The sequence below is a fragment of the Orbus hercynius genome (genome assembly GCF_003634275.1).
Taxonomy (GTDB): domain Bacteria; phylum Pseudomonadota; class Gammaproteobacteria; order Enterobacterales; family Orbaceae; genus Orbus; species Orbus hercynius.
In genome coordinates this window covers 173,015-230,685 of the sequence record NZ_RBWY01000003.1, presented here as the reverse complement: position 1 = coordinate 230,685, position 57,671 = coordinate 173,015, and the positions used below count along the sequence as shown (strand labels likewise).

Annotated in this window: 45 protein-coding genes and 1 other RNA gene (1 of these 46 cut by a window edge); 21 read left to right on the top strand and 25 right to left on the bottom strand. The window is 38.7% G+C overall.

Annotated features, from left to right (window positions below):
- Window positions 1-92: 92 nt before the first annotated feature.
- The 3 genes from DES39_RS08665 to DES39_RS08655 form a co-directional block, all read right to left on the bottom strand.
- Complete coding sequence (locus DES39_RS08665; RefSeq protein WP_121145385.1) at window positions 93-1,694, bottom strand: ABC transporter substrate-binding protein; 1,602 nt, start codon at window positions 1,692-1,694, stop codon at window positions 93-95.
- An 88-nt stretch (window positions 1,695-1,782) separates the two neighbouring features.
- Window positions 1,783-2,244, bottom strand: coding sequence for an NfeD family protein (locus tag DES39_RS08660; protein WP_121145384.1), 462 nt, complete (start codon window positions 2,242-2,244; stop codon window positions 1,783-1,785).
- Window positions 2,245-2,271: 27 nt separating this feature from the next.
- Window positions 2,272-3,183: an SPFH domain-containing protein gene (locus DES39_RS08655; RefSeq protein ID WP_121145383.1), complete on the bottom strand. Its 912-nt coding sequence runs from the start codon at window positions 3,181-3,183 to the stop codon at window positions 2,272-2,274.
- A gap of 401 nt (window positions 3,184-3,584) precedes the next feature.
- On the opposite strand from DES39_RS08655, the gene trxB reads away from it, so the two are divergent.
- The 7 genes from trxB to recG all read left to right on the top strand — a co-directional run bounded on the left by trxB (window position 3,585) and on the right by recG (window position 13,432).
- Window positions 3,585-4,535: a thioredoxin-disulfide reductase gene (gene trxB / locus DES39_RS08650; RefSeq protein ID WP_121145450.1), complete on the top strand. Its 951-nt coding sequence runs from the start codon at window positions 3,585-3,587 to the stop codon at window positions 4,533-4,535.
- A gap of 16 nt (window positions 4,536-4,551) precedes the next feature.
- On the top strand, window positions 4,552-6,276 hold the full coding sequence (gene cydD / locus DES39_RS08645; RefSeq protein ID WP_121145382.1) for a heme ABC transporter permease/ATP-binding protein CydD: 1,725 nt from the start codon (window positions 4,552-4,554) through the stop codon (window positions 6,274-6,276).
- 4 nt (window positions 6,277-6,280) lie between these two features.
- Complete coding sequence (gene cydC, locus DES39_RS08640; RefSeq protein WP_121145381.1) at window positions 6,281-7,954, top strand: heme ABC transporter ATP-binding protein/permease CydC; 1,674 nt, start codon at window positions 6,281-6,283, stop codon at window positions 7,952-7,954.
- A gap of 173 nt (window positions 7,955-8,127) precedes the next feature.
- A complete protein-coding gene (gmk, locus tag DES39_RS08635) occupies window positions 8,128-8,751 on the top strand; it encodes a guanylate kinase (RefSeq protein ID WP_121145380.1) in 624 nt (207 codons plus the stop codon).
- Window positions 8,752-8,904: 153 nt separating this feature from the next.
- Window positions 8,905-9,195 (top strand): DNA-directed RNA polymerase subunit omega, encoded by a 291-nt coding sequence (gene rpoZ / locus DES39_RS08630; RefSeq protein WP_121145379.1) that lies wholly within the window; start codon window positions 8,905-8,907, stop codon window positions 9,193-9,195.
- Window positions 9,196-9,229: 34 nt separating this feature from the next.
- A complete protein-coding gene (spoT, locus tag DES39_RS08625; RefSeq protein ID WP_121145449.1) occupies window positions 9,230-11,341 on the top strand; it encodes a bifunctional GTP diphosphokinase/guanosine-3',5'-bis pyrophosphate 3'-pyrophosphohydrolase in 2,112 nt (703 codons plus the stop codon).
- Window positions 11,342-11,344: 3 nt separating this feature from the next.
- The gene (recG, locus tag DES39_RS08620; RefSeq protein WP_121145378.1) at window positions 11,345-13,432 is read left to right on the top strand and encodes an ATP-dependent DNA helicase RecG; all 2,088 of its coding nucleotides are present in this window, start codon (window positions 11,345-11,347) and stop codon (window positions 13,430-13,432) included.
- Between the two features lie 14 nt (window positions 13,433-13,446).
- On the opposite strand, the gene DES39_RS08615 is transcribed toward recG, so the two are convergent.
- The 5 genes from DES39_RS08615 to pmbA all read right to left on the bottom strand — a co-directional run bounded on the left by DES39_RS08615 (window position 13,447) and on the right by pmbA (window position 19,922).
- The gene (locus tag DES39_RS08615) at window positions 13,447-14,232 is read right to left on the bottom strand and encodes a TIGR03915 family putative DNA repair protein (RefSeq protein WP_121145377.1); all 786 of its coding nucleotides are present in this window, start codon (window positions 14,230-14,232) and stop codon (window positions 13,447-13,449) included.
- 7 nt (window positions 14,233-14,239) lie between these two features.
- Window positions 14,240-15,499: a putative DNA modification/repair radical SAM protein gene (locus tag DES39_RS08610; protein ID WP_121145376.1), complete on the bottom strand. Its 1,260-nt coding sequence runs from the start codon at window positions 15,497-15,499 to the stop codon at window positions 14,240-14,242.
- Window positions 15,500-15,630: 131 nt separating this feature from the next.
- Window positions 15,631-16,830, bottom strand: coding sequence for a CinA family nicotinamide mononucleotide deamidase-related protein (locus tag DES39_RS08605; protein WP_170143377.1), 1,200 nt, complete (start codon window positions 16,828-16,830; stop codon window positions 15,631-15,633).
- Complete coding sequence (locus DES39_RS08600) at window positions 16,808-18,553, bottom strand: SulP family inorganic anion transporter (RefSeq protein ID WP_121145374.1); 1,746 nt, start codon at window positions 18,551-18,553, stop codon at window positions 16,808-16,810. Before DES39_RS08600 ends, DES39_RS08605 begins: the two co-directional genes overlap by 23 nt.
- Before the next feature lie 10 nt (window positions 18,554-18,563).
- A complete protein-coding gene (gene pmbA, locus DES39_RS08595) occupies window positions 18,564-19,922 on the bottom strand; it encodes a metalloprotease PmbA (protein ID WP_425463989.1) in 1,359 nt (452 codons plus the stop codon).
- Window positions 19,923-20,131: 209 nt separating this feature from the next.
- Here pmbA and yjgA point away from each other — a divergent pair, with 209 nt between their 5' ends.
- Together yjgA and ppa are read left to right on the top strand one after the other, a co-directional pair.
- Window positions 20,132-20,656: a ribosome biogenesis factor YjgA gene (yjgA, locus tag DES39_RS08590; RefSeq protein WP_121145372.1), complete on the top strand. Its 525-nt coding sequence runs from the start codon at window positions 20,132-20,134 to the stop codon at window positions 20,654-20,656.
- 60 nt (window positions 20,657-20,716) lie between these two features.
- Window positions 20,717-21,244 (top strand): inorganic diphosphatase, encoded by a 528-nt coding sequence (ppa, locus tag DES39_RS08585; RefSeq protein WP_121145371.1) that lies wholly within the window; start codon window positions 20,717-20,719, stop codon window positions 21,242-21,244.
- 111 nt (window positions 21,245-21,355) lie between these two features.
- Here ppa and fabR read toward each other — a convergent pair whose 3' ends face one another.
- The 7 genes from fabR to clpB all read right to left on the bottom strand — a co-directional run bounded on the left by fabR (window position 21,356) and on the right by clpB (window position 30,628).
- Window positions 21,356-22,012, bottom strand: a complete 657-nt coding sequence (gene fabR / locus DES39_RS08580; protein ID WP_121145370.1) for an HTH-type transcriptional repressor FabR — start codon at window positions 22,010-22,012, stop codon at window positions 21,356-21,358.
- Between the two features lie 12 nt (window positions 22,013-22,024).
- A complete protein-coding gene (oxyR, locus tag DES39_RS08575) occupies window positions 22,025-22,948 on the bottom strand; it encodes a DNA-binding transcriptional regulator OxyR (RefSeq protein WP_121145369.1) in 924 nt (307 codons plus the stop codon).
- A gap of 171 nt (window positions 22,949-23,119) precedes the next feature.
- Window positions 23,120-24,505, bottom strand: a complete 1,386-nt coding sequence (gene argH, locus DES39_RS08570) for an argininosuccinate lyase (RefSeq protein ID WP_121145368.1) — start codon at window positions 24,503-24,505, stop codon at window positions 23,120-23,122.
- A 217-nt stretch (window positions 24,506-24,722) separates the two neighbouring features.
- On the bottom strand, window positions 24,723-25,946 hold the full coding sequence (locus DES39_RS08565; RefSeq protein WP_121145367.1) for an argininosuccinate synthase: 1,224 nt from the start codon (window positions 25,944-25,946) through the stop codon (window positions 24,723-24,725).
- A gap of 111 nt (window positions 25,947-26,057) precedes the next feature.
- Window positions 26,058-26,831, bottom strand: coding sequence for an acetylglutamate kinase (gene argB, locus DES39_RS08560; protein WP_121145366.1), 774 nt, complete (start codon window positions 26,829-26,831; stop codon window positions 26,058-26,060).
- 14 nt (window positions 26,832-26,845) lie between these two features.
- Window positions 26,846-27,856, bottom strand: a complete 1,011-nt coding sequence (argC, locus tag DES39_RS08555; RefSeq protein WP_121145365.1) for an N-acetyl-gamma-glutamyl-phosphate reductase — start codon at window positions 27,854-27,856, stop codon at window positions 26,846-26,848.
- Window positions 27,857-28,057: 201 nt separating this feature from the next.
- Complete coding sequence (gene clpB / locus DES39_RS08550; RefSeq protein ID WP_121145364.1) at window positions 28,058-30,628, bottom strand: ATP-dependent chaperone ClpB; 2,571 nt, start codon at window positions 30,626-30,628, stop codon at window positions 28,058-28,060.
- A 222-nt stretch (window positions 30,629-30,850) separates the two neighbouring features.
- Between clpB and DES39_RS08545 the strand changes: the two genes are divergently transcribed.
- Together DES39_RS08545 and pagP are read left to right on the top strand one after the other, a co-directional pair.
- Window positions 30,851-32,104, top strand: coding sequence for a mechanosensitive ion channel family protein (locus tag DES39_RS08545; RefSeq protein ID WP_121145363.1), 1,254 nt, complete (start codon window positions 30,851-30,853; stop codon window positions 32,102-32,104).
- 110 nt (window positions 32,105-32,214) lie between these two features.
- Window positions 32,215-32,775, top strand: a complete 561-nt coding sequence (pagP, locus tag DES39_RS08540) for a lipid IV(A) palmitoyltransferase PagP (RefSeq protein ID WP_211324668.1) — start codon at window positions 32,215-32,217, stop codon at window positions 32,773-32,775.
- 86 nt (window positions 32,776-32,861) lie between these two features.
- Here the strand turns inward: pagP and DES39_RS08535 are convergent, their stop codons facing one another.
- The 3 genes from DES39_RS08535 to sstT all read right to left on the bottom strand — a co-directional run bounded on the left by DES39_RS08535 (window position 32,862) and on the right by sstT (window position 35,309).
- Window positions 32,862-33,230: a hypothetical protein gene (locus tag DES39_RS08535; protein ID WP_121145362.1), complete on the bottom strand. Its 369-nt coding sequence runs from the start codon at window positions 33,228-33,230 to the stop codon at window positions 32,862-32,864.
- Window positions 33,231-33,294: 64 nt separating this feature from the next.
- A complete protein-coding gene (gene lexA / locus DES39_RS08530; RefSeq protein ID WP_121145361.1) occupies window positions 33,295-33,909 on the bottom strand; it encodes a transcriptional repressor LexA in 615 nt (204 codons plus the stop codon).
- Window positions 33,910-34,052: 143 nt separating this feature from the next.
- Window positions 34,053-35,309 carry a serine/threonine transporter SstT gene (sstT, locus tag DES39_RS08525; RefSeq protein ID WP_121145360.1) on the bottom strand — a complete coding sequence of 419 codons (1,257 nt, stop codon included), beginning with the start codon at window positions 35,307-35,309 and terminating at the stop codon, window positions 34,053-34,055.
- A 393-nt stretch (window positions 35,310-35,702) separates the two neighbouring features.
- Between sstT and DES39_RS08520 the strand changes: the two genes are divergently transcribed.
- Together DES39_RS08520 and DES39_RS08515 are read left to right on the top strand one after the other, a co-directional pair.
- Window positions 35,703-36,827 (top strand): 5-methyltetrahydropteroyltriglutamate--homocysteine S-methyltransferase, encoded by a 1,125-nt coding sequence (locus DES39_RS08520; protein WP_121145359.1) that lies wholly within the window; start codon window positions 35,703-35,705, stop codon window positions 36,825-36,827.
- Window positions 36,828-36,905: 78 nt separating this feature from the next.
- Window positions 36,906-38,219, top strand: a complete 1,314-nt coding sequence (locus DES39_RS08515) for an MFS transporter (RefSeq protein ID WP_121145358.1) — start codon at window positions 36,906-36,908, stop codon at window positions 38,217-38,219.
- A gap of 185 nt (window positions 38,220-38,404) precedes the next feature.
- On the opposite strand, the gene recB is transcribed toward DES39_RS08515, so the two are convergent.
- From recB to hpt, 7 genes are all read right to left on the bottom strand, one after another.
- Complete coding sequence (gene recB, locus DES39_RS08510; protein ID WP_121145357.1) at window positions 38,405-41,974, bottom strand: exodeoxyribonuclease V subunit beta; 3,570 nt, start codon at window positions 41,972-41,974, stop codon at window positions 38,405-38,407.
- Window positions 41,953-42,411: a phosphohistidine phosphatase SixA gene (gene sixA / locus DES39_RS08505; protein ID WP_121145356.1), complete on the bottom strand. Its 459-nt coding sequence runs from the start codon at window positions 42,409-42,411 to the stop codon at window positions 41,953-41,955. Before sixA ends, recB begins: the two co-directional genes overlap by 22 nt.
- A 91-nt stretch (window positions 42,412-42,502) precedes the next feature.
- Entirely contained in the window at window positions 42,503-42,796 is a 294-nt protein-coding gene (locus tag DES39_RS08500; RefSeq protein WP_121145355.1) for a YfcZ/YiiS family protein, read from the bottom strand.
- A gap of 125 nt (window positions 42,797-42,921) precedes the next feature.
- Window positions 42,922-44,940, bottom strand: coding sequence for a KUP/HAK/KT family potassium transporter (locus DES39_RS08495; protein WP_121145354.1), 2,019 nt, complete (start codon window positions 44,938-44,940; stop codon window positions 42,922-42,924).
- A 373-nt stretch (window positions 44,941-45,313) separates the two neighbouring features.
- On the bottom strand, window positions 45,314-49,147 hold the full coding sequence (gene tamB, locus DES39_RS08490) for an autotransporter assembly complex protein TamB (RefSeq protein WP_121145353.1): 3,834 nt from the start codon (window positions 49,145-49,147) through the stop codon (window positions 45,314-45,316).
- Between the two features lie 3 nt (window positions 49,148-49,150).
- Window positions 49,151-50,830, bottom strand: a complete 1,680-nt coding sequence (gene tamA, locus DES39_RS08485; protein WP_121145447.1) for an autotransporter assembly complex protein TamA — start codon at window positions 50,828-50,830, stop codon at window positions 49,151-49,153.
- Window positions 50,831-50,975: 145 nt separating this feature from the next.
- Window positions 50,976-51,512 (bottom strand): hypoxanthine phosphoribosyltransferase, encoded by a 537-nt coding sequence (gene hpt, locus DES39_RS08480; RefSeq protein ID WP_121145352.1) that lies wholly within the window; start codon window positions 51,510-51,512, stop codon window positions 50,976-50,978.
- Between the two features lie 197 nt (window positions 51,513-51,709).
- Here hpt and xseB point away from each other — a divergent pair, with 197 nt between their 5' ends.
- The 8 genes from xseB to zwf form a co-directional block, all read left to right on the top strand.
- On the top strand, window positions 51,710-51,955 hold the full coding sequence (xseB, locus tag DES39_RS08475; RefSeq protein ID WP_121145351.1) for an exodeoxyribonuclease VII small subunit: 246 nt from the start codon (window positions 51,710-51,712) through the stop codon (window positions 51,953-51,955).
- Window positions 51,945-52,847: a (2E,6E)-farnesyl diphosphate synthase gene (gene ispA, locus DES39_RS08470; RefSeq protein WP_211324667.1), complete on the top strand. Its 903-nt coding sequence runs from the start codon at window positions 51,945-51,947 to the stop codon at window positions 52,845-52,847. Before xseB ends, ispA begins: the two co-directional genes overlap by 11 nt.
- Window positions 52,848-52,887: 40 nt before the next feature.
- The gene (gene dxs, locus DES39_RS08465; RefSeq protein ID WP_121145350.1) at window positions 52,888-54,744 is read left to right on the top strand and encodes a 1-deoxy-D-xylulose-5-phosphate synthase; all 1,857 of its coding nucleotides are present in this window, start codon (window positions 52,888-52,890) and stop codon (window positions 54,742-54,744) included.
- A 7-nt stretch (window positions 54,745-54,751) separates the two neighbouring features.
- Window positions 54,752-55,048 (top strand): cell division protein ZapA, encoded by a 297-nt coding sequence (gene zapA, locus DES39_RS08460; protein ID WP_121145349.1) that lies wholly within the window; start codon window positions 54,752-54,754, stop codon window positions 55,046-55,048.
- Between the two features lie 65 nt (window positions 55,049-55,113).
- A non-coding RNA gene (ssrS, locus tag DES39_RS08455) (6S RNA) lies at window positions 55,114-55,295 on the top strand.
- 6 nt (window positions 55,296-55,301) lie between these two features.
- Entirely contained in the window at window positions 55,302-55,874 is a 573-nt protein-coding gene (locus tag DES39_RS08450) for a 5-formyltetrahydrofolate cyclo-ligase (RefSeq protein WP_121145348.1), read from the top strand.
- A gap of 124 nt (window positions 55,875-55,998) precedes the next feature.
- Window positions 55,999-56,283, top strand: coding sequence for a 50S ribosomal protein L25 (gene rplY, locus DES39_RS08445; protein ID WP_121145347.1), 285 nt, complete (start codon window positions 55,999-56,001; stop codon window positions 56,281-56,283).
- Window positions 56,284-56,728: 445 nt separating this feature from the next.
- Window positions 56,729-57,671: the 5' portion of a glucose-6-phosphate dehydrogenase gene (gene zwf / locus DES39_RS08440; protein ID WP_121145346.1), read on the top strand. The gene runs 530 nt beyond the window's last position; the window shows 943 of its 1,473 coding nt (coding positions 1-943); it begins with the start codon at window positions 56,729-56,731; its stop codon lies off the right edge, out of view.

The window sequence follows — 57,671 nt, the reverse complement described above, 5'->3', positions numbered from 1 at the left end:
AAAATGAACTATATGATAGGATTGTCGAATAACGTATAACATCAAACATATTTAAAAAACGCTACCAACTTGGTAGCGCTTTTAAGGTGACATTATTTTTCAAGACTTACTTGATTAAAATTATGTAACGATAAAGGATCCATAATGTATCCTTTTACGTTTTTACGAATTGGCATATACACCATTGAATGTGCAATCATTAGTGCTGGTGCTTGTTCTTTCATATCCACTTGCACTTGCTCATAAATGGCAATACGCTTGTTATGATCTGGTTCAACGCGAGCTTGTTGTAATAAGTCATCAAATGATTTATCACACCAATGGGAATAGTTTGAACCCGCTTTTACCGCATCACAGCTCATGACAACCGAATAGAAGTTATCAGGATCACCATTATCGCCAGCCCAGCCGATTAATACGGTATCGTGTTCACCATTACGAATACGGTTGAGATACTCACCCCACTCATAAGTAACAATTTTCGCTGTCACACCAATTTTTGCCCAATCCGCTTGAATCATCTCTGCCATGCGGCGTGCATTTGGGTTATAAGGACGCTGCACAGGCATTGCCCATATATCAATGGTAAAACCATCGCTTAATCCAGCTTCTTTTAATAATTGTTTTGCTTTCGCTGTATCATATGGATAATCTTCGACTTTATCGTTATATCCCCACATCGTTGGTGGAATAAGATTTTTAGCCGGCTCAGCTGCGCCTTGGAATACCGCATCAATAATCGCTTGCTTATTAACGGCCATATTCAAGGCTTGACGGACTTTTACGTTATCTAGCGGTGGTTTATCCATATTATAAGCTAAATAGCCAATATTTAGCCCTGCCATTTCGTTAACCACAATATTGGGATCTTGCTTCATACGTTCAAGATCGGCAAGGTTCGGATATGGCATTGCCTGACATTCACCTTTTTGCAATTTAGCATAACGAACCGCAGCATCAGGTGTAATAGTAAAAACCAGACGATCTAATTTTGCTTTTGGTCCAAAATAACTGTCGTTTGCTTTATATAAAATACGCGAATCTTTTTGATACTGTACAAAGTTGAAAGGACCGGTACCAATTGGCACTAAATCAACTTTTTCAGGTGTGCCGGCTTTCATCATTGCATCCGCATACTCTGCGGATAAAATTGAAGAAAATGGCATTGCCATATCCGCTAAAAATGGCGCTTCTGGTTGAGAAAGGTGAAACACAACCGTATAATCATCAACTTTTTCAATATTGGTGATTAACGTATCCATCCCCATACTGGTAAAATATTCATACTGCCCACCAGAGACTTTATGGTAAGGGTGGTTACTGTCTTTTTGTCGCATAAAAGAGTAGATCACATCATCAGCGTTTAAATTTCGGCTGGGTTTAAAGCTTTTATTGCTATGCCACTTGACGTCATCGCGTAAATGAAAGGTATAAGTCATTCCATCTTCACTAATATCCCATGATTTAGCTAGACTTGGCTCAATATCAGTAGTCCCCAACTTAAAATCGACTAAACGGTTATAGACCGGCACAGCACCAGCATCCATTGAAATACCGCTTGAAACTAACTGAGGATTAAAACTTTCCGGTGATGCTTCAGCACAATAAACTAGCGTTCCAGCAGCATAAACCTGACTACTTGCCATCATTGCAAGCAGGCCAATACTCAACATAAATTGACGCTTATATGACATTAAATTACCCTACCTTTTATTTACATATTGATAAAAATATAGATACCCTAGAATAGAAAAGGTCACCCATAGGTGACCTTTTTATTGATTAACTGACTCGAACAACTTTTAGGATAATCCCATCAACACCAACAACGGTCACCATTTCACCGACAGCTACATCATGATCACAAGTTGCAGACCACGTACCATCTTTGATCTTTACGCGACCACGTCCGTGATGGATAGCCTCAACGACCTCCGTTGTAATGCCCAGCAGATCATTTTGCGGTTGATTGAGTGTCCCTTTTTGAGCTTTATCGCCGCCATGTTTTTTTAACCACACCCACCATACATAAGCCGTGAGTAAAGTGAAAATGGCAAATAAAATCCACAAAAATGCCCATGAGACCGGTATTACCCAAGCAATTATTCCAACAATCAATGCTGAAATGCCACTCCAGAGTGAATAACCACCCGTACCAAGTAATTCAATAATCAGTAACACGCCCCCTAGGGCAATAAATACCCAATGAGGGCTTGTGTATATTGCTGATAAAAATTCATTCATTACATGATTCTCAAATATTATTCGATATTATTTTTTTGACTCGTTTATTAATTCAGCAATACCGCCAATGCTACCCATTAAATTGGACGCTTCAAGTGGCATCATAATGATTTTGCTGTTTTCTGCTGAGCCAATGGCTTGTAAAGCATCAGTATATTTTTGTGCAACAAAATAGTTAATGGCATTGATGTTACCCGCCGCAATTGCTTCCGATACCATCTGCGTTGCTTTCGCTTCAGCTTCTGCCGCACGTTCACGCGCTTCTGCTTGCAAAAATGCTGCTTGTCGTTCACCTTCAGCTTTTAAAATTTCTGATTGTTTTTCACCTTCAGCACGTAAAATGGCACCTTGACGAACACCTTCAGCATCTAAAATTTCAGCACGTTTATTACGTTCCGCTTTCATCTGCGCATTCATCGCTGCGATTAACTCAGCGGGTGGGCGCACATCACGAATTTCAATACGGGTAATTTTAATGCCCCATGGGCTTGTCGCTTCATCAACAATACCCAGTAAACGAGTATTAATATGATCACGTTGTGACAACATTTCATCAAGTTCCATACCCCCTAAAACTGTACGAATATTTGTCATCATTAGATTAATGACCGCACGTTCTAAATGATTAACTTGATAAGCTGCGCGCGCTGCATCTTGCACTTGAATAAAACATACCGCATCAATAGTCACATTGGCGTTGTCTTTTGAAATCACTTCCTGAGAAGGAATATCAAGCACTTGTTCCATCATATTAATTTTACGACCTATTCCATCCATGTACGGAACAAGAATATTTAAACCTGGCTCTAAAGTATGGGTATATTTACCAAATCGTTCAATAGTATATTGATATCCCTGTGGAACAATAGTAATTGCTTTAAATACTGTAACTAATGCTAGTAACACTAATACTAAAATAACGATAAAAAATATAGGCATAAAAAACTCTCTTATTTATTTTAATGATTAAAATGCGGATTTATTTTAATCTGTAATGCAGTTTTTTCATAGCGTTTATATACCAATACACTAAATAATTATGTGTTATCTAACTAAAAATCAATTACCTAATTACAGTTAATATGTTCGATTATCAAAATAAAGCATGGTATTCCTTAGCATATTGCCAAGTATAAAAATCGAGGCAAAATAGCAGCAACATGATGAGCCAAAACATACCTATGCGCTGGTAAGTTAATCAATTTAATAAATCACCTATTAATATAATCCATAAACTCCATAGTAAAAATCAACCAATGTAATACAATAGCAGGCAATAATGAGTAATCATGTTAGAATTAGCCCAATATTTTGGTTATAACGAATATCAGGAGTACAAAATGAAAAATAAACACTCTCGTCTGATGATTTTAGGTTCAGGTCCAGCAGGCTATACTGCGGCAATTTATGCTGCCAGAGCAAATTTACATCCGGTATTAATCACAGGCATGCAAGAGGGCGGTCAGTTAACCACAACAACAGAAATTGAGAACTGGCCAGCAGGCGCTGTTGACTTAACCGGTCCAGACCTAATGAGTAAAATGCGTGAACATGCTGAGCGTTTTGAAACTGAAATTGTGTTAGATAATATTGAGCGAGTCGATTTTAGCCAAAAACCATTTAAACTTTATGGTGGCGAAACCCTTTATACCTGTGATGCATTAATTATTGCAACAGGTGCTAGTGCACAATATCTTGGTTTAGCTTCAGAAGACGTATTTAAAGGCAAAGGCGTGTCAGCTTGCGCAACGTGCGATGGTTTTTTCTACCGTAACCAAAAAGTCGCCGTTGTTGGTGGGGGTAATACAGCAGTTGAAGAAGCCCTCTATCTTGCCAATATCGCCAGCGAAGTCCACTTAATTCATCGTAGGGATGAATTTCGAGCTGAAAAAATTCTCATTAGCCGTTTAATGGAAAAAGTCGCACAAGGTAAAATAATTTTACATACACATCAAACACTTGATGAAGTGTTAGGTAATGAAATGGGTGTTACCGCTGTTCGTGTGAGAAGCACGCAAGATATGACCAAAACAGAACAAATCGATGTGCTTGGCGTGTTTATAGCAATTGGTCATAAACCGAATACCGGCATATTTGGCGATCAGTTAGAACTTGATAACGGTTATATTAAAGTAAAATCTGGCTTAAAAGGCAATGCAACCCAAACTAGCATTGAAGGTATTTTTGCCGCAGGTGATGTAATGGATCATACCTATCGCCAAGCAATCACTTCAGCCGGCACTGGTTGTATGGCTGCACTCGATGCCGAACATTACCTTGATAACTTATAAGTCTATTTAAATCGTTATGTCGACATCTTTAGATAAAAAACGTCAAAAGCATTTATTAAGTTGGTTAAAACAACAAGCAAAGCAGCATAAGCACTTATTGAAGCTTTCTGTTTTAACTGGCTTTATTTCTGCTTTATGTATCGTTGCTCAAGCCGCGTTATTCGCGCTAATCTTACAAGATTTAATTATAAATCAAGTAAATGTCAGCGCTATATTTACGCCATTAATAATACTTGCAAGTCTATTTATCTTTCGAGCTGTATTAAGTTATGCGCGCGAACAGGTCAATTTTTTGTTAGGACAAAACCTACGTCAAAGTATTCGCCAACAACTCATTAATAAAATAGAGCAAGGTGGGCCTGCGACGATAAACCAACATACTAGTGGCGGTTTAAGTACATTATTGATTGAACAAGTGGAAGATTTGCAAGATTTCTATGCACGTTATTTACCACAAATGCGCCTAGCCACAATCGTACCGATGCTCATCTTAATTGCAATTGTGCCCTTCAACTGGGCTGCTGCGTTAATCTTACTTTGCACTGCCCCTTTAATTCCTATTTTTATGATTTTTGTGGGTATGGGCGCTGCCGATGTTAACCGTAAAAATTTCAAAGCATTGGCATATTTAAGCGGTCATTTTTTAGATCGTTTAAAAGGCTTACAAACAATTCGCCTATTTAATCAAGGCCAAAAACAAACTGAGGAAATTCATCAAGCAGCGGAAGATTTTCGCCATAAAACCATGAGTGTGCTTAAAATGGCATTTTTATCCTCGGCGGTGTTAGAGTTTTTTGCTTCAATCTCCATCGCAGTCGTTGCGGTATACTTTGGTTTTTCCTATCTCGGTGAACTCAATTTTGGCGCTTATAATGGCGTTATAACTTTATTTGCCGGTTTTTTTGCATTGATATTAGCGCCTGAATTTTTTCAACCTTTACGTGATTTGGGTACCTATTATCATGCTAAAGCACAAGCTATTGCGGCGAGTGATAATATCGAAACCTTTTTAACACAAAATCATCAGCAAAACGTCCATGATGACAGTGTGCAAGCGGGCTTAACCATTGATAACATCAATACCATTTTCGCACAAGATTTAGTGATTTTATCGCCGGATCAACAGCCGATTGTTGGACCGTTAAACTTCGAGTTACAATCCCCTTTTCGCCTAGCCTTAATGGGGATAAGTGGTGAAGGTAAAAGCTCTTTACTCAATGTCTTACTCGGATTTTTACCTTATCAGGGTTCACTTAAGATCAATGGCATTGAATTTGAAACACTCGATATTGAAAAATGGCGTAGGCAGTTAAGTTGGATTGGTCAAAGTCCTTATTTACTTAATGATACCATTCGCAATAATATTTTACTTGCCAATCCAAACGCAACTGAGCAGATGATCGACAATGTGATTAAACAATCACAGCTAAAAGATTTTATCAATCAGCTACCGAACGGAATAAATACCGCAATTGGCGAAGACTCAGTTAGATTATCCGTTGGTCAAGCTCAGCGTATCGCAATAGCCAGAGCGCTACTTAAGCCTTGTCACTTACTTTTACTTGATGAGCCAACAGCAAGCTTAGACAAACAAACTGCGCACGAGATTGAAACGATTTTAGCTAATAATTATCAAGCCTGTAATATGATAATGGTCACTCACCAAATGACCCAAGAGATGTCATTTAACCAGATTTGGCGTCTTCATAATCACCAAATTAACCTTGAGAAAAGGGAGTAAGATCATGTTAAAAACCCTTTTACCTTATATTAAACTTTATCGACACTATGTAGGGTTAATTATTCTCGGTGTCGTTTTAGTGCTGATGGCGTTAGGTGCTAGTATTTTTTTACTCTCCTTATCCGGTTGGTTTTTATCGGCTACTGCCTTTGTTGGTGTGGCCGGTTTATACACATTTAACTATATGCTACCAGCCGCAGGCGTAAGAGGAGCGGCAATTATCAGAACCGCAGCGCGCTATTTTGAGCGGTTAGTCAATCATAATACGACCTTTAAAATTTTATCATATTTAAGAACCACCGCTTTTCAAAAGATCTTGCCACTTAGTGCATTGCAGCTGCAACAGTACCAAAAAGCTGATTTACTCAATCGATTCATCGCCGATATTGATCACTTAGATCATCTCTATCTGCGATTATTTATGCCAATTATTAGCGGTTTATTGATTACTGCTGCGATCTATTTTTCGCTGAGTTATTTCGACCAAACCGTCGCCTTAGTCATTACCTTGATTTTACTAGCAACAATCTTAGCGGTGCCGCTTATCTTTTATCAAGCAGGTAAATCACTCGGTGGGCAAATTACACAGCAACAGCGCGAATACCGCCAAAGCTTAGTGAGTTACTTACAAGGGCAAGCGGAGTTAACGTTATTTAATGCTAGATCTCATTATCGTCAGCGACTTGACGCTATCGAACAAAATTGGTTATTGAATCAAAAGAAACAGGCGAATTTACTGAGTTTATCGACAGCACTTATTTTATTAATCATTGGTTTTATGACTCTACTAATAATTAGCTTAACTGCAAATGGTATTGCTAATTTTGATCGACCAATTATTGCATTATTCATTTTTCTGGGCTTATCGTGCACTGAAATTCTGGCACCGATTCCTGGCGCGTTTTTATTTTTAGGCCAAGTATTAGGTTCAGCCAAACGTATGAATGAACTGATGGAACAATCCCCCGATATTATTTTTCCTGATGATGGGAAAGTAACCGATATGACGCGCTGTAATATTAAAATTGATGATCTTGCTTTTACATACCCTAATCAGCCTTTTCATGTATTTGAAGCAGTTAATGTCACGATCAAACAAGGCGAACATATTGCTTTGATAGGTAAAACAGGATGTGGTAAATCGACCTTATTGAGTTTATTTACTCGTGCTTGGCAACCAACAAAAGGCAATATTTTATTAAATGATATCAATATCAATCAATTTGATGAAAGCACCTTACGTCAGTTAATAGTCGTCATTCCACAAGTAATTACTATCTTTAGTGATACGCTACGTAATAACTTACTTATTGGCAATCAACACGCGACTGATGAGCAGCTCATTGACGTGCTAAGAAGTGTTGAACTCGACAAATTAATTGAGAGTCGTGATGGGCTTAATCTCTGGCTTGGTGAGAGTGGCCGAGCACTATCTGGTGGTGAAAAGCGCCGTATTGGTATAGCAAGGGCGCTATTACATAATGCGCCATTAGTGTTAATGGATGAGCCCACTGAGAGTTTAGATGCCCAGACAGAACAACAAATCTTGGCCATTTTAGAAAAATGTTACAGCGAGAAAACGTTAATTTTAGTCACCCATAGATTGATTCAAAACACGTTATTTGACCGGACATTGATGTTAGAAAATAGGCAGTTAACAGAAGTAAGTGCTAATTAGTCAACACAGTATGTTTATGATGTAATTAACATCAACTTAAGAGTTACTATTATTGAAAGTAGTTGCCGTTTTAATCACCGTAGTAATTATTTATTCAGGTTTTAACCGCAAATTCTTTTATTTTGCCACAATTTCATGAATAATAACGTCAAGTTAATAAAAGAAAGAAACGTATGTATACAGGAACACTTTTTATTGTCTCTGCACCAAGTGGTGCAGGCAAATCCAGCCTTATTAATGCTTATTTGAAACAACTTAATTCACCCGCTGCACGCGTATCAATTTCGCATACTACTCGCAGCGCAAGACCCGGTGAAAATCACGCTGAGCATTACTATTTTGTCGACCATCATGAGTTTGAAACGTTAATTCAACAAGATGAATTTATCGAATATGCTAAAGTCTTCGACAATTATTATGGCACTTCAAAAGCAGCGATTAACCAGTATCTTAAAAATGGAATTAATGTATTTTTAGATATTGACTGGCAAGGTGCGCGGCAAGTCAGGAATAAAATGCCGACAGCAAAAAGTATTTTTATTCTGCCGCCATCGTTAATCGAACTCGAAAAAAGGCTGATTAAACGTGAACAAGACTCCGCTGAGATCATAGCCAAAAGAATGGCAAAAGCACAATCTGAAATGTCTCATTATAACGAGTATAATTATTTAATTATTAATGATGATTTTGATGATTCTCTTGCAAACTTGTCTGCTATTATCAAAGCAGAAAGTTTATCAACAGATAAACAAAATTTAGTTAATCAGGCAATTATTGACCAATTATTAACGAATTAAAGAGTATTGATTGAGCTTGATAATGGCCTTTTGTCAGTATAAGTTAAAGATTTTGGATATAAATTTAAATAACCATAGCATTCTTAAGTAAATTTAAGTAAAATTGACGATTGATTTTGAAAAAATATTAATTAATAAATTATAGAGGTAAGTATGGCTCGCGTAACAGTTCAAGATGCGGTGGATAAAATTGGTAATCGATTTGATTTAGTTTTAGTTGCGGCAAGACGTGCCCATCAGTTACAGGCAGAAGGTAAAGCACCTTTGGTCGCAGAAGAAAATGACAAAGAGACAGTCATTGCTTTACGTGAAATTGAAGAAGGACTTATTAATAAACAAATTCTTGATACCGCAGATTATCAAGCTCGTCAGGAAGAAACTGCCGATACTCGCTCAATCCTGCATGAAACAATTTTATTTGAAAATACGCCTTCATACGACTAATTGATAATTAAGCATCATAAACATGCCAGCTAATATGCAATATTTTGCACCATTAGAACAGTTAATAACACTCTACCTTCCCGATAAGCAGGTTAAAAAAATCCGGGATGCTTATGTGTTTGCTTATGATGCGCACAATGGTCAGTTTCGTAGCAGCGGTGAGCCTTATATTACTCATCCTGTCGCTGTTGCTTGCATACTTGCCGATATGCAACTTGATTTTGAGGCAATTACCGCAGCTTTATTGCATGATACCATTGAAGATACACCCGTTACTTATCAAGATGTGGTAGAACAGTTTGGTGAAGATGTTGCCCAACTCGTCGAAGGCGTATCAAAACTAGATAAGCTCAAATTTCGCAATCGCCAAGAAGCCCAAGCCGAAAATTTTCGTAAAATGGTGCTAGCGATGGCTAAAGATGTTCGGGTCATCTTAATCAAATTGGCGGACCGCACGCATAATATGCGAACACTTGGTTCACTAAGGCCTGATAAACGCCGACGTATTGCCAAAGAAACGTTGGAAATATATACACCATTAGCCCATCGTCTAGGTATTCATCATATCAAAACGGAGCTTGAGGTGTTAGCATTTACAGCTATGCATCCAAATCGTGCTCATGTTATTGAGAAGGTAATTGAGGAAGCTAGGCAAACGCGCAAAGAATTAATTCAACAAATTTTACTCGATATCAAAGATCGTTTGCTCCTCACGAATATCAATGCCAAAGTCGAAGGTATTGAAAAAAACATTTACTCCATCTATCAAAAAATGCAACTGCGAGAACAGCGTTTTCATTCAATTATGGATATTTATGTCTTTCGCATTATTGTCAAAGATATCGATAGTTGCTATCGAGTTTTAGGGTTAGTACACAATTTATATAAACCACGTCTCAATCGATTCAAAGATTATATCGCGATTCCTAAAGTCAACGGTTATCAGTCGCTACACTCTTCATTAATTGGCCCTCATGGCGTTCCGGTTGAAGTGCAAATTCTCACTGAAGATATGGAAAAAATGGCCGAGATGGGCGTTGCTGCACATTGGGTATATAACAAAAATGATGAGCGTAACAATACAACAGCGCAAATTAAAGCACAGCGTTGGATGCAAAATATTCTTGAGCTGCAACAAAATGTCGGTAATTCATTTGAATTTATCGAAAGTGTCAAATCAGATCTGTTCCCCAAAGAAATTTATGTTTTTACCCCAAAGGGGCGTATTGTTGAGCTACCAGAAGGTGCTACAGCTGTTGACTTAGCTTATGCTGTACATACCGATATTGGTCATCAATGCATTGGAGCCATGGTTGATCGTAAGCCCTACCCATTATCGCAACCGCTAATAAATGGCCAGACCGTCGAAATCTTAACTTCACCAAATAGTCGACCAAATGCGGGTTGGTTAAATTTTGTGGTTAGCTCCAAAGCCCGCTCACGTATCCGTCAAGCTCTAAAAAATCTTAAATATGATGATGCGGTAGCCTTGGGCAAACGATTATTAAACTATTCGCTGAGTGATCGCGGTGGGATTGAAGCAATTCCACACTATAAAATAGATCAACTAGTTAGCTACACCAAATTGAATTCATTTAATGATCTACTTGCCGAGATCGGTCTAGGCAATATTATGAGTCAATTTGTGGTGAAAGGTATTGAACACAGCGATAAAGCCAGTCATATAGCTAGCTTGGATCAAAAGCTGACGATAACCGGTAGTGAAGGAATGCTGGTCTCATTTGCAAAATGCTGCCACCCGATTCCTGATGATCCTATTGTTGGCCGAGTCAGCCCAGAAAAAGGCCTTTCAGTTCATCATGAGTCTTGTCGTAATATTATCGGTTATCAAAATCATCCCGATAAATACATTCCACTTAAGTGGGATCCCGCGTCAGATAATCTGTTTATTGCCGAAATTTGGATTGATATTACCAATAATGCAGCCACCGCATTAGCGCATATTATTTCAACCATTACTAGCGAATCAGCTAATGTCCAATGGTTAAATACCGAAGAAAAAGATTCTCGGATCTATACGGTAATTTTGCATATTGAAGTCAAAAATTCACACCAACTTAATGAAATTATTCGCAAGATCAGCCATCAACAAGATATCATCAATATTACTCGCAATATCAACTAAGCTATGTCCTATAAACGATTACTGAGCCACCTTACAATCAGTCACTTACCAGGGCTTGGTGACGCACTAGCCAAAAAATTTAATCATTTGGGTATTTATACCATTCGCGATCTACTTTTGCATCTGCCTATGCGCTACGAGGATCGCTCAACTTCAAAACAGATTGCCCAGTTATCGATTGGCGAACATACGACGATTGAAGGCCAAATTATTAAAACAGAATTGATACAAGCTAAAAGACGGATGCTGATTTGTACCGTCAAAGATGAAACCGGTATTATTCAGCTGCGTTTTATGAACTTTTATCCTACCATGAAACAAAGCATGGCGATGGGCAAATGGATCAAAGCTTATGGTGAAGTTAAAGCCAGTAAAACCTATTATGAGATGATTCACCCGCAAATACAGATTCGTGAAGCGGCACAGTCTTTTGATGATAGTCAAAGTGAACGCTACACACCCATTTATGCAACAACCTTTGGATTAACACAAACCATGCTGCGCAAATTTATTCATTTGGCGCTGGCTTTGCTCAATCGTAATCCATCGGCAGAGCTCATTCCTGCGGCATTTATTAAAGCTCTACCCAGTGTTGAAGAATCATTAACGATTGTTCATCAGCCTCCTTTGGATGTTGATATTACTCAGCTTGAACTTGCCGAACATCCAGCTAAAAAACGGCTTATTTTCGAAGAGCTTTTAGCCTATCATTTAAGTATGCAAATCACTAAATCGCATAACCAAAGTCAACAAGCTACGCCATGTGTGGTGACTAATGACTATATTAAGCCATTTTTACAGGCACTACCCTTTTCACCCACCAATGCGCAGCAACGCGTTGTGCAAGAAATTTGGCAAGATATGGCCAAACATATCCCGATGATGCGATTAGTACAAGGTGATGTGGGATCTGGCAAAACGCTCGTTGCAGCACTTGCTGCGCTTGGTGCCTTAGAAAATCAAAAACAAGTTGTGCTCATGGCACCAACTGAAATCTTAGCCGAGCAACATGCGATTAATTTTAGCCATTGGTTCGAACCTTTGGGCTTAAGTGTTAATCTGCTTTCCGGCAAATTAACCGCTAAAAAGAAACGAGAATGCTACGAAGCGGTGGCCGCAGGGCAAACTGATATATTAATTGGTACACATGCTGTCTTTGTTGAACAAGTTAAATTTGCTCATTTAGGCTTAGTGATTATTGATGAACAGCACCGTTTTGGTGTTGATCAGCGCTTAACATTATGGGAAAAAGGCATAAAGGACAATATTCATCCACATCAATTGATCATGACTGCAACGCCAATACCAAGAACCCTTGCGATGACGGTCTATGCCGATCTGGATGTCTCAACAATCGATGAATTACCACCGGGCCGAACACCAATTACCACCGTGGTATTACCTAATACTCGTCGTTATGAAGTAATTGAACGTATCGAGCAGGCATGTTTATCTGGTAAGCAAGTGTACTGGGTATGCACATTAGTTGAGGAATCAGACATACTTGCAGCTCAGGCCGCAGAAGTGGCTTATGAAGAACTACAAGCTTTATTACCGACGGTGCACGTTGGCTTAATACACGGCAAGATGAAACCGTCGCAAAAACAAGCAGTCATGCAAAATTTTAAACAAGGTCTCATTCAATTACTCGTTGCCACAACCGTTATTGAAGTCGGCGTCGATGTACCTAATGCAAGTTTAATGGTGATTGAAAATGCTGAGCGCCTTGGGCTATCACAACTGCATCAATTACGCGGACGGGTCGGACGGGGTAGCGAGGCATCACACTGCGTGCTGATGTATCAAACGCCACTTAGCAAAGTTACCAAAGCGCGTTTAAATGTCATGCGTGACAGTAATGATGGGTTTGTTATTGCGCAAAAAGATCTCGAAATTCGTGGTGGCGGTGAAATATTGGGTACAAGGCAAGTTGGTATCGCTGACTTTAAAGTCGTTGATCTAATGCGCGATCAACATTTAATCCGTCTAATACAATCCGTCTCTATCGACATGCTTGCCAATCATCCAGCTTCAGTCATTAGCCTAGTTAACAGCTGGCTACCGGCTAAAACCAAATATATTAACGCGTAATACCATAAAATAAGTTAGTGACTATCATGCCATGTTTCCGGCAAATGTTGCCAAAAACGCACCGGCATCAACTGCCGTTGTAACTTTGGATTAATCCGTTCTTTAATGGTTAATGCTTGACAATATCGATACCACATTTTTTGAAATTGTTTTTCATTTTCACCAAGATAAATATCATTAATATGGCCGTCACAAATAAGATCACTTTGTTCGTCAATCTCCATCATATGCCTTTGCTTTAAATCATAAACATAACCATAACGTCTGTTCGTATCAAAAATTGCCCATTTTTGATCGGCAAAGCGATCTTGAAAAAAATCGACCGTCAGTGGTAAGGTATCGTACCTTGGTGTCACTGTTGCAAAATAGACTTTATCGCCGTGATTATCTATCGCGTTGAAACGAACAAACATCATTAAATAATGCCGTTCATGCGAGACTTTTTTGGCTAACTTACGAATTGCTAAAATATCAGCATCAGCGTAATTAGTTGTAATATCTTGTCGACTTTTAAACACCTTACAGAGATAGTTGAATATTAGCGTTGCTCGCTCTATCTGCTGTGAGAACCAAACATAGGTCAATTGCTTTAACACAACTGGCGACAGCCGTTTTTCCATCGCTTGGCTTACGCGGTAATATTTCTCTTGAGTTGTTTCAACTTGATGCACGTGTTCGCTCAGTAATGGTTGCACCTCATCAGGTCCGAGTATCTGCTGTGGCCATTGTTTTAAGGTAAAAGCATCAAATACCGCAGAAAGTAAGCCTTCAAAACTGTCATCATAACGAAAAATAATCATAACATATCTACTCTAATGACATTGATAGTTGTTGTTGGGGTATTGCTCCCAAGGCTGGGGCTTCTTGCAGGGATAAACGAATAAACGCCTCCGATGACTGCACGAATTTAAATGATCGCATCTCACTGCATACAATAAAAAACCGAGCTCTTTTTAGTACAACACCGATTCGTTTTAAAACATCAAGATTGAGCTTACTGTGCTTACGTGCAGATACGATTAATTTTGCCGATTTAATGCCAATTCCTGGAACGCGCAATATCTGTTCATAACTCGCACGGTTGATATCAACAGGGAAAAACTGTGGGTTACGTATTGCCCAGCTTAATTTAGGATCCATATCTAAGTCGAGATCTTGGTGCTGATCATTAACAATCTCATTCACATCAAAATGGTAAAAACGCAGTAACCAATCAGCCTGATAAAGCCGATTTTCACGCATACGGGGCACATCTTTGACCACCGGTAGACGTTTGTCATAACCATTTACCGGAATAAACCCTGAATAATAGACGCGTTTCATACTTGGCCGTTTATATAATTTAGCGCTCAATGCCAAAATCTGGTGATCCGTTTCATCCGTTGCGCCCACAATAATTTGCGTGCTCTGCCCTGCCGATGCAAACTGCGGGGCATGGCGATATTTTTTACGGGCATCTTTATTTTCCATTAAATGCTGCTGAATATGGCGCATTGGTAAATAAATACTCTGATGATCTTTTTCAGGCGCCAAGCGTTGTAAATTTGACTCTGTTGCAATTTCAAGGTTGACACTTAACCTATCAGCATAAAGCCCGGCTTGATAGATCAATTCACTGCTAGCGCCTGGGATGGCTTTCATATGGATATAACCATTAAATTGATGAACTGTACGTAAATCTTTAACAACTCTGAGCATCCTTTCCATAGTATGATCAGCGTTCTTGATAATGCCTGAGCTTAAAAACAACCCTTCAATATAGTTACGACGATAAAATTCAATAGTGAGTTCAGTCAGTTCTTTAGGCGAAAATGCCGCTCGCCGAATATCATTACTGCGACGATTAATGCAATAAGCACAGTCGTATAAACAAAAGTTTGTAAGCATTATTTTTAATAATGAAACACATCGCCCATCGGCCGTATAGCTATGGCAAATTCCCCAGCCATTCGCACTACCAATACCACCGTGCGCGTTCTTACGTGTTGTTCCGCTTGATGCACAAGAGACATCGTATTTAGCCGATTCAGCTAGAATTTCGAGTTTATTCATGGTGCTATCTTTCATCATCTCAACTCCAATATACTGTATATAACAACAGTATATTAAATCAACAAACAAAAGTCACCTAAAACAAACTATAAGATAAAAAAATACAATAATTAGCATTAGACTAGAAGATTGTACGAATCGTTAAGCTATTTACCCGCTTCGATAACGTCTAGCCAAATATTTGGCCCCACTAATGGCTGCTGCGTTAAATAACGTCTGAGAGCATCAAGTCCAACGGCGGAAAATATCTCCTGCTGAATCTGATTATTATGAATTCGACCGGTATACTTCAAGGTGTAATGGTATGCTTGTTTAGGTGTGATGAGTTGTAACGTAAATATGGGTTCTTCAGCACTAAAGCCCGTTAGACTAAGTATGATCGCATGTGGATAATGCATTTGCCAGGTTAAGATTTGAGCATTAAGCGGATCGTTATCGCCGAATATTTCCGCTTTGATAAGTGGTGCATCGGCATCATATAACTGAGAAACAACCGCTGCCGCTAATTTATCAGTCAGGACAAGCAGCTGCAGCGACTGCTGCTTTAATAATGTTGAAACGAGTCGCGCCAGACCTATCGTACCTTCATAAAGCAAATTATCGCTCACTAGCGAAGCTAATTCTGCCCATAGTGAATTCATTTGCGCTTGTAATGACTGCCTCGCGGTCAATTTTAATTCAATAATTGGCATCGCTGAGCGATAACCTACATTAATATTTGCTGGGATGGATAACCTTTGCTCGATCTCACTAGCTAAATCACTTTCACTGCGACCCATTGTAGTCAATCGGTAACAAAGTGGTTTATCAACATCTGGAAATAATTGACGAATCTCTGGTAGAATCTGCGTCTTAACCATCTCTTGAAATTCAAATGGCACGCCTGGCGTAAAAAATAGGTGGCAGCCATTCATCACCATTCTAAATCCACACGCAGTGCCAACCGAGTTATCCACTAATGTGGCACTGGCAGGTAACATAGCCTGCTTTAAATTTTTCGGTGACATATTATTACCACGACATGCAAAATATTGCTCCATCTTGGCAACCCATTCTTGATGCAAGATAAGCTCATCATTATTTGCCTTAGCCGCCGCTAAAGCAGTCAAGTCATCACTAGTTGGTCCAAGTCCACCATTGACAATTAGAATATCGTTCTCTTTACTACGTGTTTGTAGTGTATGAATTAATTGCGTCAGATCATCGCCAACCGTAAACCGTGATGAAACTAAAAAACCTTGCTGAAATAAAAAGTCAGATAACCAGGCCGCATTAGTGTCTGTTATCTGCCCATACAGAACTTCATCACCGGTACTCACCATCTCAATTTTCATTGTTCGACTCATCTGCATCCTCCAAATCAGCCATATGTTCCTTACTTTGTACTGACTTAACGGCAAAATAAAGATCATAGGCAAATTCAATATACGCTTTATCCATATGAATATTCATATCTTTAAACCAACGTTTTAAGGTTTTACGCCGTCCGGCAAGAATTAAAATGGTATTGCGTACTTTCAATGCTTTAACCAACTCTTCAATACCGAGTAATACACTGACATCTTGGTAAGTAAAACAAGGAATCGCATCGACAATCACATAGTTGACTTGATGATGGGATTCATCCACGAGTGACACTAAACGTTTTTTAAAGTAAGCAATATTAAAATAAGTCAGTGGCGAATTAAAACGGTACATAATAACATTATCAATGGGTGTGACGTTATTACTTAATGAATGAATTCGTCCATCACCATCAACACCCAATAATTGATCAGATGGTCTAAACACGGTTCTTAAAAATAAAAATAACCCCAGTAAAACCGATAAAGCCATGCCGGGAATGATCCCAATCAGTAAAACGGCAATAAAAGTCACAAGACTCAGATAAAAAGCATCGCGATTCAGTTTAAAAAATCGAGCGATAGAGTGGATATCAATTAAAGACCAAGAAGAATAAATTAAAATGATCCCAAGTACAGCGGTTGGAATATACTGTAATGGTGATAATAAAAAGAATACCACTAATGCGATTGTGCCCGCGGCAATAATTGACACGAGCTGGGTTTTTCCGCTATTAACATCATTTACCGCCGTTCGTGATGATGTGCCACTTACAACAAATCCATTTGATAAGCCTGCAACAATGTTTGCAATACCGAGCGCTTTAAACTCAGTATCAGCATCAGTATCATAATTATTTTTAGCAGCAAAGCTACGTACGGTTATCATCATGCTGACAAAACAGATAACTGCAATGTTAACTGAAGGTACCACTAATTCACTCATCAGTCCGGGATCAAAATCCACCCATGACGAAAATGGGATCATTTCATTGCTAAATTGACCAATAATTTTGACGTGATATTGATCAAAACCAATTAGCCACGAAGCAATTGTCATTAAAACCACGACAATTAATGGTGCAGGCCAGCGCGGACGAAATTTTTTGATCGTAATTAATAAAAGTAGTGTCACAATGGAAATAATCACAGTGACAATGTGCATATCTGGTATTTTAAACGGTATATAAATTACGCGTTGAAATAAATTGGCATAGTCGTAATTAAAACCACAAACTTTAGCAAATTGATCAACAATAATGGTAATTGATATGCCGTTTAATAAACCGATTAAAATAGGTCGACTAAGTAGGTCAGCTAATGCCCCAAGGCGAAGTTTACCTGCAATCAAACACCATATACCGATCATAATCGTCATGATAATCACTAATTGCCATCTTAACACTGGATTATCAAGCGCTAAAGGCATGACAACAGCGGCAACTACCGCACACGTTGCCGTATCAGGTCCGACAATGAGCTGCTTGGAAGAACCAAATAACGCATAAGCAATCAATGGTAAGATCGTAGAATAAAGACCTGCAATTGCACCAACACCGGTTAATTCAGCGTAAGCTATTGAAACAGGTAAAGCAACAGCCGCAACAGACAAACCCGCTCGAATATCGTAACTTAAGTACTCTTTACGATAATTGAAAAAATTTTCAAGCCCAGGTATCCATTTAAATAATTTTTGAAAAAATAATCGGTTTTGAATCTGTTCCATACTAAATCACTTATTTTCCTGCAATGCTCATTTGTTCGACTAATATTGAGCCACATTGAATATTGGTTTTTAGCTCAATATCACTACCAATTGTCACAATATTACGATAAATATCACTGAGGTTGCCCGCTATCGTAAATTCATTAATCGGATACTGAATTTCGCCATTTTCGACCCAAAAACCATTGGCACCTCGAGAATAATCGCCTGTGACTAAATTCACCCCTTGTCCCATCAATGATGTGACAATAATGCCTTTATCCATCATTTTCACTAATGATGCAAAATCAGCAGCGCCATTAGAAGATTGTAAACGCCAGTTGTGAATACCACCCGCATTACCGGTGCTTTTTAATGGTTTATCAGCCGTCGACAGTTTTTTAGCAGAATAGCTGCTAAGAAGATAGGTTTGCAACACGCCTGCCGTAATAATATCTTTATTCATCGTTAAAATACCATCACTATCAAATGGCGCAGAACCAACACCTTTCAATATATGGGGTAACTCTTTGATTGTCAGCCAGTCAGGCAAAATAAGCTCACCCACTTTGTCTAATAAGAATGAGGATTTTTTATAAATTGCGCCGCCACTAATCGCCGAAGCTAAATGACCAATTAGTCCAGTTGCAACTTCTGGGCTAAATAGCACCGGTACCTTCATCGTCGCAACTTGCTGAGCACCCAAATGCGCTACCGTTTTTTTAGCCGCTTTTAAGCCTATCGATTGAGCTGAATCTAATGCATTAATATCACGAGACGCCGTATAAGCATAGTTACGTTCCATCTGACCATGACGCTCGCCAATCACACAGCACGATAAAGAATGGTTACTCGCTCGGTACCCTTGCAGCATACCTTCACTATTACCATACACCCGAATACCGTAATGGCTATTAAAATGACCGCCATCACTTTTGCTAATTTCAGCGCACGCTAACGCGGCGTCTTCTGCTTGTGCCGCCTGCCTAATCGCTTGATCAACATTGAAATCACTAGGATGGAAAAGATCTAAATCAGGGCATTCAAACGCCATTTGCGATCGATCCCCTAGACCTGAATAAGGATCTGCAGAAGTATATTTCATTATCTCAATCGCCATATTAATCGTTTGTTCTATGGCTTTAGGCGAAAGATCATTAGTCGATGCATTGCCTTTTTTATGATTTTGATATACCGTAATGCCCAGTACACCATCACTATTAAATTCAATATTTTCTGTTTCACCTAAACGCGTACTGACATTAATGCCGGTGGATTTATTAATCGCGACTTCAACCGCATCAACCTTCTTTTTCGCCATACTAATTGCATCAGCGATAACAGATTCAAGATACTTTTGTTCTTGATATGATTCTTCTTTTATTTGTATTGTGTGCATTGAAAATACCCTAATACGCGACTCGCACTAATTTGAAGTGATAGAAATAGTAAGACTGAGTCTATAATGACATGAAAATTATGCTAAATATCTTATAAATACTATTTAATTTCTGTTTTTACCTAAACGATACGCTATAATACCCCAAATTAGATTTATCAGTTGTATATTTTTTAATAATATTTATTTAAAGACAGCTTATGACACCATTTGAAAATGAAAATAACCACATAATTGATGACGATGATGAAATCATCTACGTCAGTAAAAGTGAAATTAAACGTGACGCCGAAGCCTTGAAAAAACTGGGTGTTGAATTAGTTGAACTCAGTAAAAATGAGCTAGAAAAGATTCCATTAGATGAGAGTTTAGCGCGCGCAATTGAACTAGCACAAAAGATCAAAAAAGAGGGATATCGTCGCCAAATTCAATACATCGGCAAGCTGTTACGTAGCCGTGATATTGAGCCGATAACGCAAGCACTCGATAAACTAAAAAATCGTCATAATCAGCAAATCGCCTTATTTCATCGCGTTGAAAAATTACGTGATGAACTCATTAAGACTGGTGATGCTGAACCGATTTTAGCCCTTTATCCAATTGCTGATCGCCAGCAACTGCGTAACTTAGCTAGACTTGCCAAAAAAGAGCTTGAAGAAAATAAAGCACCCAAATCAGCAAGACAGATTTTTCAGTACTTAAAAGAATTGAGTGAAATTGAATAATCTTTATAATAGAAAAACTTTTTTAAACGCACACACGTGTTAAATTTGAGGGAAGAATATATGGGACTATTAAATGTACCTGCAGGTAAATCATTACCTGATGATATTTATGTTGTAATCGAAATTCCAGCTAATGCCGATCCAATTAAGTATGAAGTTGATAAAGAATCTGGTGCGCTATTCGTCGATCGCTTCATGTCAACCGCCATGTTTTATCCATGTAACTATGGCTATATTAACCATACCTTATCATTAGATGGTGATCCGGTTGATGTATTAGTCCCAACACCATACCCACTCCAACCAGGTTCGGTTATTCGTTGTCGTCCCGTTGGTGTATTAAAAATGACAGATGAGTCAGGACAAGATGCAAAATTAGTTGCCGTACCACACACTAAACTCTCGAAAGAGTATGATCATATTAAAGACGTTAATGATTTACCTGAACTCTTAAAAGCACAAATCAAACATTTCTTTGAACACTACAAAGATCTTGAAGCAGGTAAATGGGTTAAAGTCGATGGCTGGGATAATGCACAAGCAGCACGCCAAGAGATCCTAGAGTCATTTGACCGCGCTAAAAAGTAATACCTAGATCAATGCTCACTTTAATGCCATGTGAATGTTTTGATTCTAAGTATTAAAGTGCAGCAGCGATATCAATCGTTATGTGAATAATTATTTTAAATTCAAATCGGATTATTGTATGTTTTGTTTTTTGAGCAGTTCTCGATGATAAAGATAATACGCTCCTCTCGATAACATACGTAACTGAAAAATAAGTTTATCAATCAATCTTTGCTTCTGTTCGGGTTCGAAATCAATCGCCTCTGCACCCGAATTAAATACTAACGTCACCATTGCCTCTGCTTGCGCTTCATTATAGCGCTGTGGCATATCGTTAGCATTATCAAGATAATCTGCAAGCTCAACAATAAAATGCTGAATTTCGCGTGCGATTGCCGAACGAAACTCCGCGGAGGTCCCTGCTTTTTCGCGCAATAGCAGTAAAAAAATTTTAGGATTATTTTCAATAAATTCAATAAAAGTAGTCACGGAAGTTTGTATTACACTCCCGCCTTTCTCGATTCGCTTACGCGCTTGACGCATTAACTGACGCAAAGTGAGACCACTTTCATCAACCATTGCTAAACCCAGTTCACCCATATCACGAAAATGACGATAAAACGAGGTCGGTGCAATACCAGCTTCTCGCGCGACTTCTCGTAAGCTTAAACTCGCAAACCCTTGCTCGGCATTTAACTGATTAAATGCCGCGTCAATTAAAGAACGCCTCGTACGCTCTTTTTGAATAGCCCTAACACCAGATGACTGACAGTATTTAGTATTTTTCATTACAATGGATTTTTAACCTACCTGCAATAACTTCTTCTTCTTCACAAATACTTTTGGCATATGTGCACTAATTTTTTTGGCTAATTGCTCATAACGCGCGCGCAATGGCGAACCTGGTCGATAAATTAATTCAATCGTACGTACGGGCGTCGGATTAATACACGGAATATAACAAATATTATCCCGAATTCTTTCGTTTGGTGCGGCCAATTCTGGAAATAAAGTAATACCGCGCCCAGCAGAAATCATGCTACGCAATGTTTCAAGACTGGTTGCTTTAAAACGTTTATCCTCATCGATACCGGCACTAAAGCAGTATCCCATAGCGTGATCGCGTAAGCAGTGACCGTCTTCAAGCATTAAGAATTTTTCGCCACCTAAGGTAGATAAGTCAATAACGTTATTTTTGCATAGTGGATTACTTTCTGGCATAGCAATCACCATCTCTTCATCAAATAGCGGCAATTCTATAAATGGGCTAGCTTCTTTAACTTTTGCTAAAATCACACAATCCAGTCGGCCTTGTTCTAGCTGAGAGACGAGCACATGCGTTTGTGCTTCGTGTAAATATAATTCTAATGATGGGTAGGTATCATGTAATAACGTGACGATATGAGGTAATAAATAAGGAGCAAGTGTTGGAATTAACCCAATATGTATCGGGCCAGACATATCCTCACCTTGCTTACACGCCATTTCTTTGAAAATTTGAACATTGCGTAAAATTTCTTGCGCCTGTTCAACTAACATTAATCCCGTTTGCGTAAATAAAACTTTGCGACTTGTTCGTTCAAGTAACATCACGCCAAGTTCATCTTCTAACTTGCGAATTTGCCCACTCAACGTTGGTTGACTAACATTACACGACTCTGCTGCTTTACGAAAATGACGGTAATCAGCTAATGCAACAAAATATTCTAGATCGCGAATATTCATAATCTGCCCTCAATGAACCTGTTTGTTATAAAGTGAACATACAATTAGTTATAAATTATAACGTATTTTTATAACTACATCATTATATTTATCTAATATTATACATGATTGAACGGTATAAATTAACTGCTAATTACCTATATTATAAAGAAGTTTTTAATTACAACAGTCTTATTTAGTCAAATTATTTAAACTATCTTTAGCTTGCTTTATCGCCATTGAAACTTGCTCTGGTGAGACACCGCCTTTAGCACTGCGTTTATTTAAACACGATTCTATCGATAAAATAGTATAAACATCTTGCTCAATCACCTGACTAAATTGTTTAAATTGATCAATCGATAGCTCCTCTAAAGCTTTTTGCTCGCTAATAGCTGCAACCACAACTTCGCCAACAATGTGGTGTGCTTCTCTAAATGGCACGCCTTTCGCCACTAAATAGTCTGCTAACTCTGTCGCATTTGAATAACCTTGCTTCGCCGCCTGCAGGCAAACTTGTTTATTGAGTTGGATATCTTCTAATACCAAATGCGCCATGTCTAAACACTCATGCCATGTACTTAGTGCATCAAATAGCCCTTCTTTATCTTCTTGCATATCTTTATTATAAGCAAGAGGCAAACCTTTAAAAGTTATCATTGCGCCAGTCAATGCCCCCATCACTCGGCCCGATTTACCCCGAATAAGCTCTAAAGCATCGGGATTTTTTTTCTGTGGCATTAATGAGGAGCCTGAGGTCACTTTATCAGACAATTCTACAAAATTGGCTTCACCACTATTGAAAATAATTAAATCTTCAGCAAAACGTGATAGATGATTCATCCCCATCGCGGCGTTCGATAACAGTTCCATCACATGATCCCGATCTGATACGGAATCTAAGCTGTTATTAGTTGCACAGACAAAACCTAAGTTTTGCGCTAACTCATCACGGTCAATTGGATAAGCAGTGCCTGCTAAAGCTCCAGAACCTAAAGGACAAACATCAAGACGCGCTAATGTTGACTGTAGACGGCTTTTATCGCGTGCTAACATTTCAAAATAGGCCAGACACCAATGTGCGAAGGTAACGGGCTGCGCACGTTGTAAATGCGTATAGCCTGGCATAACTGTATCTTGATAATGCTCAGCGGTATCAACAAGTCGCAACTGTAAGTGACCGATAGCTTGTAGCAATACCGCAATTTCATCTTTACACCATAACTTGAGATCCGTAGCCACTTGATCATTACGGCTGCGTCCAGTGTGCAACTTTTTACCTAAATCCCCGACTTTTTCAATCAGTTTTTGTTCGACCCAACTATGAATATCTTCGGCATCACTTTGTAAAATTTGTTCAGGATTATCGCGTACAGATACGAGTAATTCATTCAACGCACTTTCTAAACGTTTTTGTTCATCGATAGATAAGACATTAACAGTGACTAATGATTTGGACCATCCAATTGAGCCAATAATATCTTGCTCAGCTAAACGATAGTCAAAACGCAGCGAATCATTAAAATATTTAAAACGCTGATCTGCTGCTTGGCTAAAACGCCCACCCCATAATGCCATAATTACCTCAATCTCTTATTTAATCTAAATGTTATTATCTATCGCGTATGACTGTCTATGTACGCATTGCTTACAATGATTCGGTTCAATCGATCCATTTCAATGATCTCGATAAAATAAACAAAGGCAACTATTACATCGCCTTATTAATTGCTATACCGAATTAAGTTTTTGTTGCACTAAAATGAACTGTATTATCTGAGTGCAAATTTATCGGCTATTTTTTATTTGCTTCACTATTTAATGCCCGAATACGAGAAGATAGTGAGAATAAACGAATAAAGCCGCCAGCATGACTATGATCATACACGTCATCTTCACCAAATGTTGCAAAATCTTCATTATATAAACTATTTAGTGATTTTTTCTGAATCGCGCTGGCATTACCTTTATAGAGTTTAACGACCACTTCACCATTCATATCTTCAGCTAACACTTCAGCTGACGCTTGTAATGAACGACGATAAGGTGCAAACCAACGACCGTCGTAAACAACATAAGCCATTTCCAAACCTAATTGCTCACGCCATTTAAAGCTATCACGATCAAGCACTAGCTGCTCAAGTCCACGTAATGCCGTCATCATGATTGTGCCACCGGGTGTTTCATAACAGCCGCGGGATTTAATCCCAACAAGGCGATTTTCGATAATATCAACACGGCCAACTCCATGCTTAGCACCAATTTGATTGAGCGTAGCAACACAGTTATAAGGAGAGAGAACCTTGCCATTGACGGAAACCACTTCACCTTTCTCGATACCAATTGTGACGAGTTCAGCTTCATTTGGCGCATCTTCTGGTGATACAGTCCAAGCCCAGCAATCCACATTAGCTTGATTCCAAGTACTTTCAAGTACCCCGCCCTCGGTTGAAATATGCCAAGCATTTTCATCACGGCTATAAATTTTTTCGATGGTTGCCGTCGTTGGAATATTACGCTGCTTAAGATAATCAATCAACGCTTCACGCGAACGAAGATCCCATTCGCGCCAAGGTGCAATCACTTTTAACTGCGGTGCAAGTGCCGTATAAGTGGTTTCAAAACGCACTTGATCATTACCTTTACCCGTTGCACCATGGCAAAGTGCATCCGCACCGACTTCAAGGGCATATTCAACTTGTGCCTTAGCAATAATAGGACGAGCCATTGAGGTACCTAAATAGTAAGTGCCTTCATAAAGCGCCCCTGTTTTTAGTACAGGATAAACATAATCTTTAACAAATTCTTCACGCAAATCAACAATACGACAAGCAACCGCGCCAGAAGCTTTTGCTTTCTTCTCAACATCAATCAGCTCATTGGGATCTTGTCCAACATTGGCAACAAATGCATACACTTCGCAACCAACATAGTTTTCTTTAAGCCAAGGAATAATTGCTGATGTATCCAAACCACCCGAGTAGGCTAAAACGACTTTTTTGATTCCACTTTGTTTCATGTTATACCCTTTATGTATTTATGCACTTTAAATTAAAAGTACTCAATGAATTAACACAATATTTGCTAATAAAATCAACAAATGTAATTTAATATACTTGTTCAATAACGATTAGGCAATGATTCTTGTGCCCGTTGGTGTACCGTTAAATAGTGTGATTAATTTTTCACTCTCTTTCCAACTCGCAATATCGATTGGTCGTTGTAACATCTGTGCGGCTTCAAATGCCGATTGTACTTTTACAACCATGCCATCAGTGATAACACCTTGCTCAATCAAGGTATCAGCCTGCTCTTGTGTCAATGATTCAATTCGCTGTTTATTAGCATCTAACACTCCCGCAACATCAGATAATAAGACTAAGTCGGCGTTAATGGTTTTTGCAATCGCGACAGCTGCATGATCGGCATTCACATTCATTAATTTCCCCTGAGGGGTGATACCAATAGAACTGATGATGGGTAAATAGCCATTTTGTAGCAATAAGTTTAATAAGTGACCATCACCAACCGCGGCCTCACCAACGCAGCCAAGTTCAGCGGAAATTTGCCGAACAGTAATGCTATTGCCATCAGCTAATGATAAACCCACAGCTCGTAATTGGTGCTTTGCCGCTTGTGCCAGCAAAGTTTTATTGGCACTACCAGATAGCGCACCAACAATAATATCAATTTGATCTTCTGGCGTAACGCGTAAACCATTACGGCGCACAACGGGTAAAGCCAATTTCTTCATCAATTCATCAACCACGCAGCCACCACCATGCACAACCACCAGCGGTCTTTGATACTGTGATTTATATTCACTCATCACAGCAAATAAATTATTTAGTGCTTCTTTCGTATCAAGTAATACGCCACCTAATTTAATCACTAACGGATTCATAAACTTTCCTATTATTAAATTAACGACGTCGTTTCATCAAAACCAAAACGAATATTCATACATTGAACCGCTTGTGCCGCCGCGCCTTTTAACAGATTATCTTCAACTGAAATCAAAATTAAATGGCGATCTTTCAAAGCAAAACCAATATCGCAATAAGGTAAACCAACAACAGATTTTAATGCTGGCCAACCTTGTTGATACACTCTGACTAACGGTTTATGCGCATAGTATTTATTTAATGCAGCCAAAATATCATCCGTGGTGACACCGTCTTTGACTCGGCATGTTATAGTGGCATGAATACCTTGTTTAAAACTCCCCAAATGTGGAGTAAAAATAACTTCTTGACCTAGATGTGTAGCAATTTCAGGCTGATGACGGTGTGAAAATAGACCATAAGCATGTAAACTCACTTCACAAAAATGATTTTTTAATGATGCTTTGCGACCAGCGCCACTCACACCACTCACCGCATTAATAACCGGCCACTGAGTATCGTCTAATAGCCCCTCTGCAATCAAGGGTTTTAACGGTAACTGTGCAGCGGTTGGGTAACAACCTGGCACCGCAATAAGCTGCGCATGTTTAATCAGCTTGTCATTCCATTCGGCAAGCCCATAAACAGCTTTATCCAGCCACGTTTGATGTTGGTGATTAAAGCCATAAAATTCAGTATAAAAGCCTAAAGAATTGACTCTAAATGCCCCCGATAAATCGAAAACAATACAACCTTGTTCTAAAAAGTAAGGGGCAATATCGTGGCTAACGGAGTGTTCTGTGGCTAAAAAAACGATATCAATATCTTGAATAATCGCCGTGTAATCTGCCATCGGTAATAGCGGCAGATCGACTAGGCCTTTTAATTGTGGATGTAGCTCAAAATCAGAAAGTAACTTACCGGCATCAGCGCTTTTCTCTGATACGGTTAAGCCTGCTATTTCAATATGAGGATGTTTACTCAGATAGAAAGCCAGCTGTGCACCAGCATAACCGCTCGCTCCCACAATTAACGCTTTTAACATAATTATTCCCATTATCTTATCGCCATCATTGTGGAATAGAATAATGGATTGTATGCACAATTTCAACTTAAATTTGCATTTTTATGCACATAAAGTGAATTTTTATTTAAATACAGGTAAATGAGTCAGATTGAAAAAACACAATAAAAAAACCGACCCAAAGGTCGGTTTAAAAATTTAGCTATTAATCACTTGTTGCGATTATTGCGTCGCAACAATATTATCACCATCTAAATCCAAGTGAATCGTTTTACCTGGAATCAATTTACCCGATAACATTTGTTGTGCTAATGGGTTTTCTAACGCTTGCTGAATCGCTCGTTTTAGTGGTCTTGCACCATACAGCGGATCAAAACCAACTTTCGCTAACTGCTCTAAAGCACGATCAGAAATATCCATCGTATATCCGCGCTCTTCAAGGCGTTTTTCAACTCTTGCCAACTGAATTTTGGCAATCGCTTTAATATTGTCTTGACCGAGTGGATGGAACACAACCGTCTCATCAATACGATTAATAAATTCAGGTCTGAAGTGCTGAGTCACGACCGTCATTACTAATGCTTTCATCTCCTCATAGCTCAATTCAATTTGTCCTTGAATCAAATCAGAACCTAAATTTGATGTCATAATGATGACGGTATTACGGAAATCAACCGTTCTACCTTGACCATCAGTTAATCGCCCATCATCGAGTACTTGTAGTAAAATATTAAATACATCTGGGTGCGCCTTTTCAACTTCATCAAGTAAAATGACTGAATAAGGTCTACGTCTTACTGCTTCGGTTAAATAGCCACCTTCTTCATAACCAACATAACCCGGAGGTGCACCAATTAATCGTGCAACAGAGTGTTTTTCCATAAACTCAGACATATCAATGCGCACCATGGCATCTTCACTATCAAACATAAAGCTGGCAAGGGATTTACATAGCTCGGTTTTACCAACCCCCGTTGGCCCTAAGAATAAGAATGACCCAATCGGTTTATTAGGATCAGAAAGGCCTGCTCGGCTACGGCGAATCGCATTTGCCACCGCAACAACCGCTTCATCTTGACCAATAACCCGAGTATGTAAGGCACTTTCCATATGCAATAACTTATCTTTTTCACTTTCGAGCATTCTTGAAACCGGAATGCCAGTCGCTTTTGATAATACTTCCGCAATTTCATGATCAGTGACTTTATTACGCAGCAACTTCATCGTTTTACCTTCAAGCTGCGTTGCTGATGCAAGTTTTTTCTCTAACTCTGGAATTTTACCGTATTGCAATTCAGACATTTTATTCAAATCACCAGCGCGGCGTGCTTGTTCAAGCTCGGTGCGTGCTTTCTCAATATCGGCTTTAATATTTTGCGTGCCAGATACCGCGGCTTTCTCAGATTTCCACTCTTCATCAAGTGAGGCAAATTCTTTCTCTTTCTCAGCGAGTTCCTCATTGAGCATCTCTAACCGTTTTTTACTGGCATCATCGGTCTCTTTCTTCAGCGCTTGTTGTTCCAATTTAAGCTGGATAATACGGCGCTCAAGTCGATCGAGTGACTCTGGTTTTGAATCCATTTGCATACGAATACTTGAGGCTGCCTCATCAATTAAATCAATCGCTTTATCTGGTAACATGCGATCAGAAATATAACGATGCGATAATGTTGCAGCAGCGACAATCGCTGGATCAGTAATTTGCACATGATGATGCAGCTCATAACGCTCTTTTAAGCCACGTAAAATGGCAATAGTATCTTCAACCGTTGGTTCGGCGACATACACTTTTTGGAAACGACGTTCTAATGCTGGATCCTTTTCAATATATTGGCGATATTCATCCAGAGTTGTTGCGCCAACGCAGTGTAACTCACCACGTGCTAATGCCGGTTTGAGCATATTACCAGCATCCATCGCACCATCTGATTTACCCGCACCAACCATCGTGTGGATTTCATCAATAAACAAAATAACATTGCCTTCTTCTTTAGAGATATCTTTCAATACCGCTTTAAGGCGCTCTTCAAACTCACCGCGGTATTTAGCGCCCGCAATTAATGCACCCATATCTAACGATAAAACACGTTTATGACGTAACCCATCAGGCACTTCATTATTAACAATACGTTGCGCAAGCCCTTCAACGATAGCCGTTTTACCCACGCCAGGCTCACCAATTAATACCGGGTTATTTTTCGTTCGACGTTGTAACACTTGAATCGTACGGCGAATCTCTTCATCACGGCCAATCACCGGATCTAATTTACCTTGCTCTGCGCGCTCAGTTAAGTCAATAGTATATTTTTTCAACGCTTCACGTTGATCTTCTGCATTAGCATCATTCACGTTATCATTTCCTCTTACTTGATTAACCGCTTGAGTAAATCGCGCTTTAGTAATACCTGCTTTTTGTAATATATCGGCAAGTACTCCTTTATCCTCTAATGCTGCTAAAATAAATAATTCTGACGAAATAAAGCTATCACCGCCTTTTTGCGCCAATTTGTCACATAAATTTAATACACGAATAAAGTGTTGTGATGGAATAATTTCGCCACCAATACCTTGTACTTGTGGTAATTTATCGATCTCATTTATCAATTCTTGTTGCAATAAATTCAGATTTGCGCCTGCTGATGCTAATAACGGTTTTACGCTACTGCCTTCTTGATTAAGCATTGCCGCTAATACATGAACCGGTTCAATATATTGATTATCTTTACCTAACGCCATCGACTGAGCATCAGCCAATGCCTGCTGAAATTTATTAGTAAGTTTATCTAACCTCATATTTAATATCTCCTTTGCAATAATTTGGCTTGACTATTTTAAATAGCTAAACCTTTGCTTAGTGACTAAATATGGTCTATTAGATAAATTTCAAGTGTTTGTCAAGAATTTTTTATCACGTTAATACCTATAAATAATTTTATCATTGCGATCTAGGCGCGATATCCCTAGAATGGTTCATTCATCTTTTAATTATTTAAGGAATCAGCGGGAAAAAACGTAATGCAAAATTATCTTTTCGATATCTTTAAACGTAATGAATTTTCATATCCAGATCTTGTCGCTTTAGGCTTGATCATTTGTTTAATCGTGGTAATTACGATTATTACCCACTTAATACTGCACAAAGTAATCTTAAAAAGTATTGAATGTCATTATGCCCAAAAAGGGCGTGACAAATGGATGAATCTTTTTATAAAACATCAATTTTTTAATCGTATTATTCTAACATTACAAGGCCTTGTCGTTTATATACAAGCCAAAGTTTGGCTAAATAATGATGAATTAATTCAAACAATATTGTTAGTTGTTTCTCAGATCTGGATCTTGATTTTTATTACACTCTCTTTCTTTTCCATTTTAGATATATGGCTGAGCATCACGCAAAAAAATGGTTTAGCAAAAAGATTACCGATCAGAGGAATTAATCAAAGTATTAAACTTATCGTTACTGTGTTTATTGCTATTTTAGTCATCTCATTACTCATCAATCGTTCTCCTATTTTATTATTGAGTGGATTAGGTGCAATGACAGCAGTATTAATGTTAGTATTTAAAGACCCGTTACTAGGCCTAGTTGCTGGTATCCAATTATCAGTTAATAAAATGCTCAATGTAGGTGACTGGCTAGAAATGCCGAAATATGGTGCAGATGGCGATGTTATTGATATCACACTAACTACAGTGAAAGTCCAAAATTGGGATAAAACTATCTCAACTATTCCGACTTATGCGTTAATCTCCGATTCATTTAAAAACTGGCAAGGCATGAGTGAATCAGGCGGACGTAGGATTAAGCGAAGTATTTTTATTGATACAACAAGTGTGTATTTTTTAACACAACATGATTGTGATACATTGAAACAAGCTCAATTACTAGCACCTTATATTGATAATAAAATCAATGAAATAACGCAGTATAACCGTGAACGTCAAATCGATACGGGTTATCAAATAAATGGTAGACGATTAACGAACTTAGGTACATTTAGAGCCTATTTAGAAGCATACTTGCATAATCATCCGCAAATTCATCAAAATATGACCCTAATGGTCAGGCAATTAGCGCCGACTTCAAACGGATTACCGATTGAAATTTATGCCTTTACGAATACAACACAATGGGTCGCTTACGAAAATATTCAAGCTGATATTTTCGACCATATTTTTGCAATCATTCCAGAATTTGGCTTGCGTGTGCACCAAACACCAACAGGAAATGACGTTAGAGCGCTAGGTGAATACATTAAACGATAATTACCCAGCCTTTAAATTAAATTTAAAGGCTGTATGTTAAATAAATAATCGTGTATTTTTACTCATCAACGCCAAAAAACACCCTATTAACAACTAACAAAATGAATGATATGTTAAAAATATATTTTCTATTTTTTTTATTTTTAAGCTCATATTCTGTTTTGGCAGATAATAATAATTTAAGCTTATGGCACAAAATTAAACAGCGCTTATCCGATACATGGCATTCAGATAACTATGAGCTGTATGTGCCGGTCAATACATGGCATAACCGTGCAACCTACGATAGCGAAAACATTAAGGGATACAATGAAAGGCCATGGGGTATTGGGATGGGGGTTTATCGTTTTGATCAAGATGGTGATTGGCATGCCCTGTACGTAATGGAGTTTCAAGATTCACATAATGTGATTGAACCCATCGGTGGATATGCCTACCAGACATATTGGCGACCGAGCAATAGTGATAAATTTCGTATTGGCATTGGCTATACATTAAGTATTACCGCGCGCAAAGACTATAACTGGATTCCCTTCCCTGCCCCATTACCACTATTATCATTTGAATATGACAGACTTTCAATTCAAAGTACCTATATACCGGGCGTTAAACGCAATACGGGTAATATTATATTTACTTGGCTTAAATTGGAACTCGGAAGTTTAACTTAGGTATAAATAAACCGTTACGATAAAAATGCTTACGAATAAAAAAGCGACCAAATTGATCGCCATTGATTAGTTAAAAAAGGGTTAAGTTAATTACCAAAATATTCATCCACATTATCAGTATCGTTACCATTGTGACCATCAGGTAGTGAACGGGTTTTATTAATTGGAATATAAGCACCCCGTGGCGTTTCAATTTGACATTCACCTAAATAAATTGAGTACTTGGTATTTGCCTTCATACTAACACCTCTAAAATAGCATTGCGTTGCGCTGTAAAGATGATTCCAACACAATATTGCAATAATCAACCATATAGCGACAACAGCTAGTGAAACCCACTTTAATTGATGCCAAACGAATGACCAAAAACCTTGTTTACGAAAACGGCAATAAGCAAATATTAGAACAATAACGGCAACTAGACCTAAAAACTCATATAACCAAAATAACCACATTCTTTTTACCCCTTTTTATCTGATTGCGTTGTATTTTGGTTAGTCTATACGAAATCGAACAAAATTACATCCATGTTCCGTTACGAATGACTCCAACAGCTAATCCTTCGATCGAAAATTCTTGTGTTTGTAGATTAACATCAATAGGACTAAAATCACCATTTTCAGCGATTAAACGAACTTTTGCACCTTTTCTTTCCAATCGTTTTACTGTCACCTCTTCGCCAATTCTTGCAACAATAACTTGCCCATTTCTAACCTCTTGAGTTTTATGCACCGCTAACAAGTCACCATCCAAAATGCCGATATCTTTCATTGACATCCCATTCACACGCAGCAAAAAATCAGCACAAGGTTTAAACAAACTCGGATCAACTTGATAATACCCTTCAATATGCTCTTGAGCTAAAATTGGCGATCCCGCGGCAACACGGCCAATTAGCGGTAGTCCTTCTTCGGCGTCTTCTTCGAGTAATAATCGAATACCACGAGATGATCCTGCGATCATCTCAATCGCCCCTTTACGTGCCAATGCTTTTAGGTGCTCTTCAGCAGCATTCGCAGAGCGGAATCCAAGTTGGTTAGCAATTTCGGCACGAGTGGGTGGCATGCCCGTTGAATGGATATGGGCTTTAATTAAATCATAAATTTGCTGCTGTCGCTCTGTAAGTGGCTTCATACTAAAATCCTGTCTATTTATACATATATTGTGATTATATACAGTAACAGCAAGAAAGCCAATGTTTTTATTGCAAGCACAAAACAATTAAACAGGTATTCCCTTATTCAGAACAATAAGGGAATAAAAGGCGATTAAACTGATTAAGACTCAACTTTAACGTTCACTGTCTTGTCATTTTTCGTGCTTAAAGCGGATGAAATCGCGCCGATGAAAACAATATCGCTTGATGAGTTAATCGCTGTTTCAACCGAATCTTGAATCACACCAACCGTCAGTCCTATCGCAATGACCTTAACGGCAATCTCATTGGGAATACCAAACATACTACACGCCACAGGAATTAACAATAAAGAGCCTCCAGCGATTCCCGAAGCGCCACATGCACATACTGATGTGACAATGCACAATAACACCGCAGAATAAATATCAACCTCAATGCCCATTGAATATACTGCCGCAAGTGTTAAAATTGTAATCGTCACCGCAGCACCTGACATGTTAATTGCCGCACCAAGTGGCACTGCAACGGAGTAGGTATCTTCATCCATTTTCAGTTTTTTACATAATTCCATATTAACCGGAATATTTGCCGCGGAACTCCGCGTAAAAAAAGCCGGAATCGCACTCTCTCTCAACGAGGCAAATACCAACGGATAAGGGTTTTTACGCATGACAAAAAATGCTAGCAACGGATTAATCACTAAAGCAACTAGCAACATACAACCGACTAACACCACTAATAAATGGATATAATTAAGCAATTCACCAAACCCGGCTTCAGCTAATGTTGATGCAACAAGGCCAAAAATACCTAATGGCGCAAAGCGAATAATAATTCTAACAATATAAGAAATCGAATACGATAAATCTGTCATCATGGTTTTGGTGGTTTGACTCGCATGACGCAGTGCAAGCCCGATACCAATGCCCCACACAATTAACCCAATATAGTTTGCTTGAACCAAAGCATTAACGGGGTTATCAATCATTTTGTAAAGCAAAGTGGATAAAATTTCTTTAACGCCACTCGGCGGTGTTAAACCAATCGCTTGCACATCATCCACCAGCGTAATTTGTGATGGGAAAATAAAACTGGCGATAGTTGCTATCAATGCCGCCGAAATCATGCCGGAAAAATACAATATAACCAATAAATTAATATTTGATTTTTTACCTTGTTGATGATTAGCTATTGAAGCGGCAACTAACATTAAAACAAGTATTGGCGCGACTGACTTAAGCGCATTAATAAAAAGTTGACCGAATAAACCAACATTCATTGCCGTTTCTTTTGAAACAAAAGCAACAATGATACCCAATACCAGACCCAATAAAATCTGCGGAATTAACCCAACTTTAAAATACAATTTTACTAATGGGTGCTGACGACGAACCATGCTTGTTTTCCTAATTCATAATTTGAGGCAAAACTCTATCATCATCAATCGCATTTTTATAGCAAAAAATCGTTAAAATAATGTTTTTTTATACAACAATACGTTGATATTATGACAAATTATGACATCGTGCCATTCCAGCACAATCTGCTTATTTTTCGTACTTTTGTCTGATGTAGTGCATACTACAATCGAATTATTTACTAAACCTCAACGAAAAAAATGAAGCGATAAGCGCCTAAATGAGATCATCATTTATTGGTATATAGATAAAAACTATATTTAACTATAAAAAAATTATATTGGATAATAACATCTCATCACTTTATAATCATGATTTAGACGTCTATCCATCTATAAGCATTAACGACAAAATATGAAAAGGAACATAATATGAGTACGTACCCGATTTTTCGCGCCGATCATGTTGGTAGCTTTTTACGTCCAAAGTTTCTTCTACAGGCGCGTGAACAGTTTGCCAATCAACAGATCTCTTTTGCACAATTACGACTCATTGAAGATAAAGCGATTACTGAAATTATCAAGTTCCAAGAAGCTGTTGGTCTTCGCAGTGTAACCGATGGTGAATTCCGACGTACTTACTTTCATTTAGATTTTTTACAACAGCTCGGTGGCGTCACAACTGATGCGCCAGGCACGGTTATTGATAGCGATGGTAAGGAAAAGCTCTTACCACCTAATATTCGCGTGACGGGCAAAGTGAAGCATATTAAAGATATTCAACTGGCTGATTTCAACTTTCTAAAAAGCCAGTCCGCGTCAACATCAGTACCTAAAGTCACGATTCCATCCCCCACCATGTTACACTTTCGTGGAGGTCGAAGTGGCATTGATGAAATGGCTTATCCAATTCTTGAGCCCGATTTTTATGATGATGTTGCCAAAGCCTATGCACTCGAGCTTGAGTCATTATACCGAGCCGGATGCCGTCATGTGCAAATGGACGATACCAATTTAGCTTACCTATGTGATGAAAAAATGCGTGAAGCCACTCGTAAGCGCGGTGATGATCCTAATGAGCTACCTTATAAGTATGCTAACTTCATTAATAAAGTTGTTGACCTAAAACCAAAAGATTTAGTGTTATCGATCCATTTATGTCGTGGTAATTTTAAGAGTACTTTCGCCGCTAGCGGTAACTATGACCCAGTTGCAGAAGCGTTGTTAAGTGAAATGAAACTTGATGGATACTTCTTAGAATATGATGATGAAAGAAGCGGTAGTTTTGAACCATTAAAATATCTGCAAAAAGGAAAAATTGCAATTTTAGGTTTGATTTCAAGTAAATTCTCACAGCTAGAAAACCCTGATGATATCAAGCGCCGCATTGATCAAGCAGCGAAGTTCGCCTCACTTGAACAGCTCGCTTTATCACCACAATGCGGTTTTAGTAGTACCATTCACGGTAATAATGTTACAGCAGAGGATCAACGTGCTAAATTACAATTAACCGTTAATATTGCTAAAGACGTTTGGGGATCTATTGATATAAAATAGCCTTAATTAACTCATTAAGATGGCAGTGAGACTCATTGCCATTAATTTTTTGTCCACATTTACCCAATAGAGACCGATATGGATGTTAGTGAAATAAAACAGACTATTTACCATGGCAAAATGAATCATTTTCAAATACTTGTTATTACTATTTGTGTTTTAATTAGTCTAATCGATGGTTTTGATGTATTAACTATCGCGTTTGTTGCACCATCAATTTCAACCCAGTGGGAGCTGTCCCCAGAACAATTAGGCGTGTTATTTAGTGCTGGTTTAGTTGGCATGGTGCTCGGTGCATTAGTTATCTCCCCGTTTGCTGATAAATTAGGCCGACGCGTTATTATCTTATGTTGCTTAGTGATTTTAACCATCGGTATGTTTGCCTCTGGCCTTGCAATGAGCCATACAGAATTAGTGATTGCCCGCATCTTTACGGGACTTGGTATGGGGGCAATACTGCCCGGTATTAATACGGTTGTGGCAGAGTACTCATCAAATCGCTATCGTTCCTTAGCGATTAGTTTTATGGCTGCAGGCTATACTGTTGGCGCTTTAATCGGTGGAGTGTTCTCAATTTATTTGATTAAATACTTTGGTTGGCAATCTGTTTTCTATTTTGGCGGTATATTTTCCGCCATAATGATCGGTGTGGTATTTTACCAGCTACCGGAGTCCCTTGATTTTATCTTAGGTAAAAACAGTCATAAAAACTTAACTAAACTTAATCACCTTCTAGGCAAACTCGGTTTACAGCGTTGTGATAGTTTTCCAAAAGCCGCAACATCACAAGCTGAAGTGCAGCACTTTAACTTACTACTTACCCCTAAAATGTTAAAAGCAACGATTTTGCTGTGTGTCAGTAACTTTATGCTCATGTGCTCTTTCTATTTTCTTGCGAATTGGACCCCTAAAATTTTAGTCAATTTAGGCTATTCTAATGCATTGAGTATCACCGGTTCATTACTGATGAATATCTTTGGTATTGCTGGCGGGATATTACTGGGTTGGTTCTCAAAAAAATACTCAGTACAAAAAGCGTCAGCGCTCATGCTAATTGTTGCATTTATTGCCGTGACACTCTTTGGCTTTAGTGCCAATCTATTACCATTACTCTTCACGTTAATTGCGTTTATTGGCTTTACTATTTATGGCGCAATGGCGGGACTGTATGCGACAGCGCCTATTGTCTTTCCACCGCAAATCAGAGCAACAGGAACCGGCATCGTCTTAGGACTTGCGCGATTAGGCGCTGCGTTAGGGCCGTATATTGCAGGATTATTGATTGCGGCTGAATTACCTCGTGGTTGCTACTTTTTCATTTTAGCCTTACCACTGTTAATTGCCGCAAGCTGTATCTATATCATTAAACCTTATTGCGAATTACCTGACTGATAGCTGATTTAACGCCCGCACCAAGGCTGACCGCTATATGCATTAATATAAAAATGCGCCATAATCGTTGAAACTAACTAGCGACAAACTGAAATGTGTTATTGTTATTTTTTCAGTACAGTTTTCATAGATCATATCAATTACATCGGTTAGCTACAGCAAAGTCAGTTTTACCTTCAATACCATTAACCAAAAAGTTTATCGAGCTGTTCAATAAATTTTATTTCTGGTTTAGTATAAAAAATACCGTGCGGTGAATCAGATTGACCCATTCCGCGAATAAATAAATAATAGACACCACCAAAATGAGTTTGGTATTGATAATTGCTAATACGGCTTTTTAAATAACGATGTAGTGCTAATGAATAGAGCTGATACTGTAAATCATAACGGTGCTCACACATTGCTAGTTCTATCGCCTTGCGCTGATACTCGTGTTCAACGCAACCTAAATAATTAGATTTATAATCGACAATATAGTATTTTCCCTGCCACTCAAATACCAAATCAATAAAGCCCTTGAGCATGCCTTTCACCGTGGTAAAGCTCAATGCATCGCACCGTTTTGATAGTGGATCATAGTGCTTACAAAGTTGATCAAGTTGTAATGCTGATACATCTTGGCGAATCGGTAAATAAAATTGGAATTCATTCAAGCGCTGATCAAGCGATATATCGGCTAATGCTAAGCCATCATGAAGTGGAGCTTGTAACACGCCCAAAAACCAATCGCTTAATGGTGCTTGCCATGCTTCATCTAAGTTTAATTTCGTGATTAGCTGCGCGGCAACAGCCGTGCTATCAGGCTGGGTAAAGTCACTATTTTCAAAGCATTCATGCAAAAGCGTACCCACAATTGCCCCTTTGGGGAAATGGTGGATATCATAAATTACCGATTGACTATCGATCGTGATTAACGATTCATCACGCTCAATACGCTCTTGCAAAACTTCACTATCAAAAGCAGGTAGTCTGTCTAGCAAAAATTCAGTCGCTTGATTGTCATCGTAGTGTGTCGAGTGCAATAACCCCGAATAGCTGGTCACGCGCCAACTACTATCAAGCTGCCGCTTAAATCGATTGGCAGCCAAATGTTCGCTCGCGCTGTGCTTTTTAGCTTTGACTGACGATAGCGGCACGGGCAGTGCGATAATTGGATTATCAATATGGGTGACTTGTTGCACTTGTTTCTCAAGTGCGGAATAATCGTTCTCATCGGGCTCTGAGAGTAAATAGCCAATAGCAGAGTGCTTTAGCGTCAGTTCGCGGCTATTACCTCTTTTTATGCCCGCAAGCCCAAAACTACAATGATATATTGAACGGGTTAATGCAACATATAATAAGCGTAAATCTTCAGCCAAACGCTCTTGCTCAATTAATGCTTTAATTTCTGGCGAGAGACGATAAGCATAGTTGACTTGATAGCTCTGACGATCGTGATAAATCACACTATCGGACTCCCGATATGAACCGATAAAAGGTAGAAAAACAATTGGATACTCAAGCCCTTTTGATTTATGAATCGTAATAATATTGATTAAGTTCTCATCACTTTCTAAGCGCTGTTCATGATTGTCCAAATTGCGATCGGGCTCATTGATTTGCTTGGTTAACCAACGAATAATGCCATAAGGCGTATCAATATCTTGCGCAATTTCTTGCAATAACTCGCCCAAATGCATGAAGTTGGTAATAATGCGTTCACCATCGTGATAACGTAATAAATTTTCCGCAAGATGACGACGGTTCATCAATCGACGCAGCATTACTAAAACGCCATAACGAAGCCAAATAGCTTGATAATCTTTAAATTCTTCGATCACCGTTTCAAAGCGATCTTGTGAATCTGACAGCATGTCGAGCTCTGCCATCGACACACCAACTAACTGTGTTGCCAGTGCGCTACGCACATAACTTTCATTGGTTGGCGACAAAGCAGCTTGCAAGATCCGCAGTACTTCTCTTGCCTCTAACGTTTCAAAAACACTTTTGCGATTAGAAACATAAATACTTTTCAAATTACGCTTGTTTAGTTTTTGTTGAATAATTTCAGCTTCGCGGCCTGTGCGCACTAAAATCGCAATATCCGCTGATTGTAATGGCCTTGGCTTGAGATCATGACCATCGCTGAAATACGCCTGTTGTGATAACCATGTAGAAATTTGCTCAGCACAATACTCGGCAGAAGAGTCAAAATATTCACTACTTGAAGTAATCTCTGGCGGCAGTAAATAGCCTTGCAAAGCAGCGACTTCTTGCTGATTAACATACAATCCTTTGTGATGATTCTTCGGCGCGCTTTTCATCGGCACGAAGGGGATCGCCTCAAATATAAAAGGATTTGCTTTACGACTAAATAAACGATTTACCGCTTGCACCATACTCTCACTAGAACGCCAATTAGTTAGCATGGTAAACTGATGATCTACCGACGACTTGGCCTTAATATAGGTAAAAATATCGGCGCCACGAAAACCATAAATCGCCTGCTTAGGATCACCAATTAGCAGCAGGCAAGATTGCTGCCTATCGCGATAAATCGCGTTAAAAATTTGGTATTGAATCGGGTCGGTATCTTGAAACTCATCAATCATTGCAGCTGGGTACTGCCGCATGATCTGCTCGGCTAAAACGTTGCTCTTATCGGTTGATAACGCATGATGAAGATGGTTAATTAAATCATTAAAACCCATTTGAGACAAATGCTGCTTTTGCTTATCAATCAGCTTTGCCACCATGTTGACAATATCAAATAAAATATGATCACGCAGGCTAAAGTGCTGCGTTAAAAATTGTTGAATCTCAAGGAATATCGCATGGGCTGGTGCCATCTTATTATCGTCCGTTTTGCTATCTAGCTCAGCCTGACTGAATTTAGCCAGCTCATCAACAATAGCATAATCAACGGTAGGTAACTGCGCCCAGCATGTCACGCTATCTAACCATCTGGGTAAATTAGCTTTACTGTACGAGCGCTTACTCACGCCTGAACTGACAATAATCGGCGCCAAATCAGCAACAGCCGCTAACCACTGCTGCTTAATGGCTTCAATTTGGCTGATGGCTTGTTGATGAAACAGTTCAATACGTTGCCCCAACGGTTCAGACGACACATGAATGTTATCCGGCAAAGGCTGGTTAAGATAAAGCGAAATATCATCTAATAAGGCGTTCGGATCCGCCCAATACACCCAAATCATGCGCGCAATATCTTCGGGTAAGGGGGTAAAATAAGTGCGCCAAAAATCACTCACCACTTGCAGGTAGAGCGAACTTTCATCTTTTACTAAGGTTTGATTAAATAAAATACCCGCTTCAAACGCATACGTCGTTAATATACGCTGGCAAAAGCCATGAATGGTAAAAATTGCCGCCTCATCCATGCTTTGTTCAGCATAAGTTAAGCGTTTTAAAGCTTGGTTTTTATCTTCAATTAGATGGATTAATTGTTGATAGTCATCGTCTTGATGATACCCTTGTACACAAGCTAGGCGTAATTGATGGATATTTTGCCGAATACGATAACGTAATTCTTCGGTTGCCGCTTTCGTAAAAGTAACCACCAAAATTTCGTCAACCGACAAAGGCCGCAAATCACCATGCTGACCAATACCGAGTAACAGACGTAAATAAATAAACGCTAAAGAATAAGTTTTCCCCGTCCCCGCTGACGCTTCAATAAGTGAGCGCCCAATTAGCGGTAACGAAAAAAGATTCAGTTCATCAGACTGATTTAAACACAGTGATGATGCCATTCCAATACACCTTGCACATTAGGAGATAATGAAATACAGGCAACATCTGCAGTTGAAAACATAGGTGGCGAGACATGGGGACACAACTCATTCACCAAATAGCCAACTAAAGGTAAATGTGACACAATGAGCACTGAGTGAATCCCTGTTAAGGATAGTATCGATAAATTATCAACAACATGCATTGCACATCCACTCGGTGTTAGTAATTCATTTGTTTCAGTCTGTTTAATGGGTACTAAATCAGCAATAATCGAATAGGTTTGCTGGGCGCGAACGTAAGGACTTGCTAAGCCAAGATCAAAGGTAATCTGTTGCTCATTAAACCAATGCGCTACTGACTGACATTGCTTTTCGCCAAAAGGAGTAAGAGGACGACTTGAATCGGATGAAGCACTGTAACCCGCTTCACCATGTCGCATAACATAAACTTTCATTATGATAATACTCGCAGATAGAAAGATGTAATCAACACATTCAATAACTGAATCAAATTACATCTTAAGCTTAGGATCAATTATAAATTGATTAACGTAACTTTAGTTGAAAAATCAAACATTCAGCGCCACAGCAAAAATGAAATTTTGCCGCTAACTGATAGCCACTATTGACTTTATCAATTTGGCTGATGATTTCACACGGTTCGGATTCAATATCTCGCGCCGCTTGCGTTAAAAGCTGTAATTTTTCTTGCGCTAACGCTTGTGTTGCAAACACGTTCTCATATTCAGCAACACAATCATCATTGTCAATGATTGTGCCAATATCAGTACAACAACACGCTGCGGTTTCATTGCTTTTACATTTATTTAAATTTGACATACATCACCTCATAACATTCTTGACTAAAGATATGCTTAGAATTAATCATTGTTCTAGTATAACTTAATCACCGGTTGATTACTATTTTAGTGGCAATTTTATTTCAATGCCCAGAGCGCCTCAGCTTAAGATTGCTGAGGATTTTCGTTAATCTCTTCTTCTGGTAACTGGCCGGTAATACTCATGTGCGATTGCTCAATAAGCTGCTTTAAGGTATCACAGTCATTCTCATACTCATTAGCCACAATCGGTACATACTCAATCAACGTTGACGTTGGATCGAGATCGAACATTTCCGTATCTGAGGTAAATTTACGTTTAATAAATGTATAAAGTACTAACAACGGTTTTTGCACAAAATAGATATCAACATTACGTAATGTACGCTCCACAATAACGTACAAGCTATCGCCCCGTTTCTCTTTTAATGAAGAGTACCTGGAAGATAAGCAGACTAAATTTTGCTGTTCCATTTTAGTCGCAATTAATTGGATATATTGCTCAGCATGCATATCGACTTTGAAACCGAGATTAATATTGATTCTAAAAACCTTATAAGGCACCAAAATTTCGATTTCATAATCAAACTGATAAGGTTCATCCATTCGGTTAATACCGACGAACCAGTAAGTATCAGCCCGCTTTGGTTTTTTCTCAAACAACGAAAAGCTGATTTTACTCTCGATCGAATGCGGGCTTTGTGCTCGGGTTAAGTAAAACAGATGCGTTGCCACTTTCTCAATGGTTTTATCATGGCTTACCGCCACAATCTTGGCTAAATAATCTTTATCGAGCCTATCGAAGGTATTATATTCGCGTTTTATCCGTCGACCGCAATACCACGCATACATCATAACGAAGATCAATCCAGCAATCAAAATGGAAGCATAACCACCGTGGAAGAACTTCTGTGCATTAGCAACAAAAAAACCGCTCTCAATTAACAAAAAGAAAAATGTTAATGGCACGCTATACCATAGCGGCTTATTATTTTTCATAAAATAGAAAAATAATAAAATCGTTGTCATGAGCATGCTCAGCGTAATTGCCAGACCATAGGCCGCTTCGAGGTTGACTGATGAACCAAATCCTATCACCATCAATGCACATAACACAAACAGCGTATAGTTAATTGACGGGATATACATTTGTCCTTTAATCAAGGTCGGATATCGAATATGTACATTTGGCCAGAGTTCCAGTGAGATCGCTTCACTAATAATCGTAAATGCACCACTAATTAGTGCCTGGCAAGCAATAAACGCAGCGACGGTCGACATAATGATACCGATTAATCTAAACCACTCAGGCATCATCATATAAAACGGGTTAATCGTTGGATCAACCAGTTCTGGATTATGAATAATCCATGCCGCTTGCCCTAAATAGTTCACGATGAGGCACACTTTAACAAAGCCCCATGAAATACGGATATTTTTTAGTCCACAGTGACCTAGATCGGAGTAAAGTGCTTCTGCACCGGTTGTACACATAAAAATCGCACCAAGAATCACCAGCGCATCAGGTGCTTTAATGATAAATTCGATGGCATACATTGGATTAAAGGCCGCAAGCACATCTAAGTTCGGTAATAACCGATTTAAACCTAAAATCGCTAAGGTACTAAACCAAATCGTCATCCCAACCCCAAAATAACGACCAAGCGCAGCAGTGCCCAATGGCTGAATCAGGAATAATACGAAAATAATCAGTAAAGTCACCGGAATAATAGGAATATTTGAGTACAGGGAATTTAATCCCTCAACGGCGGTAATGATAGTAATCGCGGGCGTAATTGCACCATCGGCAAGTAACGCTGCCGCTCCAATAATGGCTACCACAAAAGCCCAGCGATAACGGCGCCTAATCAAGGCATAAAGCGATAAGATTCCCCCCTCGCCTTTGTTATCTGCTTTTAACGTGATAATGACATATTTAAGAGTTGTTTGAAGTGTCAATGTCCAGATAATACAAGATACCGCCCCCAAAATATATTCGGCATTTGACCATTGGTTGTCAGGCAATCCATAAATAATGGCTTTTAAAACATAAAGTGGTGATGTACCAATATCACCATAAACAATGCCAATAGCACTGATAATACCCAGCATTCCAACCGGAATTCTATGATTTGAATTATTCATAATATTTTACATTAGTTGAGTTAGATCGTTATTTAATCGTTAATAAGAGAATTATGCTGCACAACATGAGAGTTGAAAATATCGATATGATTTAGAGGACATCATTCTATTTACTGTATTCATTTTATAGAATCATTTAATCAAAATTAGAAATTGCTATCATACTGCTAAATTTAATATTGTACAGCGTTATTTATGCGATTTTTGGTGGATCTTGTTTATTGTAATCTTGCCAAAAAATCGTAATTATGAATTAACTCAAAGCATTAAACTCATCTTGTTAAGCTTAAAAATAATAGAAAACACCCTATCAATAGTCGCCGTCAGTAGCGAACTAACCGGGCTACTGACGGGAAAGCGCAACGTTTAAAGATTAAAATTCAAACTGATAAATTAAATCGACCGTTTGATCTAAACCGGAAATGACTTCTAAATAGAGGCGAGGTAATAACCGATAACGCAGTGTAAATGTCGCTAGCGAATCAAAAATGCCCACCCCATATTTTAACTGGAGATGTGGCAGAATATAACCACTCACCACGACTTTTTGACTATCACCTACGCCTTGGGTATCAAGCGTTAGATTTTTGATTCCAAATGTCGAACCAATACTTCCGATCAGTTGACCACTTTGTGCCGTACCTAACCCAATAAGAAGAGCAGTCATCATATCATTTTCGCTTTGATCGCCGCCATCAAGCCCTTGTCCACGTAATAGATAAGATAAAGCCTCTTGCTGTGACATGGCGGGTTCTGAAAATATTTCTGTTTTAGGTTCATCCGCTAAACCTGTTACACGAATACCTGCAACAACATTATTCTCAATCGATTCAGGATTTCGAATTGCTTCAATATTTAATCGAGGTTGATCAACTGGTCCGGCAAAGAAGATTTCGCCCTTACGTACAATAAGATCTTGACCATACGCTTTAAACTGACCTTGAGGAATATTGATTTGCCCATTAACAGATAAACCTTTAGATGTCTGAGAGACATAGACACCGCCACTTAAGCGCGCAATCAAACCAAAGGCATCAATACTGACTTTATCCCCTAATGAGACAAAAACACGGCTATTAATTTTCATGCCCAAATCTTGCGGTTCAATCTCTTCCAAGTTAGAGTTGAGCATCACTTCATCCGATGACACATCAATGGTTGATGGTGGTAATGATTCAACTTTAATACTGGCCTGTGGAATACTAATTTTACCGGTCAAGTTTAATTCATCTTGATTGGCTTGTAAGCGAATATCGGGTACAACCGTCATTGTAACCATTGGCGGAATGGTAACTTCAATTGCGGCACCATTAACCGATACATTAGCACTCCAATTATCGATAGTCGTCCAATCCGCCCGCCCAACAATATCAACAATTCCAGCTTTAGTTTGTAACTTGCCATTCAAGGTCGATGATTTACCATTGAAATCAATATCAATCATAATTGATTGAATATCGGCAGGTAATTGGGTCGTTTTGATATCACTATGTTCAAGATCAATATTGCCGGTTATATAGGGATCTAACAGTGTACCTGAGAATTTAACTTTACCATTAATAATGCCATCGGCATGTTCACTGTTATCGAGTAACGGATTAATAATTGATAAAGATAATTCATCGATTACCACTTGACCACTGAGTGTCTTTTTACCAACAGGATCGGCAACATTGACATAACCATTAAAACGGCCGAACTCTTTAATGCTAAAATTCCAATCTAACTTCGCTTGAGTGTCATTAATATTGGCATTAATAGCAAACAAATCAAAGGGAATTGCTAAGGTTTGCGATGCAATTTGCTGACTAATATAGACATCTTTACTTTCTATATTTGCTACGATAGTTGGTATTTTTTGCTCAGGACTCCATTTTATGCTCGCCTTACCATGAACGGTACCCGATAAACGCGTTTCACCTTGATTAATCACTTCAAACAAAGTCAGATCGATATTCGATAAAACAAGCGAGGCTTGGCCCTTATCAGCAATAATCAGATTTTTATCTAAGCAGATTTGCGATTGTTTATTAACCCAACAATGTGAAGAAATACTGCCTTGTTGCGTTGTTAAATTATATTGTAACTTAACTGGTTGGTTGATTTTCCAACTATTTTTAGGATTAAAAGCGATAATCGCCTCAGATAAAGCACCTTGCCACTGTGTGCGCTCTTTATTGACATGACCCTCTAAATTAATCGAGGTTGAGATTGGCTTACCTTGTGTTCGCACTGTTAAAATGTGATTAAGCTCATTACCAGAAACTTCAATCTCAGCATTATCAACTACCAAGCTTGATGTTGCTAGGTGCTTCGCCGTCAATTGCAGCTTGCCACTTAATAAATTGCTATATTTAGCATCAAGATTTAACTGTGCTTGTTCTAACACAATATCTTGCCAAGAGAAATCATCAATCACTAAATGGCTTTTGATAATCGGTTCATTGATCGAGCCTTTCACTGTTAACTTACCGGAAATATTACCGACCAGACCATGTTCAATAACACTGAGATCGGGCAAGCGTAGATCAGCCAGCAAATTATCCTGACGACTTGAACCATTAATGTCAATAGTGTTGCCGCCCCATTTCACATTGAATTTATTGGCGGTAACAAATTGATTTGAGCTAAAACCAACATTACCACTGACTTGCAATGGCGCTTGGTTAAGTGAACCGGTGATGTGCGCAGCATCAATATTCATGGTCCAAGCACTTGGGTCAAAAGAACCATGCGTTTTTAATTGACCATCCAATTTAATTGGATAATTTGGAATTTCTTTAGTCAGATCAATTTTTTTGAAATAGGCAACCGCATCCCATTTTAATGTGCTGAGCCAATCAACATTACCGGATAAATCAAATTCACCTTGTGGTAATTTTACCGATAGCGAATTGATATTGAGTGCTTCATTTGTGCCGACGGTTTGCATATCAAATAAGATTGTCGGCAACGATTGACCATAAAAATCACCTTTCGCATTAAGATGATAATTCGTCACCGCGCCCGATAAATCAACATTAAAGTTTTTTAATTGATATTCTGGCTGACCAAATATTGGCCACTGAATCATACTGCCTCTGGCTTGTACCGTTGCGGGCATATATTTTTCAGAAAAATCGATTTTAGCATCAATGTTCGCTTGATTGAGCCCTTTGATTTGCGTTTGCATTGTCAGCTCACCCAATAATCGACCATCAATCACACTTGTTATCTCGGTTGAGGCCTGATCACGTTGCGCCTGCGTTTTCAGCGAAATATTCGCTGATACTGGCCAGGCATCACCTAAAATAATTTTGCCTTTAACCGCGATATCACCATCACCATAAGGCGTTTTTGCGGATGTTTTCAATAACTTGGCATTAATCACATTATTTTCGGTCGTTGCTTGAATAGTCAGAGCATTAAATTGATAATCCGAACCCCCAATATGTAATAACCAATCATCGCCAGATAAGTTATTGACGTAAACATCTAAAGGAATATTTACCGTGGGTAAAGACGAGAGTAAAGGTTGATTAAAAATGGCATTGATCGTATCACTGATCGATTGATTGCTAGAGTCGGCGTTATTAACCGGCATCGTCACCGCCGCATTTGTTGGCGTATCAGGGAATAGCGCTTTAACGCCATCGGCATTAGCCGGAAAAACATATACTTTCTCATTTATCCAAGTCGCACTACCTGTAAACTGCGTTAAGCCAAACTGCATATCATCGACATTAACAACCACATTGCTTAAATTTGCCTTACGCAACTCCAGTGGCAGCGGCATATTGATCACAGAGCGCTCAGTTGATACTGGTTCAGTGGTTTGATTTTCATCAGTTGTAAATGCATCAGTGTGCACATTGACTAGCACATCATCCACGTCCAGATCTTTAATACAAATCTTACCTTCAATAAGGCATAAACCCGATAATGATAAAGCCGCTTTACCAACCTTAACGTCCACGCCTTCAATATTCATTGAAAAACCTTCTATTTTAAGGTCATTCAATGCACCACTAACATGCTGAATTTGAATTTCAGGCATCACTTTTTCAATGATACTACTAATGATCTTAATCCCTAAACTGGTATAGATTAAAATCAGTAAAAAGCAAATTAGAAAAATAAATGAACAAAGTACAACCAGACTGCGTTTTTTCCATTTACGAATCCGTTTAATGCGCTTAACTTTCTTTATTCTGTGTGGACTTTTCATCAATTATAACTCCGCACCTAAACCAATATAAAAGTGTGGCGATTTTTTGCCTTTGTCAACCGGCATGGCAACATCAAATTTAATTGGACCTATCGGTGAGACCCACCTAATACCAACACCTGCCCCTGTGTAAAAATCCGTTTTATCAAACTTATCGATTGCCTCGCCCGTATCAACAAATGTTGCTCCCCACCAAGCACCGGTAAAATTATATTGATACTCAAAAGATCCCGTAACCAATTTTGATGCCCCTTTTAACTTGCCTGCTTTATCCTCAGGTGAAATAGATTGATAGCCAAAGCCACGAATACTTCTATCCCCTCCAGCAAAGAATCGAAAAGATGGCGGAACACGATCAAAATCACTCGCTTGGATAATGCCTAAATTTCCTCTAACTACAAAGCGATGAGATTCTTCAATGGTGCGAATCCATACTTGTTGGAATTGGAAACGGACAAAATTAATGTCAGAAGCGAGGCTTTCTGCCGCAACTTCTAACGAGTAGCGTTTCGAGTCTCCCCACAATGGAAATAATTTACCGTCAGTTCTGGCACGAGAAAAACTGAAAGAAGGATACAATAAGAATGTTTCGTAACTATCGCTAGCTTGGGTAAAGTTATCATACATCACATTCAAGCCGATTGCTTTTTGCCAGCCTTCAAAGCTGTCCCAATTTCGTAGTACCCCAAAGGTATAAGAGTTAGAGTTGGTGTCATTATTATCAATTTTTTTATAGCCACCTTGAATCGTATAGTAATCTTCTAACGGCGATTCATACAGCGGAATTTTATACACGCCTGTGATAGTTTTTTCGGGAGAAGATAATGCTAAGTCAGTTTGAAAACTGTGGCCACGATCGTTTAACCAAGGTTTATTCCAACTAATAGTTCCTCTAACCCCACTATCACTTGAGTACCCAATCCCGGTATCAACAACATTTTTCTTTCTTGGTGCCGTCATCACATATATAGGCAAATCTTTTTCTGCATTCACTTTCTTAAACAAAGGTATGACTGCAACAGAACTAAACCAATTGGTTGAAGATAAACGGCGGCTCAGTAGCGACAATTGTTCTGAGCTATACGGCTCGCCTTCTTTGAACGGGATGATATTTCGCAAATAAGATTGGCGAATCGAGGACTCATTGAATGTGACCGCACCAAATTTATAACGTTGCCCGGTATTAAAATCAATTTTCCAAAAGGCTTGATGCAGTGAATCACTCACCGCCAGCTGATTTTTTGTCATATCGGCTTCAAAGTAACCTTTACGTAACGCAATACTTTGTAATTTTTTCTTAAAACTATCGTACTCACCGTGGTTTAATACCGTGCCTTTTTTGGGTAAATCTTGTTTGAGCAGATTAATATAGTCAGGATCTTTAGCACCCTGACCCGTAATATCTACCTCGGTTTGCTCGATTAAAACAGGCTGACCTGGGTCAACTTTGACCACAAGCAATTTTTTACCATCTGGCATGCTATAACTAAAAGTGGGATCATAATAGCCAAGAGCTCGTAGCCCTTTTTTAATTTCCTTTTCTAAGTAACGCTTAAAGTAGGGCGTATCATCAACTTGCTCACTTTTGATCATGGATAACCGCGCATCAACATTATCTTCTAACGCGCCCGATAAGCCTTCAACGGACAAATCCATCTGTGCCGAAACGACACGGGCAAACATTAATGATGCTATGATAAAAAGAATAAATCTGCGCACATTTACTCCATAAGAACAAAGACTAAACAATTTAGTCTTTGAATTATTGGTTACTAATTGATGATGTATTTGACCTAAGTCGAACGAAAAAAGTTCACTCTTTATTCAATTATTCTTGTATTACCACATGACCGATATAGGGAAGATGACGATAATGTTGTGCATAATCAATGCCATAGCCAACAACAAATTCATCAGGAATAGAGAAACCGATGTATTTTACTGGAACCGGCACTTCTCTGCGTGACGGCTTATCAAGTAACGTACAAATTTGTAATGACCTTGGGCCACGTAACTCAAGTAACTCTTTCACTTTACTCAAGGTATTACCGGTATCAATAATATCTTCAACAATGAGCACATCTTTACCTCGAATATCTTCATCAAGGTCTTTTAAAATTTTCACATCACGGTTACTGCTCATCGCACTACCATAACTTGAAGCTGTCATAAAATCGACTTCATGACCAACCGTGATAGAACGACTTAAATCGGCCATAAAAATAAATGAACCACGCAACAGTCCAACTAAGACTAACTCATTATGACTATTTGCATAATCCTCACTAATTTGTTTGCCAAGTGCTTGAACTCTATTTTGAATATCTTGCTCGGATATCATGATATCCACAGTATGTTTTTTCATCGATTAATCAACTCATTATATAAATAGTACAAATTCTAACAATATTTAGTCTTAAATCATAGTACAGTTATCTTTTCTATTCAAATAATAGACATTAATAACAGTAAGGTGCAAAATTTATCAAATATTTTACAAAGGGTACACCTTGCTTGGATTTGAGTATATACTGTGTGCGATGTTAAGTCTGGAGAGAGAATATGGCTAAAGCGCAAGAGAAATCACAATCCTTTGAGCAAACACTAAAAGAGCTTGAAAATATTGTCAGTAAACTAGAGGTTGGTAACCTGCCTTTGGATGATGCACTCACTGAATTTGAAAAAGGTGTTAAACTGGCTAAACAAGGTCAAACTCAGTTACAAAAAGCAGAACAACGCATCCAAATATTATTGAGTGAAAGTAGTGATGCCCAATTGCAAAACTTTAACGCTGAGAATGAATCGTAATATCATGCTAAATGAATCATTTGATTTTGCATATGAGCACTATACTCAGCGCATAAATACGGTTTTAGTCGATGAACTGGCCAAAATTGCCCCTTCTCTCTTAAAACAAGCGATGGAGTACAGTTTACTTGCAGAAGGTAAACGCATTCGCCCACTTTTAGTATATGCAACAGGGCAGATGTTTGCTTGTGAACTTGAAAAATTGGATGCACCGGCAGCTGCACTAGAAGCAATTCATACTTATTCATTGATTCATGATGATTTGCCCGCAATGGATAATGACGAGTTAAGACGCGGTTTACCCACATGCCATATTAAATTTGATGAAGCCACGGCAATTTTAGCGGGTGATGCCTTACAGACCTATGCTTTCTCACTATTGGCTAATGCACCAACGTTATCTGACAGCAATAAAATTGCTATGATTAAAGAGCTCGCCAAAGCAAGTGGCGTACAAGGCATGTGTTTAGGGCAATTGTTAGATTTGCAGGCGGAACGTAAAATTGTTTCTCTTGAGCAATTAAATCATATTCATATCAATAAAACTGGCGCACTTATTCACGCTGCTGTTTACTTAGGTATGCTCGCTGCGGGTAAAACAGCAATGCTGTATGAGCAAGACTTAAGAGAATATGCATACAGTATCGGTCTGGCTTTTCAAATTCAAGATGATATTCTTGATGTCATTGGCAATAAAGATATCATGGGCAAAAACCAAGGTGCAGATCAGCAACTGGCCAAAAACACCTATACTTCATTAATCGGACTGGAACAATCAATACAGACCAGTCAAAATCTATATAAACAAGCTATCGAAGCATTAGATAGAATACCGTACAATAGTGATGTATTACGCCAACTAGCTGATTTTGTCATTACGCGTAGTAAATAACTTATTTTGAGACAACCCAAGGATATTAAAGAATATCAAAATGAATCTTGATAACTATCCCTTACTAAAACACATTGATTCACCAGCGGATTTAAGGCGATGCACTAAAAACCAGTTGCCACAGATCTGCGAAGAATTAAGATGTTTTTTATTAAACAGTGTAAGCCGCTCGAGCGGCCATTTAGCCTCAGGTTTAGGGGTAATTGAACTCACTGTCGCACTACACTATGTCTACAATACCCCTTTTGATCACCTTATTTGGGATGTGGGCCATCAAGCCTACCCACATAAAATTCTAACCGGTCGCCGTGATAACATGCTAACAATTCGGCAAAAAGATGGATTACACCCTTTTCCATGGCGAGCAGAAAGTGAGTTTGATGTGCTTAGTACGGGTCATTCATCAACCTCAATCAGTGCAGCATTAGGTATTGCCGTTGCAGAGCAACAAAAACACTCGGGTAGCAAAGTCGCCTGTGTGATTGGTGATGGTGCGTTAACTGCTGGAATGGCATTTGAAGCCATGAATCATGCTGGGCATATCAAGCCCGACATGTTGGTAATTATCAACGATAATGATATGTCTATCTCGAAAAATGTTGGTGGGCTAAATCAACATCTCACACAGATTTTATCAAGTCGCACTTATGCAAGCTTTAGAGAAAGCAGTAAAAAAGTGTTATCGGGGATTCCGCCTGTCAAACAATTTTTAAAAAAAACGGAAGAACACCTTAAAAGTTTAATGACGCCGGCTATTTTATTTGAAGAATTAGGCTTTCACTATAGTGGCCCTGTTGATGGTCACGATATCGAAAATTTGGTTCACGTGCTGAGTAAAGTGCGCCAGCAAAAAGGACCACAACTATTACATATCATTACTCAAAAAGGTAAAGGTTATGCGCCAGCGGAACAAAATCCAATTCTTTGGCATGGTGTTCCCAAATTCAATCCCACAGAAGGGATCTTAAGTAAAGCGACGAATAATCACCTGAGTTATTCACAAATATTTGGTCAATGGTTATGTGATACCGCTGAGCACGATAATAAACTGGTTGCGATAACGCCAGCCATGAGCGAAGGCTCGGGTATGACAGACTTTGCTGAGCGCTACCCTCAGCAGTTTTTTGATGTGGCAATTGCTGAGCAACATGCCGTAACTTTTGCCGCGGGACTGGCGATTAGTGGTCAAAAACCGGTTATTGCCATCTACTCGACTTTTTTACAACGAGCGTACGATCAAGTTATTCATGATATTGCTATCCAAAATCTCTCGGTGCTATTTGCTATCGATCGCGCAGGGATTGTCGGGCAAGATGGACCAACACATCAGGGCGCGTTTGATATTAGCTTTTTGCGCTGTATTCCCAATCTTGTCATCATGGCGCCAAGTAATGGCAGTGAGTGTCGTAATATGCTTTATAGCGGCTATCACTACCAAGGCCCCGCCGTTGTCCGTTATCCAAAAGGTGATGTCGATGAATTAGTGCTAAAACCCGTTCAATTACTTGAAATCGGTAAAAGCCAGCAAATTCGCCAAGGTCATGATATTGCTATTTTGAATTTTGGTTCGCTATTACCAGAAGCACTTAAAGCAGCAGAAAAACTTGATGCAACGGTGATTGATATGCGTTTTATTAAGCCCTTAGATGAAACAGCTATTTTAGGTATCACGCAGCAGCATCATACAATAGTCACCCTTGAAGAAAATGCGATTCAAGGCGGAGCGGGTAGCGCGGTTAACGAATTTATTTTGTCGAAAAAATGCAAATGTGATATGTTGAACATTGGATTGCCGGACATGTTTGTTTCACAAGGTACACAAGCAGAAATACGACATGATATCGGTCTAAGTGCAGATAAATTAATTGAAAAAATTACACAATTTATAAATCAATAGGTTATATATGAGTACTCAAGTTGTTAATATTCATGTTTTTGGCAGAACGTTAAAGCTCTCTTGTCCTGTTGATGAAGTCGAAGCGCTTAATTTAGCAGCCAAAGATCTTGATGATCGATTGAATGAACTACGCAGAAAAACACAAATCATGAATAGCGATCAATTAATTATTACTGCTGCGCTGAATATTTCATACGAATTGACAAAAGAAAAACTCAATCACGGTCAAATAGATAATGATCTAAATGAAAGGTTAAAAAATTTACAACAGCAATTAGATAATGCGTTAAAATGCATCGATTAGTGATCTCTATCGTAAAAATTGCATAAATGCATTTGTTTCCTTTCATAAATTTTGTATTATGGTAACTGTCTCTGAGATGTTCGCCAATGGGTTTGTCCCCTGAGCCGATAATCTTTATGATAGAGCATCTATGGTTATTACTCGGTGTGTATGCCTTCTTGTTAAGGAAACCTAAAGAGTAAGCGTAGTGCTCACCTTGAACTTCGGGTTCAAGGGTTACAATCCGTAACGGCATCTTGGAGTCTTTAATGTTATGCAATCACCTTCAGCATTCACTACAGCGCAAATCAGAACACAAGTTCGTAAACTAAGACGTGATTTATCTCCACAACAACGTTTATCAGCTCAGCAATCGATTTATCAACAAATACAACACCATCCTAAAGTCGCTAAGGCTAATCATATCGCAATTTTTCTCTCTTTTGATGGCGAATTAGAGACCAAACCGATTATTGAGTACCTATGGCAACAAAACAAGGCGGTTTACCTGCCGCGCATCCACCCTTTTCATCACCATTCGTTACTATTTATACGCTATCATCCACAAACAAAACTAAACATTAATCAATTTGGTATTGCTGAACCTAAACTCAATGTTAATGAGGTTATTCCTTATCAAAAACTCGATCTTATTTTTACGCCGCTAGTGGCTTTTGATCAGCGAAATTATCGTATCGGTATGGGCGGTGGTTATTATGATCGTCTTTTAGCTAATCAGAACTTAACGCGCACTTACCCAATTGGTCTGGCTTTCGCTTGCCAAAAACTTGATCATCTCCCTAACCAGCCTTGGGATATCCAATTACCCGAAATTATTACAGCGTAAAACTAAGATTAAGTTGCGATATACTGCTGAAACCGCTATAATCGCCCAGCCTTTTAGGGCAATAACTTTTTGTCAATTGCTGGGTCGCCTGTAATTGATTTTTATTCTTAAGAAGAGAGATATTATGTTTACATTAAAAGCAGAAGCAAGAAAAGAGCAGGGAAAGAGTGCGAGCCGCCGCCTGCGTCATGCGGGTAAATTCCCAGCGATCATCTATGGTGGTTCACAAGAACCTATCTCTGTTGTACTTGACCATAACCAAGTTTTTAACATGCAAGAAAAAGCAGAATTTTATTCTGAAGTGTTAACAATTGCGGTTGATGGTAAAGAAGTGAAAGTTAAAGTTCAAGCTGTTCAGCGCCATGCTTTCAAACCAAAATTATTACACATGGACTTTGTAAGAGCGTAATAACCCGTCTTTGATTTTATTCAATGATATGATTAAATGTACCGACAAATAAGCAATAGTAATGCGATTTTGAGGTACATTTTTTATATCTGTTTATATAAGTAACTCTTTCCCCCCTAAATCGATAACAGCACATCAAGTATCCCAATTGACACTGATTAGTACACCGCCGTAATTACTTCACCAATTTCATCAAGCTATTGCATAAATAAAAAGAAATAACTGGATCTTTCATCGCAAACAACGATAATAATTAATAAATTTTAATTAATCATCGTACTTAACATATTCGGACATAGCCTAAGCTTGATGGTTGAAATAACCAACTCGCTATGATAGTTTGATTACTCATACTACTGAGTAATCAATATCCCTGATATCTGCCATAGTCACGAAGATAATCGTAATTTCATTTTAATTGTTGACAAATGTAGGAGATTTTTTTATGTCCCGTGATAACTTGGATATTCCAGCATGTGACTTAGTTATTTTTGGTGCCAAAGGGGATTTGACCAGACGAAAATTACTGCCGTCTTTATATCAATTGGAAAAATATGGTCATTTACCTGAAAAAACCAAAATCTTAGGTGTTGGTCGAGCAGATTGGGATCAGAAAGCTTATGCCGAAATCGCCAGAGATGCATTAGTCACCTTCATGAAAGACCCTATTGATGAAGAAATTTGGCAACGTTTTTGTGCAAGATTAGATTTTCATAAATTAGATGTTAACGACATGGCTGCGTTCGAAGGATTAAAGGCGCAATTAGACCAAGATAAACCAGCTATTTTCTATTTTGCAATGCACCCCGGTACATTTGGTACCATCTGCCAAGGTCTTGCTCATGCCGGATTGAATCAAATCGCTAACCGTATTGTGATGGAAAAACCGCTTGGTACCGATTTACAATCATCATGTGATATTAATGATGCTGTTGCCGAATATTTTGATGAATCGCAAGTGTATCGTATCGACCATTATTTAGGAAAAGAAACCGTACTAAACCTATTAGCGCTACGCTTTGCTAACTCAATTTTTTCAGCGCTTTGGGATCGTAATTCAATCGATCATGTGCAAATTACAGTGGCCGAACAAGTTGGTATCGAGGGTCGCTGGAGCTACTTTGATAAAGCCGGTCAAATGCGTGATATGGTACAAAATCATTTGTTGCAGATTTTAACCATGATTGCGATGTCACCACCAGCCAATTTACAAGATGATAGCATCAGACAAGAAAAAATCACCGTATTAAAAGCATTAAGACCTATAACCAAAAGTAATGTCCGCGATGTCACCGTTCGAGGTCAATATACCGCTGGTTTTGTCAATGGCGTGAAAGTCCCAGGCTATCTTGAAGAAGACGGCGCAAATAAATCAAGCAATACTGAAA

Coding starts and splice junctions, on each gene's coding strand:
- dxs (WP_121145350.1), top strand. CDS start 52,888: ATGAATCTTGATAACTATCCCTTACTAAAACACATTGATTCACCAGCG.
- hpt (WP_121145352.1), bottom strand. CDS start 51,512: ATGAAAAAACATACTGTGGATATCATGATATCCGAGCAAGATATTCAA.
- xseB (WP_121145351.1), top strand. CDS start 51,710: ATGGCTAAAGCGCAAGAGAAATCACAATCCTTTGAGCAAACACTAAAA.
- argH (WP_121145368.1), bottom strand. CDS start 24,505: ATGGCATTATGGGGTGGGCGTTTTAGCCAAGCAGCAGATCAGCGTTTT.
- spoT (WP_121145449.1), top strand. CDS start 9,230: ATGCAATATTTTGCACCATTAGAACAGTTAATAACACTCTACCTTCCC.
- DES39_RS08565 (WP_121145367.1), bottom strand. CDS start 25,946: ATGAAACAAAGTGGAATCAAAAAAGTCGTTTTAGCCTACTCGGGTGGT.
- argB (WP_121145366.1), bottom strand. CDS start 26,831: ATGAATCCGTTAGTGATTAAATTAGGTGGCGTATTACTTGATACGAAA.
- DES39_RS08450 (WP_121145348.1), top strand. CDS start 55,302: ATGCAATCACCTTCAGCATTCACTACAGCGCAAATCAGAACACAAGTT.
- cydD (WP_121145382.1), top strand. CDS start 4,552: ATGTCGACATCTTTAGATAAAAAACGTCAAAAGCATTTATTAAGTTGG.
- recB (WP_121145357.1), bottom strand. CDS start 41,974: ATGGCATCATCACTGTGTTTAAATCAGTCTGATGAACTGAATCTTTTT.
- sixA (WP_121145356.1), bottom strand. CDS start 42,411: ATGAAAGTTTATGTTATGCGACATGGTGAAGCGGGTTACAGTGCTTCA.
- ispA (WP_211324667.1), top strand. CDS start 51,945: ATGAATCGTAATATCATGCTAAATGAATCATTTGATTTTGCATATGAG.
- tamA (WP_121145447.1), bottom strand. CDS start 50,830: ATGTTTGCCCGTGTCGTTTCGGCACAGATGGATTTGTCCGTTGAAGGC.
- pagP (WP_211324668.1), top strand. CDS start 32,215: ATGTTAAAAATATATTTTCTATTTTTTTTATTTTTAAGCTCATATTCT.
- sstT (WP_121145360.1), bottom strand. CDS start 35,309: ATGGTTCGTCGTCAGCACCCATTAGTAAAATTGTATTTTAAAGTTGGG.
- DES39_RS08610 (WP_121145376.1), bottom strand. CDS start 15,499: ATGAAAGATAGCACCATGAATAAACTCGAAATTCTAGCTGAATCGGCT.
- trxB (WP_121145450.1), top strand. CDS start 3,585: ATGAAAAATAAACACTCTCGTCTGATGATTTTAGGTTCAGGTCCAGCA.
- cydC (WP_121145381.1), top strand. CDS start 6,281: ATGTTAAAAACCCTTTTACCTTATATTAAACTTTATCGACACTATGTA.
- DES39_RS08615 (WP_121145377.1), bottom strand. CDS start 14,232: ATGATTATTTTTCGTTATGATGACAGTTTTGAAGGCTTACTTTCTGCG.
- DES39_RS08605 (WP_170143377.1), bottom strand. CDS start 16,830: ATGAGTCGAACAATGAAAATTGAGATGGTGAGTACCGGTGATGAAGTT.
- rpoZ (WP_121145379.1), top strand. CDS start 8,905: ATGGCTCGCGTAACAGTTCAAGATGCGGTGGATAAAATTGGTAATCGA.
- fabR (WP_121145370.1), bottom strand. CDS start 22,012: ATGAAAAATACTAAATACTGTCAGTCATCTGGTGTTAGGGCTATTCAA.
- DES39_RS08545 (WP_121145363.1), top strand. CDS start 30,851: ATGCAAAATTATCTTTTCGATATCTTTAAACGTAATGAATTTTCATAT.
- yjgA (WP_121145372.1), top strand. CDS start 20,132: ATGACACCATTTGAAAATGAAAATAACCACATAATTGATGACGATGAT.
- tamB (WP_121145353.1), bottom strand. CDS start 49,147: ATGAAAAGTCCACACAGAATAAAGAAAGTTAAGCGCATTAAACGGATT.
- DES39_RS08495 (WP_121145354.1), bottom strand. CDS start 44,940: ATGAATAATTCAAATCATAGAATTCCGGTTGGAATGCTGGGTATTATC.
- lexA (WP_121145361.1), bottom strand. CDS start 33,909: ATGAAGCCACTTACAGAGCGACAGCAGCAAATTTATGATTTAATTAAA.
- argC (WP_121145365.1), bottom strand. CDS start 27,856: ATGTTAAAAGCGTTAATTGTGGGAGCGAGCGGTTATGCTGGTGCACAG.
- DES39_RS08520 (WP_121145359.1), top strand. CDS start 35,703: ATGAGTACGTACCCGATTTTTCGCGCCGATCATGTTGGTAGCTTTTTA.
- DES39_RS08535 (WP_121145362.1), bottom strand. CDS start 33,230: ATGTGGTTATTTTGGTTATATGAGTTTTTAGGTCTAGTTGCCGTTATT.
- ppa (WP_121145371.1), top strand. CDS start 20,717: ATGGGACTATTAAATGTACCTGCAGGTAAATCATTACCTGATGATATT.
- recG (WP_121145378.1), top strand. CDS start 11,345: ATGTCCTATAAACGATTACTGAGCCACCTTACAATCAGTCACTTACCA.
- DES39_RS08515 (WP_121145358.1), top strand. CDS start 36,906: ATGGATGTTAGTGAAATAAAACAGACTATTTACCATGGCAAAATGAAT.
- clpB (WP_121145364.1), bottom strand. CDS start 30,628: ATGAGGTTAGATAAACTTACTAATAAATTTCAGCAGGCATTGGCTGAT.
- zapA (WP_121145349.1), top strand. CDS start 54,752: ATGAGTACTCAAGTTGTTAATATTCATGTTTTTGGCAGAACGTTAAAG.
- oxyR (WP_121145369.1), bottom strand. CDS start 22,948: ATGAATATTCGCGATCTAGAATATTTTGTTGCATTAGCTGATTACCGT.
- rplY (WP_121145347.1), top strand. CDS start 55,999: ATGTTTACATTAAAAGCAGAAGCAAGAAAAGAGCAGGGAAAGAGTGCG.
- gmk (WP_121145380.1), top strand. CDS start 8,128: ATGTATACAGGAACACTTTTTATTGTCTCTGCACCAAGTGGTGCAGGC.
- DES39_RS08655 (WP_121145383.1), bottom strand. CDS start 3,183: ATGCCTATATTTTTTATCGTTATTTTAGTATTAGTGTTACTAGCATTA.
- DES39_RS08500 (WP_121145355.1), bottom strand. CDS start 42,796: ATGTCAAATTTAAATAAATGTAAAAGCAATGAAACCGCAGCGTGTTGT.
- DES39_RS08660 (WP_121145384.1), bottom strand. CDS start 2,244: ATGAATGAATTTTTATCAGCAATATACACAAGCCCTCATTGGGTATTT.
- DES39_RS08665 (WP_121145385.1), bottom strand. CDS start 1,694: ATGTCATATAAGCGTCAATTTATGTTGAGTATTGGCCTGCTTGCAATG.
- DES39_RS08600 (WP_121145374.1), bottom strand. CDS start 18,553: ATGGAACAGATTCAAAACCGATTATTTTTTCAAAAATTATTTAAATGG.